The sequence below is a fragment of the Bradyrhizobium sp. CCBAU 51627 genome, from assembly GCF_028128765.1.
GTDB lineage: Bacteria > Pseudomonadota > Alphaproteobacteria > Rhizobiales > Xanthobacteraceae > Bradyrhizobium.
In genome coordinates this window covers 56,527-111,764 of sequence record NZ_LBJG01000089.1, presented here as the reverse complement: position 1 = coordinate 111,764, position 55,238 = coordinate 56,527, and the positions used below count along the sequence as shown (strand labels likewise).

At 64.5% G+C, this 55,238-nt stretch carries 55 protein-coding genes and 1 pseudogene (2 of these 56 only partly in view); 15 read left to right on the top strand and 41 right to left on the bottom strand.

Annotated features, from left to right (window positions below):
- The 3 genes from XH88_RS33840 to XH88_RS33830 form a co-directional block, all read left to right on the top strand.
- Positions 1–1,153 carry the 3' portion of a hypothetical protein gene (locus tag XH88_RS33840; RefSeq protein WP_271672534.1) on the top strand. The gene continues 653 nt to the left of window position 1, outside the view, so 1,153 of the gene's 1,806 nt are visible here — the last part of the coding sequence; its start codon lies off the left edge, out of view; its stop codon occupies positions 1,151–1,153.
- Between the two features lie 80 nt (positions 1,154–1,233).
- The gene (locus XH88_RS33835) at positions 1,234–1,593 is read left to right on the top strand and encodes a hypothetical protein (protein WP_271672533.1); all 360 of its coding nucleotides are present in this window, start codon (positions 1,234–1,236) and stop codon (positions 1,591–1,593) included.
- 64 nt (positions 1,594–1,657) lie between these two features.
- Entirely contained in the window at positions 1,658–2,512 is an 855-nt protein-coding gene (locus tag XH88_RS33830; RefSeq protein ID WP_271672532.1) for an alpha/beta fold hydrolase, read from the top strand.
- On the opposite strand, the gene XH88_RS33825 is transcribed toward XH88_RS33830, so the two are convergent.
- From XH88_RS33825 to tolQ, 11 genes are all read right to left on the bottom strand, one after another.
- Positions 2,427–2,984: a DUF3052 domain-containing protein gene (locus XH88_RS33825; RefSeq protein WP_271672531.1), complete on the bottom strand. Its 558-nt coding sequence runs from the start codon at positions 2,982–2,984 to the stop codon at positions 2,427–2,429. The two genes, XH88_RS33830 and XH88_RS33825, sit on opposite strands and share 86 nt — an antisense overlap.
- Before the next feature lie 11 nt (positions 2,985–2,995).
- A complete protein-coding gene (ftsH, locus tag XH88_RS33820; protein ID WP_092292050.1) occupies positions 2,996–4,921 on the bottom strand; it encodes an ATP-dependent zinc metalloprotease FtsH in 1,926 nt (641 codons plus the stop codon).
- A 254-nt stretch (positions 4,922–5,175) separates the two neighbouring features.
- On the bottom strand, positions 5,176–6,297 hold the full coding sequence (gene tilS, locus XH88_RS33815) for a tRNA lysidine(34) synthetase TilS (protein ID WP_271672530.1): 1,122 nt from the start codon (positions 6,295–6,297) through the stop codon (positions 5,176–5,178).
- A gap of 83 nt (positions 6,298–6,380) precedes the next feature.
- On the bottom strand, positions 6,381–7,406 hold the full coding sequence (ybgF, locus tag XH88_RS33810) for a tol-pal system protein YbgF (RefSeq protein ID WP_271672529.1): 1,026 nt from the start codon (positions 7,404–7,406) through the stop codon (positions 6,381–6,383).
- Between the two features lie 185 nt (positions 7,407–7,591).
- Entirely contained in the window at positions 7,592–8,080 is a 489-nt protein-coding gene (gene pal, locus XH88_RS33805) for a peptidoglycan-associated lipoprotein Pal (RefSeq protein ID WP_271672528.1), read from the bottom strand.
- A 242-nt stretch (positions 8,081–8,322) separates the two neighbouring features.
- Positions 8,323–9,084, bottom strand: coding sequence for an N-acyl amino acid synthase FeeM domain-containing protein (locus XH88_RS33800; protein ID WP_271672527.1), 762 nt, complete (start codon positions 9,082–9,084; stop codon positions 8,323–8,325).
- 160 nt (positions 9,085–9,244) lie between these two features.
- A complete protein-coding gene (locus tag XH88_RS33795) occupies positions 9,245–11,566 on the bottom strand; it encodes a putative bifunctional diguanylate cyclase/phosphodiesterase (protein ID WP_271672526.1) in 2,322 nt (773 codons plus the stop codon).
- 241 nt (positions 11,567–11,807) lie between these two features.
- A complete protein-coding gene (tolB, locus tag XH88_RS33790) occupies positions 11,808–13,157 on the bottom strand; it encodes a Tol-Pal system beta propeller repeat protein TolB (protein WP_271672627.1) in 1,350 nt (449 codons plus the stop codon).
- 41 nt (positions 13,158–13,198) lie between these two features.
- Positions 13,199–14,161, bottom strand: a complete 963-nt coding sequence (locus tag XH88_RS33785; protein WP_271672626.1) for a protein TolA — start codon at positions 14,159–14,161, stop codon at positions 13,199–13,201.
- A gap of 5 nt (positions 14,162–14,166) precedes the next feature.
- Positions 14,167–14,619 (bottom strand): protein TolR, encoded by a 453-nt coding sequence (gene tolR / locus XH88_RS33780; RefSeq protein WP_271672525.1) that lies wholly within the window; start codon positions 14,617–14,619, stop codon positions 14,167–14,169.
- A gap of 43 nt (positions 14,620–14,662) precedes the next feature.
- Positions 14,663–15,379, bottom strand: a complete 717-nt coding sequence (gene tolQ, locus XH88_RS33775) for a protein TolQ (protein WP_027532430.1) — start codon at positions 15,377–15,379, stop codon at positions 14,663–14,665.
- A 450-nt stretch (positions 15,380–15,829) separates the two neighbouring features.
- Between tolQ and XH88_RS33770 the strand changes: the two genes are divergently transcribed.
- Positions 15,830–16,348, top strand: a complete 519-nt coding sequence (locus XH88_RS33770) for a DUF2231 domain-containing protein (protein WP_271672524.1) — start codon at positions 15,830–15,832, stop codon at positions 16,346–16,348.
- A gap of 446 nt (positions 16,349–16,794) precedes the next feature.
- Positions 16,795–17,955 carry an acyl-CoA desaturase gene (locus XH88_RS33765; protein ID WP_271672523.1) on the top strand — a complete coding sequence of 387 codons (1,161 nt, stop codon included), beginning with the start codon at positions 16,795–16,797 and terminating at the stop codon, positions 17,953–17,955.
- Between the two features lie 134 nt (positions 17,956–18,089).
- Here XH88_RS33765 and XH88_RS33760 read toward each other — a convergent pair whose 3' ends face one another.
- The 4 genes from XH88_RS33760 to XH88_RS33745 form a co-directional block, all read right to left on the bottom strand.
- A complete protein-coding gene (locus XH88_RS33760) occupies positions 18,090–18,581 on the bottom strand; it encodes a DUF2852 domain-containing protein (RefSeq protein WP_271672522.1) in 492 nt (163 codons plus the stop codon).
- 121 nt (positions 18,582–18,702) lie between these two features.
- Positions 18,703–19,455, bottom strand: coding sequence for a TetR/AcrR family transcriptional regulator (locus XH88_RS33755; protein WP_271672521.1), 753 nt, complete (start codon positions 19,453–19,455; stop codon positions 18,703–18,705).
- A gap of 141 nt (positions 19,456–19,596) precedes the next feature.
- Positions 19,597–19,959 (bottom strand): hypothetical protein, encoded by a 363-nt coding sequence (locus XH88_RS33750; RefSeq protein ID WP_271672520.1) that lies wholly within the window; start codon positions 19,957–19,959, stop codon positions 19,597–19,599.
- Between the two features lie 23 nt (positions 19,960–19,982).
- Positions 19,983–20,378 carry a YciI family protein gene (locus XH88_RS33745; protein ID WP_271672519.1) on the bottom strand — a complete coding sequence of 132 codons (396 nt, stop codon included), beginning with the start codon at positions 20,376–20,378 and terminating at the stop codon, positions 19,983–19,985.
- A gap of 190 nt (positions 20,379–20,568) precedes the next feature.
- On the opposite strand from XH88_RS33745, the gene XH88_RS33740 reads away from it, so the two are divergent.
- The 4 genes from XH88_RS33740 (at position 20,569) to XH88_RS33725 (ending at position 23,309) form a co-directional block, all read left to right on the top strand.
- Positions 20,569–21,357: an SDR family NAD(P)-dependent oxidoreductase gene (locus tag XH88_RS33740; protein ID WP_271672518.1), complete on the top strand. Its 789-nt coding sequence runs from the start codon at positions 20,569–20,571 to the stop codon at positions 21,355–21,357.
- 114 nt (positions 21,358–21,471) lie between these two features.
- Positions 21,472–21,906, top strand: a complete 435-nt coding sequence (locus tag XH88_RS33735) for a hypothetical protein (protein WP_271672517.1) — start codon at positions 21,472–21,474, stop codon at positions 21,904–21,906.
- 160 nt (positions 21,907–22,066) lie between these two features.
- Positions 22,067–22,534 carry a hypothetical protein gene (locus tag XH88_RS33730; RefSeq protein WP_271672516.1) on the top strand — a complete coding sequence of 156 codons (468 nt, stop codon included), beginning with the start codon at positions 22,067–22,069 and terminating at the stop codon, positions 22,532–22,534.
- Positions 22,535–22,961: 427 nt separating this feature from the next.
- On the top strand, positions 22,962–23,309 hold the full coding sequence (locus XH88_RS33725; RefSeq protein WP_271672515.1) for a hypothetical protein: 348 nt from the start codon (positions 22,962–22,964) through the stop codon (positions 23,307–23,309).
- A gap of 66 nt (positions 23,310–23,375) precedes the next feature.
- Here the strand turns inward: XH88_RS33725 and XH88_RS33720 are convergent, their stop codons facing one another.
- The 4 genes from XH88_RS33720 to XH88_RS33705 all read right to left on the bottom strand — a co-directional run bounded on the left by XH88_RS33720 (position 23,376) and on the right by XH88_RS33705 (position 26,188).
- Complete coding sequence (locus tag XH88_RS33720; RefSeq protein WP_271672514.1) at positions 23,376–23,789, bottom strand: VOC family protein; 414 nt, start codon at positions 23,787–23,789, stop codon at positions 23,376–23,378.
- A gap of 37 nt (positions 23,790–23,826) precedes the next feature.
- Positions 23,827–24,348 (bottom strand): SRPBCC family protein, encoded by a 522-nt coding sequence (locus XH88_RS33715; RefSeq protein ID WP_271672513.1) that lies wholly within the window; start codon positions 24,346–24,348, stop codon positions 23,827–23,829.
- A gap of 197 nt (positions 24,349–24,545) precedes the next feature.
- Entirely contained in the window at positions 24,546–25,823 is a 1,278-nt protein-coding gene (locus XH88_RS33710) for an RNA polymerase sigma factor (protein WP_271672512.1), read from the bottom strand.
- Positions 25,820–26,188: a YciI family protein gene (locus XH88_RS33705; RefSeq protein WP_271672511.1), complete on the bottom strand. Its 369-nt coding sequence runs from the start codon at positions 26,186–26,188 to the stop codon at positions 25,820–25,822. The genes XH88_RS33710 and XH88_RS33705 overlap by 4 nt, the downstream gene beginning before the upstream one ends.
- Before the next feature lie 144 nt (positions 26,189–26,332).
- Here XH88_RS33705 and XH88_RS33700 point away from each other — a divergent pair, with 144 nt between their 5' ends.
- Positions 26,333–27,298, top strand: a complete 966-nt coding sequence (locus XH88_RS33700) for a 2-hydroxyacid dehydrogenase (RefSeq protein ID WP_271672510.1) — start codon at positions 26,333–26,335, stop codon at positions 27,296–27,298.
- Between the two features lie 181 nt (positions 27,299–27,479).
- On the top strand, positions 27,480–29,447 hold the full coding sequence (locus XH88_RS33695; RefSeq protein WP_271672509.1) for a methyl-accepting chemotaxis protein: 1,968 nt from the start codon (positions 27,480–27,482) through the stop codon (positions 29,445–29,447).
- 5 nt (positions 29,448–29,452) lie between these two features.
- Here XH88_RS33695 and XH88_RS33690 read toward each other — a convergent pair whose 3' ends face one another.
- The gene (locus XH88_RS33690; RefSeq protein WP_271672508.1) at positions 29,453–30,115 is read right to left on the bottom strand and encodes a TetR/AcrR family transcriptional regulator; all 663 of its coding nucleotides are present in this window, start codon (positions 30,113–30,115) and stop codon (positions 29,453–29,455) included.
- A gap of 115 nt (positions 30,116–30,230) precedes the next feature.
- Here XH88_RS33690 and XH88_RS33685 point away from each other — a divergent pair, with 115 nt between their 5' ends.
- Positions 30,231–30,875, top strand: coding sequence for a glutathione binding-like protein (locus tag XH88_RS33685; protein ID WP_271672507.1), 645 nt, complete (start codon positions 30,231–30,233; stop codon positions 30,873–30,875).
- 51 nt (positions 30,876–30,926) lie between these two features.
- Here XH88_RS33685 and XH88_RS33680 read toward each other — a convergent pair whose 3' ends face one another.
- The 8 genes from XH88_RS33680 to XH88_RS33645 form a co-directional block, all read right to left on the bottom strand.
- A complete protein-coding gene (locus XH88_RS33680) occupies positions 30,927–32,231 on the bottom strand; it encodes a TRAP transporter large permease (protein WP_271672506.1) in 1,305 nt (434 codons plus the stop codon).
- Between the two features lie 28 nt (positions 32,232–32,259).
- Positions 32,260–32,853 (bottom strand): TRAP transporter small permease subunit, encoded by a 594-nt coding sequence (locus tag XH88_RS33675; RefSeq protein ID WP_271672505.1) that lies wholly within the window; start codon positions 32,851–32,853, stop codon positions 32,260–32,262.
- A 10-nt stretch (positions 32,854–32,863) separates the two neighbouring features.
- On the bottom strand, positions 32,864–33,865 hold the full coding sequence (locus XH88_RS33670; RefSeq protein ID WP_271672504.1) for a TRAP transporter substrate-binding protein: 1,002 nt from the start codon (positions 33,863–33,865) through the stop codon (positions 32,864–32,866).
- A 33-nt stretch (positions 33,866–33,898) separates the two neighbouring features.
- Positions 33,899–35,557, bottom strand: coding sequence for a hydantoinase B/oxoprolinase family protein (locus XH88_RS33665; protein WP_271672503.1), 1,659 nt, complete (start codon positions 35,555–35,557; stop codon positions 33,899–33,901).
- A gap of 2 nt (positions 35,558–35,559) precedes the next feature.
- A complete protein-coding gene (locus XH88_RS33660; protein ID WP_271672502.1) occupies positions 35,560–37,644 on the bottom strand; it encodes a hydantoinase/oxoprolinase family protein in 2,085 nt (694 codons plus the stop codon).
- Between the two features lie 141 nt (positions 37,645–37,785).
- Positions 37,786–38,592 (bottom strand): NAD-dependent protein deacetylase, encoded by an 807-nt coding sequence (locus tag XH88_RS33655; protein ID WP_271672501.1) that lies wholly within the window; start codon positions 38,590–38,592, stop codon positions 37,786–37,788.
- 73 nt (positions 38,593–38,665) lie between these two features.
- A complete protein-coding gene (locus tag XH88_RS33650) occupies positions 38,666–39,502 on the bottom strand; it encodes an SDR family oxidoreductase (protein WP_271672500.1) in 837 nt (278 codons plus the stop codon).
- Positions 39,503–39,574: 72 nt separating this feature from the next.
- Positions 39,575–40,894: a solute carrier family 23 protein gene (locus tag XH88_RS33645; protein ID WP_271672499.1), complete on the bottom strand. Its 1,320-nt coding sequence runs from the start codon at positions 40,892–40,894 to the stop codon at positions 39,575–39,577.
- Positions 40,895–41,014: 120 nt separating this feature from the next.
- On the opposite strand from XH88_RS33645, the pseudogene XH88_RS33640 reads away from it, so the two are divergent.
- Positions 41,015–41,409 (top strand): annotated as a pseudogene (locus XH88_RS33640) (cation:dicarboxylate symporter family transporter); the annotation flags it as partial.
- Between the two features lie 262 nt (positions 41,410–41,671).
- Here XH88_RS33640 and XH88_RS33635 read toward each other — a convergent pair.
- From XH88_RS33635 to XH88_RS33620, 4 genes are all read right to left on the bottom strand, one after another.
- On the bottom strand, positions 41,672–42,412 hold the full coding sequence (locus XH88_RS33635) for an SDR family oxidoreductase (protein WP_271672498.1): 741 nt from the start codon (positions 42,410–42,412) through the stop codon (positions 41,672–41,674).
- Positions 42,413–42,604: 192 nt separating this feature from the next.
- Positions 42,605–43,852, bottom strand: coding sequence for a metal-dependent hydrolase family protein (locus tag XH88_RS33630; protein ID WP_271672497.1), 1,248 nt, complete (start codon positions 43,850–43,852; stop codon positions 42,605–42,607).
- Positions 43,853–43,864: 12 nt separating this feature from the next.
- Complete coding sequence (locus XH88_RS33625) at positions 43,865–44,365, bottom strand: GAF domain-containing protein (protein ID WP_271672496.1); 501 nt, start codon at positions 44,363–44,365, stop codon at positions 43,865–43,867.
- On the bottom strand, positions 44,362–45,720 hold the full coding sequence (locus tag XH88_RS33620) for an MFS transporter (RefSeq protein ID WP_271672495.1): 1,359 nt from the start codon (positions 45,718–45,720) through the stop codon (positions 44,362–44,364). The genes XH88_RS33625 and XH88_RS33620 overlap by 4 nt, the downstream gene beginning before the upstream one ends.
- A 116-nt stretch (positions 45,721–45,836) precedes the next feature.
- On the opposite strand from XH88_RS33620, the gene XH88_RS33615 reads away from it, so the two are divergent.
- Entirely contained in the window at positions 45,837–46,760 is a 924-nt protein-coding gene (locus XH88_RS33615; protein WP_333909280.1) for a LysR family transcriptional regulator, read from the top strand.
- A gap of 5 nt (positions 46,761–46,765) precedes the next feature.
- Here the strand turns inward: XH88_RS33615 and XH88_RS33610 are convergent, their stop codons facing one another.
- The 9 genes from XH88_RS33610 to XH88_RS33570 are packed head-to-tail and all read right to left on the bottom strand — an operon-like array spanning position 46,766 to position 54,913.
- Positions 46,766–47,113, bottom strand: coding sequence for a RidA family protein (locus tag XH88_RS33610; protein WP_271672493.1), 348 nt, complete (start codon positions 47,111–47,113; stop codon positions 46,766–46,768).
- Positions 47,114–47,128: 15 nt separating this feature from the next.
- On the bottom strand, positions 47,129–48,250 hold the full coding sequence (locus tag XH88_RS33605; protein ID WP_271672492.1) for an NAD(P)/FAD-dependent oxidoreductase: 1,122 nt from the start codon (positions 48,248–48,250) through the stop codon (positions 47,129–47,131).
- Entirely contained in the window at positions 48,247–49,665 is a 1,419-nt protein-coding gene (locus XH88_RS33600) for an FAD/NAD(P)-dependent oxidoreductase (protein WP_271672491.1), read from the bottom strand. The genes XH88_RS33605 and XH88_RS33600 overlap by 4 nt, the downstream gene beginning before the upstream one ends.
- Positions 49,662–49,958: a (2Fe-2S)-binding protein gene (locus XH88_RS33595; protein WP_271672490.1), complete on the bottom strand. Its 297-nt coding sequence runs from the start codon at positions 49,956–49,958 to the stop codon at positions 49,662–49,664. The genes XH88_RS33600 and XH88_RS33595 overlap by 4 nt, the downstream gene beginning before the upstream one ends.
- Before the next feature lie 29 nt (positions 49,959–49,987).
- Positions 49,988–51,124: an NAD(P)/FAD-dependent oxidoreductase gene (locus tag XH88_RS33590; RefSeq protein WP_271672489.1), complete on the bottom strand. Its 1,137-nt coding sequence runs from the start codon at positions 51,122–51,124 to the stop codon at positions 49,988–49,990.
- Between the two features lie 8 nt (positions 51,125–51,132).
- Positions 51,133–51,939 (bottom strand): ABC transporter permease, encoded by an 807-nt coding sequence (locus tag XH88_RS33585; protein ID WP_271672488.1) that lies wholly within the window; start codon positions 51,937–51,939, stop codon positions 51,133–51,135.
- Positions 51,936–52,811, bottom strand: coding sequence for an ABC transporter permease (locus XH88_RS33580; protein WP_271672487.1), 876 nt, complete (start codon positions 52,809–52,811; stop codon positions 51,936–51,938). Before XH88_RS33580 ends, XH88_RS33585 begins: the two co-directional genes overlap by 4 nt.
- On the bottom strand, positions 52,808–53,848 hold the full coding sequence (locus XH88_RS33575; RefSeq protein ID WP_271672486.1) for an ABC transporter ATP-binding protein: 1,041 nt from the start codon (positions 53,846–53,848) through the stop codon (positions 52,808–52,810). Before XH88_RS33575 ends, XH88_RS33580 begins: the two co-directional genes overlap by 4 nt.
- Before the next feature lie 27 nt (positions 53,849–53,875).
- Positions 53,876–54,913 (bottom strand): ABC transporter substrate-binding protein, encoded by a 1,038-nt coding sequence (locus XH88_RS33570; protein WP_271672485.1) that lies wholly within the window; start codon positions 54,911–54,913, stop codon positions 53,876–53,878.
- Between the two features lie 277 nt (positions 54,914–55,190).
- Between XH88_RS33570 and XH88_RS33565 the strand changes: the two genes are divergently transcribed.
- On the top strand, positions 55,191–55,238 hold the beginning of the coding sequence (locus XH88_RS33565) for a LysR substrate-binding domain-containing protein (protein WP_271672484.1). It continues 852 nt past the right edge of the window; only the first 48 of its 900 coding nucleotides appear in the window; it begins with the start codon at positions 55,191–55,193; its stop codon lies off the right edge, out of view.

The following is a 55,238-nucleotide window of genomic DNA, read 5'->3' as shown; positions in this document are numbered from 1 at the left end:
CGCCGCCGTGGTGGGACTGCTGGTGTGGAAAGGCACTGACGTCCTGCGTCCCGCCTGCGCCTTTGGAGCGGGCCTTGCCGTCTCGTCATTGCTGCTGGCGCTGCTGCTGCTCCCGATCAACACTCTGTTCAAGCCGGTCTGCGATACCTTCGGAGGCCCCACCCTGCTCCTGTGCGCGGGCGGCGGCATCGCGCTGCTCGCGGTTGCCGGCGTGAGCTGCCTGCGCGAGGACTTGTGGACGCGGCTGACGGCGAGCGCGCTCGCCGGTGCGCTCCTGATGGGCGCGTTCTTCAAGTCGTACCCGGGCTGCTTGGCTTCGCCCTATGCGCAGGTCGATCCCCTGCTCGTCAGCTTCTGGCTTGGCCGCGTCGCCGAGACCATGCCGGCGACCGAAGTGGCACAGCTGCAGCCGCAGAAGCTGCTGGGCTATTATGCTTTTCCATTGCTGACGCTCGGCCTGTGTGTTGCCGCCGTGATCGGCTGCACGCCGCAGACGCGCTTTCGCTGGATCGTCTCGACCGTCACGCTCGCAGCGCTGTTCGCCGTAAGCTTGTGGGAATTGCGCGGCGCCGCTGCCGCCAACATCGTTGCCGCCCCGCTGTGCGTCGCCGCAATCGTCAGGCTTCGCACCGACATCGTGGCCGGTTGGTGGCTGGTCCGTGTGGCGCTGCTGATGTCGCCGGCCACGCTCGGCGGCATCGGTCTGGCGGTCTGGCCGGCGCTCGCCGCCGGCACGGCCGGCCCTGACATCGCGATGCCCGATCTCGCCGCATCCTGCCAGACCATCTCCAGCGTCGCGCCACTCGCCGGCCTGCCGCCCGGGCGGATCATGGCGCCGATCGATTCCGGTCCTGCGATCCTCGCCGCCACGGAACACTCCGTCTTCGCCGGCCCCTACCACCGCAACAATGACGGTAATCTCGTCATGGTGCATACGATGATTGAATCGCCGCAAGCTGCGCGCAACATGCTCCGCGCTCGGCGGGTCGACTATATCCTGACATGCAACGGCTCCGTCGATCAGGCCGATCTCGTCCGGCTCGCGCCGGAGGGCCTCGCCGCGCAGCTCGGCCGCGGCGAAGCTCCGGACTATCTCGAGCTGGTAGAGGCCGTGTCGAGACCCGGCTGGACCATCTGGCGCGTGCGCAGGTAAGCGAGCGCGAACCATGCGAGATCCATACTTGGCGACCCTGTCCAGAGACGACTTGCGCGGACTGATCCGCCTCCGGCATCATGGAGGTGGAGGCTCGTCTTATCTTGGCATTGAAGAATCCGGAAGCTGTCGCAGCCATCGTGTCGGCACTTCGCCACGTCCACGGCGACGACATCGCGCGACTGATGCTGATCGAAGGCATGAGCCTCGCTAATCTGCTCGATGCGATGTTTTCGGCGCCGCTGACGCACCGCGAGGCCGTCCGAGCGATCACCGACGGGCTCGATGACTTCGTGATCACGCCGGACCTGGGACTCATGTGGCACCTCAAGTACATCTACGGCGACGAGCCCGGCTCGCTGCACGTCGTGGACATGGAGATCGCCACGCCGGACGGCACGCTGGCGAGCCGGGACGTATGGCTTCGGTTGTCGTCGTGAACGTGAAAGCCGCAGCAACGAAGCGAGCGATCGTCAGTCTGGCGGTCAAACAGGAAGGGGTATCATGCTATTTCGCAACCTTTTGGTCGCCCTTCTCGTGACGGTCTCGCTCGGCGCGGCGGACGCTGCGCCGAGATGGCTGAAGCTGCCGCCGACGCCGACCTTGCCCAAGGCGGCGCAGAGCGGCTTTGCGCCCGTCAACGGCATCAAGGTCTGGTACGCCACGTTCGGCCGCGGCGAACCGGTGGTCCTGCTGCATGGCGGTCTCGCCAATTCCAATTACTGGGGGCATCAGGTGCGCGCGCTCGAGCGGCACTATCGGGTCATCGTCATGGACAGCCGCGGCCATGGGCGCAGCAGCCGCAATCAGGAGCCCTATGGCTACGATCTGATGGCCTCGGACGTGGTCGCCTTGCTCGACCATCTCGAGATCAAGACGGCCGCGATCGTCGGCTGGAGCGACGGCGCGATCATCGGCCTCGACATCGCCATGAAGCATCCGGAGCGGGTGAGCAGACTGTTCGCCTTCGCAGCGAACTCGGATCCGTCAGGCGTCGCCGATATCGCCTCGAGCGATGTCTTCAACGCCTACATCGCCAGAGCCGGAGAGGAGTACAAGCGCCTCTCGCCGACGCCGAGCGAATACAAGAGCTTCGTCGCGGAGATTACCAGGATGTGGGAGAGCCAGCCGAAATGGACGGCCGCGGATCTAGCCGCGATCAAGGTCCCGACCTGGATCGTGGACGGTGACCACGACGAGGCGATCAAGCGCGAGAACACCGAGTTCATGGCTGCGAACATTCCCGGCGCCGGCCTCTTGATCCAGCCGGAAGTCAGCCACTTCTCGTTTTTGCAGGATCCGGAGCAGTTCGACGATGATGTGCTGCGGTTTCTGGAGCGCAGCGCCGCGACAAAGTGAGCCGCGCATCGCTCCCGTGTCCCGGACGCGCTGCAACGCGCGAGCGTTGCTGCGCGGGGACGGGACCCAGAAAACCACAAGCGAGATCGCGGAAGGATGGGCCCCGGCTCTGCAGCGCACCACGTCGCAAGGGCGCCGCGCTGCGCTGCGCTGCGTCCGGGGCCCGAGAGCTGAACTGGGGGCGCAGCTGCATCCACATCGTCATCGCGAGCGCAGCGATCATGGGGGGCAAAGCATCGTGAGGCGCGATCGCCTTGCGGTAGCTGCGCAGTCTTGCGGCGAGGCCCTTCGCCTCGGCCGCGAAGATGTGCACCATGTCGAGCCGGGCTTCGACGGCCTCGGCGATCTGCACACCGTCGGGCAATTCGCCGACGACATCGCGATAGGGGACGCTGAGGCCATCCACGAAAATACAAAAGCCCGGCTTGATGCCGAGCTTTTGCACTAACGATTTGCCGGAATATCCGGCCATGGCAGCGAGCGCTACGCCTGCGGCTGCGGCTCCAGGCCGGGATCCGCATCGGGTCGCGGGCGCGGCGACTTGCCGGCCGGGGGCACGGCGGAGGCGCGCGGCGTGGCCGGTTCGAGCACCGACTCGCGGTTCGGCTTCTTGCCCTTGAGCAAATCGACGATCTCGTCGCCGGAGAGCGTTTCGAACTCCAGGAGGCCCTTCGCCAAGGCTTCGAGATCGGCATGCTTCTCGGTGAGGATGCGGGTCGCTTCCTTGTAGCCTTCCTCGACCAGCCGGCGGATCTCGGAGTCGATCTTCTGCACGGTCGCCTCGGAGGCGTTCTGCGTCCGCGAGACCGACATGCCCAGGAACACCTCGTCCTGGTTCTCGCCGTAGGACACCGTGCCGAGCTCTTCCGACAGGCCCCAGCGCGTCACCATCATCCGGGCAAGGCGCGTGGCCTGCTCGATGTCGGAGGCGGCACCCGAGGTCACCTTCTCGCGCCCGAAGATCAGCTCCTCGGCGACGCGGCCGCCCATCATGATGGCGAGGCGCGAGGTCATCTGCTCCAGCGACATCGACAGCTTGTCGCGCTCTGGAAGCTGCATGACCATGCCGAGCGCACGGCCGCGCGGAATGATGGTCGCCTTGTGGATCGGATCGGTCGCGGGCACGTTGAGGCCGACGATGGCGTGGCCGCCCTCGTGATAGGCCGTGAGCAGCTTCTCTTCCTCGGTCATGACGAGCGACTTGCGCTCGGCGCCCATCATCACCTTGTCCTTGGCCTCTTCGAACTCGGCCTGGGTCACCATCCGCTTGTTGCGACGGGCCGCAGTGAGAGCTGCTTCGTTGACGAGGTTCATCAGGTCGGCGCCGGAGAAGCCCGGCGTGCCGCGCGCGATGGTCTTGAGGTTGATATCGGGGGCCAGCGGAACCTTGCGGACATGCACCTTCAGGATCTGCTCCCGGCCGACGACGTCGGGGTTCGGCACCACGACCTGGCGGTCGAAGCGGCCCGGACGCAACAGCGCGGGATCGAGCACGTCAGGACGGTTGGTGGCGGCGATCAGGATGACGCCCTCGTTCGCCTCGAAGCCGTCCATCTCGACCAGCAACTGGTTCAGCGTCTGCTCGCGCTCGTCGTTGCCGCCGCCGAGACCGGCGCCACGGTGACGACCAACCGCGTCGATTTCGTCGATGAAGATGATGCAGGGCGCGTTCTTCTTGGCCTGCTCGAACATGTCGCGGACGCGGCTCGCGCCGACACCGACGAACATCTCGACGAAGTCCGAACCCGAAATGGTGAAGAACGGCACGTTGGCTTCGCCCGCGACCGCACGCGCGATCAGGGTCTTACCGGTGCCGGGAGGGCCGACCAGCAGCACGCCGCGCGGAATGCGGCCGCCGAGGCGCTGGAATTTGCCGGGGTCGCGGAGGAATTCGACGATCTCCTGCAGGTCCTGCTTGGCCTCGTCGACGCCGGCGACGTCCTCGAAGGTGACGCGGCCGTGCGCTTCGGTCAGCATCTTCGCGCGCGACTTGCCGAAGCCCATCGCCTTGCCGGCGCCGCCCTGCATCTGCCTGGACAGGAAGATCCAGACGCCGATCAGCGCGATGAAGGGGAGCCAGGAGACCAGCAGCGAGACGAACCACGGCACGTTGTCGCCCGGCGGCTTCGCCGTGATCTGCACCTTGCTGTCATACAGGCGCTTCACCAGCGTCGGATCGTTCGGCGCGTAAGTCTGGAAGCTCGAGCCGTTGGTGAAGGTGCCGTGGATATCCGGCCCCTGGATCACGACGTCGCGCACATTGCCGCGGTCAACTTCGCTGAGCAGCTGGGAGAAGGCGATGTCTTGCGAGGAGGCCCGCTGACCCGGATTCTGGAAGAGCGTGAACAATGCCAACAGCAGCAAGACTATGATGACCCAGAGGGCGAAATTGCGCAGATTGGCGTTCATCGATCTTCCTTCGTGGTCGCGCGGATCGCGGCCTCATCCTTGGGCTTTACGAGGAAATCCCCAAGGAATCCTCATCGTTAGACGCATACAATTTAGGTGCCGCCCCGGTCGCTGCCAAGGGAACGAGATGGGACTATTTAGCCCATCTTAGCGCGATTCCCGCTGAAATAATGGCGCCCTGACCGGGGTTTTTCCTGCCTGGTTAAGGTGTCCTGACGCCGGGCCGCAGACGCGGCCGGTGTCATGATCCGCCCTCAGCCCCGCCTGGATCCACCCTTGAATCCATCCTTGGATCCATCCCTGGAGCCAAATTCGGACCCAATCTTGGACCGCCGGGCCGGCGCCGGCGCGATGTGGATACGCCCCCCGGCAAGGCTGATCAAGGCTCCCGCAAGGGTCTGCTTCAAACTGGCCCGCTTCGGGACGGCGCGGTTCTTTGCACCCGCATTCATGGCCTGATCGAGCGCGGCGAGCAGGGCCTCGACCTTGCCGAGTTCCGCCGGCCCTTCGTGCCCGTGGGCCGTGATGGCCCGCAGCAACAGCCGCAGCCGGACTTCCTCCGGCAGGCTCGCGAAGGCCGAGGCCTCGAAGCTGCGAACGCCCGACTGCAGCGCCGCGCTGCTATCCCGCAAGCGGAGGTAGCGCTCGGCGCCGTCGGTCAGCACCTCGACGGCCGCGTTCGCCCGCGCCAGCCGCGTCGAGAGCCGCACCAAGGTTCTGATATCACCGCCCTCGGCCGCGAGTTGCGGCAGCAGCGCCCGCAACCGCGGCCGCGTGAACGAGGCATCGCGATTGGTCGGGTCCTCGGCGAAGCCGATCCTGGCCCGCTTCAGGGTTGCGACCAGCTGCGATTTCGGCACGTCGAGCAGCGGACGCGCCAGCACCACGCCGTCGCGCATCGACAGGCGCGCCATCGCAGACAACCCCGCAATGCCGCTGCCGCGGAGCAGCCGCATCAAAAGCGTCTCGGCCTGGTCGTCGCGGGTATGGGCCGTGAGCACATGGCTCGCGCCGGCGATGCGCGCAGCCTGCGTCAGCAGGCGATAGCGCGCTTCGCGCGCCGCCGCGGGGAGTCCTGTCGTGGGCTTTGCACCGCGCCAGCGCAGCGTCCGGTGCGCAAGGCCGAGCTCGGCCGCAAGCCGCTTGACCTCGCGCGCCTCGCGCGCCGCCTCCGTCCGCAGGCCATGATCGACGGTGACGACGGTGAGCTCCGGGCCGCGCGCAAGGCTGCGCCGCCAGCGCGCCGCCAGCCACATCAGCGCAACCGAGTCAGGCCCGCCGGAGACCGCGAGCACCAGCCCCGGCGCAGCTTTCAGCTCGGCGAAGAGCTGCCTCGCCGCGCGCGCGGAGATCGGAGAATTGTCGTCGTCTGACATGACGCGGCCCAGCAATCGCCAGCGAATGGCGCGGCAAGTTTAGCGCAGCACCATGCGTCTTGTCAGCGAGCGCCGCCCGCAGATCAGCACTTCACCCGCTTCTGCTCGCGATCGACGGCGGCTTTGACGCCGGCGGAGGCGCGCGGGTATTTGCGGCCGACCTCGCCGAAGGCGGCACAGGCGGCCTCCTTCTCCTTCAGCGCGGCAAGCGACTGGCCGAGCCGCAGCAGCGCATCCGGCGCCTTGGCCGATTTGTCGTATTTGGTGGTGACGGCGAGGAAGGCTTCGGCGGCGTCGCGATATTGCTGGCGCTGGAAATAGCTTTCGCCGAGCCAGTATTGCGCATCGCCGAGCAGCGGATCTCCAGGATATTTCGCTGCAAAGTTCTTCATGGTCTGCTCGGCCAGCGCGTAATCCTTGCGCTGCATGTAGCCGATGCCGAGATCGAACTCGTCGCGCGGCGTCGCCGAGGGCGGCAGCGTCGCGAGCGCCGGAGCACCACCTTGCGCAGGATAGCTCTGCTGAGCCGGCGGAAGGCCCTGCTGGGCGGGCGGATAGGCCTGCTGGGGCGGCGCGGCGGCCTGCGGATAGCGGCCGCCATTGGCGCTCAGATCCAGCGGCTGCTGGCCACCGCCGAGCGCGCGCGGCGCGCCGGGCGCGCTCGGATTCTGGCTCGGGTCGAAGGCATCGCCGCGGCGGCGGCTACCGGGAGCACCGGGGCCCGGCTGCTCCTGGACGATCGGTGCGGGAGAGGCGATCTGCGGCTGCTCGTAATTCGGCTGCATGGCCTGCTGCTGCGGGGGCTGCTGGCGATAGCCAGGGGCGACCTGATTCGGTGCGATCTGGGCCGGCGGCATCGCGGCGACATTGGGCGCCTGTCCGGGCGCACCTTGCGCTCCGCCCTCGAGCTGCCGGATGCGATCCTCGAGCTGGCGGTTGCGATATTGCAGCTCTTCGTTCTGGCCGGTGAGCTGGCGCAGCTGGTTTTCCAGCCGCTCGATCCGCATCTCGGGATCGCCATCATCGGACTGAGCGAAGACGGGCGTGCACAAGGGGAGCAGCGCGGCGATGGCCACGGTGCCGGTAAAGACCTTAAATCTGGATGACATCTTGCCCTGACGACGAAAGCGAAATGGCCTGCGACGGAACATACGACGCGCCACACATTGAAGGGGAGTACGCCAAAACTGTGACTGCCACCAAGGGGTTTTAAGTCACAGATCGCTGAAACGAAACCGGCGCCCGTGAGGGCGCCGGCATATTCGGTTTCCAAAGATGAACGGTGCCTGAAGCGTCAGGAGCTCGCGTTCAGCACGGTCACAGCACGACGGTTCTGCGACCAGCAGGAGATGTCGTTACAGACCGCCACCGGCCGCTCTTTGCCGTAGGAGATCGTGCGCATGCGGTTCGGGTCGATGCCGCGGGAGGCGAGGAACGAGCGCACCGACTGGGCTCTGCGGGCGCCGAGTGCGATGTTGTACTCGCGGGTGCCGCGCTCGTCGGCGTGACCTTCGATGGTGAAGGAGTAGCGCGGATAGGTCTGCAGCCATTGCGCCTGCTTCTCCAGGGTCACGATCGCCTGCGGGGTCAGATCGGTCTGGTCGCTCTCGAAGAACACGCGGTCGCCCACGTTCACTACGAAGTCCTGCTGGCTGCCCGGCGTTGCCGCGCTCGCATTGGCGTCCAGGCCCCCGTTCTGCTTCGCGCATGCGCCCATCGACAGCGCGATTGCGACCACTGCAGCCAGCTTCAATCCCTGGAGGATACGCATAGGATATTTCATTCCGGAGCCTCCACGCTCACGTTCGTCCACTGCCGTCCGGTCTACAGGGGGTTGGTTAAGCGAACGTTCCGTCAACCTTGACGGAACCTTGCCTCAGCCGGTCAAATGCCCCCAACCAGCGAAAAGCACCCATCATGGTTAATGGGTTGTAAATGTGGCGCAAGGGTGAAGGCAAGCCGTGTCGACAGGCAAATTGCCCGCTTTCGCCGATTTGGGCGGCCCGAGAAGAACTGGATGATTGCCTAATAGGCGGAACCGAGAGCCGGAGCCGCCACATCCAGAGTCCGCGACGGGGTCACCAGAATCGGGCGCGGGGCGGCCTGGCGCGGACTGCGATCAAACAACATGCGCCGCTCGAACGCGCTGGAGCGCATGATCGGAAAGCGGGCCAGAACCCGGTCGCGCTGCCTCCGGACGTCGGTGGCCATCAGGACCGCCTTCTTCGTCGGCCACCCGGGAAACCCCCGCGGCTCGGGTGAAATGGTCTCGTGCAGGAAGATGCGGCGGTAAAACGCCTGATGGTCGGTACGTATCATCGCGAGGCCGGTGTCGGCATTGAAATGATCGCATGCGACAAAGGCCAGACGCACGGTCAGATATGGCAATTCGGGAAAGCGCTGGTGCTTGTCGGGGTCCGCAACAAACCGACACGGATCGACAAAGACCTCGCCGCGATCGAGGCGGGGGTGCAGGACGTCGCCGAACACTTCGGTCGTATAGGACATCCGCCATTCCGACGTCAGGAGGTGGATGCGGACGGAGCTGCAAAGCTCTCCATCAACATAGATCCCGAAATTCCAGGTGTTGGGCGTTTCGTCGAAGCGATCGGTGACGCGCAGTGAAGCTGACGGCTCGATCAAACCGGCCTGCAGATAGGCCCGGTAGCGCATCAGATACAGATTGTCCTTGTCCTCGGGAGTCTCGATGAGCCGATAATCGATGCGGTCAAACAACGCGGCGCCTCGTGGAAGAAGCGCCGTGTTCGGTTCGGCTCCGGACTTCATTCTGCTACCTCAAAACTCCAAGCAACTTCCACGAGTGGCCGGAGATTAATAGTTCCTTAACAAAATTGCAAAGCCTTAGAAACGTTAGGGTTAATCTTTGCGGCCCGCAAGACTACGGCACGCGAGAACCGATTTTGACGAGGGAGCTGTCAGGGATGGGTCAGGCGATCGATCGTGACGACACGATCGTGATCTGGTCGTCAGGCATGCGACGGCCATAGGAAGCGTTCAGCAACTGCCTGACTCGCACCGCCGGAACCGGCCGGCTGAACAGGTAGCCCTGCCCTTCGGTCACGGTGCCGTCGGCGTTGATCAATTCGAGCTGCTCGTTGGTCTCGATGCCCTCGACCACGACCGACATGCCGAGGTCGGCCGACAGCCGCGCCACGCCGCGCAGCAGCGTCAACGGGCGGTCGGAGTCGATGCCTTCGAGGAACGAGCGGTCGATCTTGACCTTCTGCATCGGGAAATTGTGCAGGTAGCTGAGGCTCGAATAGCCGGTGCCGAAATCGTCCAGCGAGATGTGCACACCGAGCGCATGCAGTTGCGACAAGATATCGTGGGTCAGCTGGGTGTTGCGCAGCAGCGAGGATTCCGTGATCTCGATCTCGAGGCGATGCGCCGGCAGGCCCGACACTTCGAGCGCGTAGCGGATCTCGCTCAACACGTCGCGCTGGTGGAATTGCTGCGGCGAGAAGTTGACGGCGACGCTGACGCCCTCCGGCCACTTCATGCATTCCATGCAGGCGCGACGCAGGATCCAGCGGCCGAGATCGACGATCAGGCCCATGTCCTCGGCAACCGGGATGATGTCGATCGGCGAGACCGTGCCGCGCACCGGATGGTTCCAGCGCAGCAGCGCCTCGCACGTGGTGATCTTGCCCGACTTCAGATTCACCAGCGGCTGATAGTACAGCTCGAACTCCTCGTTGGCGAGCGCCTTGCGCAGGTCGAGCTCGAGGATGCGGCGGGCCTCGACGGTCGCGGCCATCTCGTCGCGGAAGAAGCAGAAGGTGCCGCGGCCGTCGGCCTTGGCACGATAGAGCGCCATGTCGGCGTTCTTGAGCAGCGTGTCGGCGCTGGCACTGTCCGGCGTAGTCAGCGCGATGCCGACGCTGGCGCCGATCTCGACCAGATGATTGTCGATGCGATAGCGCTCGCTCAACCTCTCGACGATGCGGCGGGCCAGCGCCGCGGCATCCTCCGGCGTGTCGATGTTCTGCTGGAACACGACGAACTCGTCACCGCCGAAGCGGGCAACGAAATCCTCCGGCCGCAACATCTCGCGCAAGCGGTTGGCGACCGCGCAGAGGAGCTGGTCGCCGCAGGGATGACCAAGCGTGTCATTGACCTGCTTGAACTGATCGAGGTCGACGAACAACAGAGCGGAGAGGCGCTCGGCGTTGTGCGAGACCGCCAGCAGATGCTCGATTTCGTCGCGAAAGTGGACCCGGTTGGGCAGCGCGGTGAGATCGTCGTAACGGGCCAGATGCGTGATCTTGGCCTCGGCGTTGCGCCGCTCCGTGATGTCCTCGAGCAACACCACCGCGCCACCGTCGGCCATCGGCTGCACGGTCCAGGATAGCGACCGGTCTCGCTGCGGGTTGGGATCGACGGTCACGATCTCCTTGGCGTGCGATCTCTCGATTTCCGAAATGATGAGCTCACCGCTTGCAGCCGAGATGGATTTGGCGCTGACGCACGCCGCGACGATGTCGCGCGCGCTGGTGCCGCCCTGCGCGAGACCTTCAGGCAGGTTCATCATGGCGGCGAAACGGTAGTTCATGACCGCAAGCTGTCCGTCGACACGGAACATGCAGAGCCCGTGCGGCATGTTGTTCAGCGCCGTATCGAACTGTCCTGCGAGTGCGGCCTCGCGCTCACGCGCCACCACCGCCCCCATGAAGATCCTGTGCAGGTTCACCGAGAGCTGCATGATGGCCATCAGGAAGGCTGCGCTCACCAGAGCCATTGCGATGTAATAGGGCGTCCCACGCAGCGCCAATGCAAGCACGGCTGGACCGAATATGAGCATGGCCTGAAGGTGGAAGATGGCCGGCCGGCCATACGCCCTGCCCGCGCCGCCCGCTGCGATCCCGGTCGTCACCGACAAGGCGATCATGTGGGCGACGGCATCGTCCGTGGCCAGAAGAGTGGTGGCGCACCAGATGCCGATCGCTGCCGCCTGGATTCGTGCCCCGATCTGATAGCGCTTCTGCCAGCGCTCGGCCGCCATGACCGTCTTGCCGGCCTGGTAGCGGCGCAAGTCGATCGCCCGCACGGTACCGGCCAAGACGAGAAGCGCCATGCACGCCCAGATCAACGGCTCGCCCGTCCTCAGCGCGGTCAGGCCCGCACCGATCGACACAAAGATGAGACCTGCCAGCAGCGGGCCGGGCGCTTCGAACAGCGAATCGATTTCCGCCGCCGAATTTTTCGGCGGCCGCTGTTCCGGCTCTCCGCTGTGGCTGGCGAGTTGCATCTGTTCTTTGTACGCGCGTCCTGTTTGGCGTACTTTTACCCAGACCAGATGAAGCCTTTCTGAGGGAACATCGTTAAAGTCGAGTTGTTTTTCGGCAATAGCGAATCTATTTCTGCTGAAATATCAAGCAACTAGGCAAACCTTGCCGAGCTTCAAGGTGAAGGGAATCTTGCCGCGCACGCAGAAAGCGAGAAAAGACACCTCTTTCGAAAGTATCGTGCGTTGCCAGCGCGCGATCGATCTATTGGCCCGCGGTGGCGGACAAAAGCGGCGACCACGCCGGGTCGGAAGCGAAGCCCGGGGTCGGCACTTTCAGCTCGTTGCGGCCGGAGATGTCGACCGAGAACAGCGACGGGCCGGAATTGCCGCCGGGATCGCGGAAGAACATCAGCACGCGCCCGTTCGGCGAGAAGGTCGGGCCTTCATTGTGGAAGCCGGAGGTGAGCAGACGTTCGCCGCTGCCGTCCGGTTTCATGACGCCGATCGAGAACTGCCCGCCGCCCTGTCTGGTGAAGGCGATGTAGTCGCCGCGCGGGGACCATACCGGCGTCGAATAGGTGGCGTTGTTGTCGTCCTTGGAGAAGGAGATACGCTGCGCCTGCCCACCGCCTGCCGCCATCACATAGATCTGCGACCTGCCGCCGCGATCGGATTCGAAGCAGATGCGGGTGCCATCAGGCGAGTAGGACGGAGACGTATCGATGGCCGGCGTGTCGGTGAGGCGCGTGGTCGAGCGCGAGCGCAGATCCATCACGAACAGGTTGGAATTGCCACCCTGCTGCAAGCTCATGATGACGCGCTGGCCGTCCGGCGAGAAGCGCGGCGCGAAGGTCATGCCGGGAAAGTTGCCGACGATCTCGCGCTGGCCGGTCTCGATGTTGAAGAGATAGACCTTCGGATCGCCCTGGCCGAACTCCATGTAGGTGATCTCTTGCGAGTTCGGCGAGAAGCGCGGCGTGAGCACGAGGTCGGCGCCGCGGGTGAGATAGCGCACATTGGCGCCATCCTGGTCCATCATCGCGAGCCGCTTGACGCGGCGCTCCTTCGGCCCGGACTCGTCGACGAACACCACGCGGCTGTCGAAATAGCCCTTCTCGCCGGTCATCTGCTCGTAGATCTGGTCGGAGATGATGTGGGCGATGCGGCGCCAATATTCCGGCGAGGTGAAATATTGCTGTCCGGCAAGCTGCTGGCCGGTGATCACGTCCCACAGGCGGAATTCGGCCTTGAGGCGGCCGTCCGGCTGCCGCGTCATGCGGCCGGTGACGAGAGCCTGGGCGTTCAGCGTCTTCCAGTTCTGGAATTGCGGCGCGACGTCGATATTGGTGATGCGCTCGATAAAGGCGGCCTGATCGATCGGGGCAAACAGGCCCGAGCGCTTCAGATTGTTGGTGATGACTTGCGAGACGCCGTTGCTGACATCGCCATCGGCCGGCGAGCCCGGCACGAAATTGGTGATCGCGATCGGGATCGGGCGAAACTCCGTGGGATCGATTCGGAGCCGCCCCTGCGGCTGCTGGGCGAAGGCCTGTCCGCCCCCGAGCAACGCGAGCGTCGAAGCGGTCAGGGTCATGAAGCGGCGGCGGTTCATCGAGCGGACGTCATTCATCGCAAAATTCTTTTGTTCGGATCTCACAACATGTCTTTCAGGCCGAAAGTCATCGGAATGACTTTCCAGCTGTCGTATTGCTGCTTCGGCAGGAACGAGTAGACCTGGCACTGCACGATGGCGCGCTTGGCGCTCTCCGCCACCGCCTGGGCGATCGATCGCGACGGTCCGCGCACCGCGACGATGACGGGCTCGGACGCGAGCGATCCGTCAATCCTCATGGGAATGTCGATGTCGGCTTCGTATTGACTGGCGTCCTGCCCGTTATAGGTGGGCGTGAAGCAACGCTTGACCGCGCCCTGGAACGCACCTTGCCAGGTCGCGACATTGGTGGCGGCTGTCCCTGATGTCGACCCCAGCGACGCCGACGCATTCAACGCCGATCCCGCGAGTTCGTGCCGGGTCGCTGCCCGTTTGTCGAGATCGCGGGCAATCTGCGCGGGATCGAAGGTGCGCTCCTTCGGCTTCGGCTGATGCTGCGGCTGCACCGCGGCGACCTTCTGCTCCACGGGCTTCGGCGGCGGCTTCTTGGTGTCGAGCTTCTTCTGCAGCTCCGCGATCGGATCTTCCTTGGCCGGATCAGGCTTCTTTTCCTGCGGCTTCGGCTCTTCCTTCGGCTTGGTCTCGGCGACCGGCTTCGGCGGATCGGGCTTCTTCTCGACCGGCTTTTCGACGGGCTTCGGCGGCGGCGTATCGGGGGTCGAGTTGGTCTTGATCAGCTCTTTCTTCTCGGTGACCTTGCCGACGGCATCTTCTTCGGGCTTGGCCTCGGCGATCTTCTCGACCTTGGGCTTCGGCTCTTCCTTCTTGCCGGTCTTCTGCCCGTTGGTGATCTGTGCGAGTTGGTCGCTGGAGATGATGTCGATCGGAAGCGACTCTTCCGGCGCGATGAAGGCCTTGCTGCTAAAGGTCAGCAGGCCCCATCCCAGCACGAGGACGTGGAGGGCAATCGACGCAACGAGTGTCTTGTCGACGTTCACCTTCACCGGCTTCAAGACCCCTGATCTACTTCGGTGACGAGCGCCAGCTTCTTGAAGCCGGCGCCAGACAGCAGCCCCATCACCTTGGCCACCGTGCCGTAATCCGCCTTCTTGTCGGCACGCAGATAGATGCGTTCCTCAAGGCCGCCGCGCGCATCCGTGATCGCCTTCAGTTTCGGGATCAGATCGGTCAGCGCCACCTCGGCGTCGTTGATGAACACCTTGCCCTTGATGTCGACCGACATCTGGAGCGGCTTCTGGTCGTTCTGGTCGAGGCTCTTGGCCTGGGTCTGCGGCAGGTCGAGCGGAACACCGACGGTGAGCAACGGCGCCGACACCATGAAGATGATGAGCAGCACCAGCATCACGTCGACCATCGGCGTGACGTTGATCTCGGCCATGACCGGCTTGCGCCGGCTGCGACGGCCGCCGCCTCCGGACGAACTCGCAACATTCATGCCCATGGCTTGGTGCCCAATCTCGCCTTCACACTATACATGCCGCCCGTCAGCCCCGCTCGTCGATCTGGCGGGACAGGATGGCCGAAAATTCATCAGCGAAGCCTTCGAGCCGCTGGGCCTGCCGGTTCACCTCGGACGTGAACTTATTGTAGAAAATAGTGGCAGGAATGGCGGCGATAAGGCCGACCGCAGTCGCAAACAGCGCTTCCGCGATACCGGGCGCCACCACCGCCAGAGAGGTATTTTTCGACGCCGCGATTGACTGAAAGCTCGACATGATGCCCCAGACCGTGCCGAACAGGCCGACAAAGGGGCCGGCCGAGCCGACGGTCGCGAGCACCAGCAGCCGGCGTTCCAGCCGCTCGACCTCGCGGGCGATCGAGACGTTCATGACCTTGTCGATGCGCATCTGAAGGCCCGCGACGGAACGCGCGTGGCTCTCGAACGAGCGCTTCCATTCGCGCATCGCCGCGACGAAGCAGGCCGCCATGGAATGGGTCGGCTTGGCCGACAGCGTTCGATACAGCTCCTCGATCGATTCGCCGGACCAGAATGCCTGCTCGAATCGATCCATCGAGCGCCGCGTGCGCGCGTAAAGGAAGATCTTATCGATCGCGATGGCCCAGACCCAGACGGAGCAGGACAACAGGCCCAGCATGACGCATTTCACGATCCAGTGAGCCTGCCAGAACAGCGCGATCAGCGACACGTCGGCGGAAGCGGCAACCGGAAGGGCGGACTGAGCCACGTCGGCCGGATTCATCAGCAGTATCCTCTCAAGGCGATCGTTACCTATGTTCCGGCTAGCCGAATGGCGACCGGTTCCCCTTTAGCCGCGCTAGAACGGGCGCGGCCGGCAAGCCCGCTCAAAGCCTTGTCTTTATGGGGTACAGGGGCTCGTCCAAAGCCGCCGCCTGCATTCCCTGCCAAGATGTCAAAACTATGGGCCTCGACGACGGCTCCGGGCGCGATTGTCCATAAATACCAGAGCCCGGCGATGGTTAATGCCGGGTTACCACGGACGAATTTGGCTGCGGGAAAGGAAGGCAACTCAGAGGGATGGGGCGCACCCCGGTGCGAGGCGGGATGCCGCCTGGTGCGGGTGCCCCCGCCGCACGACGGGGCACGGCTCGACGACCGCCCGGGTTTATCCGAGGGAACCAGTACTCCCTCGGTCAATTGTCCCGAAAACCACCTTTGACGAGGATTTGCCATGAGCATCAACCCGAAGACGACCGCCGCCATTGGCGATCATCCGCTCCACCCCATGATCATCCCGTTCCCCGTGGCGTTCCTGGTCGGCGCGCCCATTGCCGACCTGACCTTCATCGGAACCGGCGACGCCTTCTGGGCCCGGGCCGCCATGTGGCTGATCGGCGCCGGCATCATCATGGCGCTGGTTGCTGCAGCAGCCGGCTTTACGGATTTCGTCAGCGAGCCGCGCATCCGCAGCCTCAACGACGCCTGGTATCACATGGTCGGCAACCTCGCGGCAGTCGTGCTGGCGCTGGTGAATTTCTATCTCCGGTACGCGCAAGGCACCGAGGCCGCGGTCAAGCCATGGGGCGTGGTGCTCTCCCTGATCGTGGTCGGCATCCTCCTGTTCACGGGGTGGAAGGGCTGGGAGATGGTCTATCGTCATCACGTCGCGGTGCTGGACGCACCGGGCCAGACCAGTTCGGAGCCGGTCACGCCGCATCATGGCGGCGAGAGTCACCGCCGCGCCGCGTGAGCGAAAAGCGCGTCAGGCCGCAGCAGCGGGTTCGGGGCAACTGGTGAATGCCGACCGCCGTGCAGCCGCCGCGGACATCCGAGGTCACCGTGCCGGCGCCGATGTAGACCTGCGGCCGATACACGGCGCGCCTAGGCTAGGCAGTTCACTGCTGCGGCCGATGCTGACGATTTGCAGGATGGTGACACCACGCCACGTCAGCGACCCGACATACCCGAGCACCATTCCGCAGCTTCCCCGTGCGGCTACGAGCTTGCGCGCCAGATGCCAGCGACCATATAGTCCCGCGAATTTTCGGTCGACGCTGCGTTGGCCGGGAAAGTCCACACAAAGCATCTCGTTCGAGCCCGCGCGGTGGTCCGCCATCGGCGGGTTTTTCGTACCCGATGATCTTCGGCCCCGCCGAAGCGAATCCCGGATACCGTTACCTGAGGTCACGCCAAGACATGTCGCCTAACGCGCCCGCCGACACCCACGACGACGTCATGTACCCCTCTGCGGTTCCGTTCCTGCTGGTCCACCTCGGCTGCGCCGCGGCGATCTGGTCGGGAATCACCTGGCAGGCCGTCGCGATCTGCGTGTCCCTATATGTCCTGCGCATGTTTGCAATCGGTGCAGGCTACCACCGCTATTTCTCGCATCGGGCTTTTGCGACCAGCCGGGTGTTTCAATTCATTCTGGCCTGCCTGGCACAAAGCAGCGCGCAGAAGAGCGTGTTGTGGTGGGCCGCCAAGCATCGGCACCATCATCTGCATTCGGACACCGAGCACGATGTTCATTCACCGCGTCACCGCGGCTTCCTGTACAGCCATGTCGGCTGGATCTTTCACCGGCAGCACGACGCCACCGACCTCGTCAAAGTCGGCGATCTCACCGTCTACCCGGAGCTGACGTGGCTGCATCGGCTGGAGCTCCTGCCGGCCGTGACGCTTGCGGTGCTGTGCTTTCTGGTGGCCGGATGGCCGGGCCTGGTCGTCGGTTTCCTGTGGAGCACGGTGTTGCTCTATCACGCGACCTTCTGCATCAATTCGCTCGCCCATGTGCATGGACGCAAGCGCTACGTGACGGGCGACGATTCCCGCAACAACTGGCTTCTGGCGCTGCTCACTTTGGGTGAAGGCTGGCACAACAATCACCACGCCTACCAGAGCAGCGTCCGACAAGGCTTTCGCTGGTGGGAAATCGACGTGACCTACTACGTCCTTAAGGTCCTGTCCTGGTTCGGCGCAGTCTGGAACATGAAGGCGCCGCCCGAACTGGTGTTGCGCAACGAGCAGCCACTCGGCGCGCGGGTCATCAAGCGCGCCGCCCGCGAGCTTGCCGGTCGGTTCGATGCGCACGCTCTGGCGCACGCGATCTCGTCGGCGCTGCACCGTGCCGATCCGGCCCAGTTGCAACTGCCGACACTGCACGACATCCTCCATCGCGCCCATGACGGCGTCGACGCGCTGACACACCTGCATCTGCCGAAGATACCGACCCGCGAGGAGTTTCTCACTGAAGCCAAGGCGATGTTCGCACGAACACGATCGCTCAACGAGATCGTGGATCACGCCTACGAGCACTTCCTGACGTCGGTTCGCGCGCAGCTCGTGCCCGTGCGCTGAAGCTGCGCTGGCGGGCCAGGCCCGGGCATGATGACGTCCTTCAAAACCAAACCGCCCGCCTGCGCGGTCGCGCGGGCGGGCGGCTCGGGGCCATCAGGACTTTGGGGGCATGCGCCTGAAGGCTTTGAGAGATCTCAGCCCTGCTGCTGGTCGGTCGGCGGCGGCGTCGGACGCGACTTGTGCTGGGCCATGAACTGGTCGAACTCTTCCTTGTCCTTGGCGTGACGCAGACGATCGAGGAAGTTCTTGAACTCGACCTGCTCTTCCTCGAGACGGCGCAACGTTTCATAGCGGTACTCGTCGAAGGCACGGTTGCCGGAGGACGGCGGGCCGAACCCGAAGCCGAAGCCACGGCGCTCCATGCGGTCACGCATGCGGTCCATCTTGTACTGCATCCGCTCCATCTTGTTCTGCCAGCGGTCCTGATTGCTCCAGCACGACATTCTTCTGCTCCCGAGTGTGAAAAAGAGAAGGGCAAGCCCGATCGGCCACCAGATGATGAAGCCGAGGATGGTCACGGCAATCCAGCCAGGATGCCATGGCGTATCGAGCATGCGGGGCCGCTCGTAGGATTGGTATTGGTCCGAGGGGCCGCGCCAGCGATTGACGTCAGCGGTGTAGGCCATTTCCCTTCTCCATCACGGCATCAGCGCCGTTGTGAATGTAAATAACATTTACATAGCTAGACCATCCCGTGATTTTGTCAAGCTGGCCGCCGGACACGGTCTCGAGATTATTTGCGCAATTTTATTTCGGCTTGCCCCAGGGACCAGCCGGAGCACCGCCGGGCGGCATGCCAGAACCGGAGGAAGCCTCCGGCGGCACCGGCGGCGGCTCGGCGCCTTTGCCCGCCGGCCGGCGATCGGTCGGGAAGCCGAGGCCGCGCAGATAAATGAGCACCTCCGCCTCGAGCAGCTCGTCCGGCGACATCGGCAGCTTTCGCCGCGCGGCATCGCCACGCGAGAACAGCGAGGCGACGCCGTGCGACATCGACCAGATGTGCAGCGCCATCATCATCGCCGGCGGACGCGGCATGCCCGGCGGCGCGAGCGCCGCGAGCCGCTCGGCGGCAGCGCGAATGATGTTGAAGGCGCGTTCGCTCGCGGCCTGCAGCGCCGGATTGGCATCGACCGGAAGGCCGGATTCGAACATCGCATTGTAGAACGCCGGCTCCTCGCGGGCGAAGGCGAGATAGGCCCGGCCGACGCGCTCGAACGCGGTGACGGTGTCGGGCCGTCCGTCGTCCCAGGCCGCAGTGAGACGCGATTCGAACTGCTCGAAGCCGCGCTGGGCGATCGAGGACAACAGCTCGTCCCGGTCGCGAAAATGCCGGTAAGGCGCAGCCGCACTGACGCCGGCCATGCGGGCGGCATCTGCAAAGGTAAACCCGGCCGCGCCCTTCTCGGCGATCAGCCCGAGGGCGGCCTGTAGAAGTGCTTCCTTCAGATTGCCGTGGTGATAGCCGCGCTCGGCGCGGCGCTGCTCCTTGCGCCAGCTCATGTGAACGACTTTTACATGAGCTGCGCGCGAAGGTCACTAGCGCCCTCCCCGTCATTCCGGGGCGATGCGCCCAGCATCGAAGCCGGAATCTCGAGGTTCCGGGTTCGGTCCTGCGGACCGCCCCGGAACGACAAGAGCGCCCTAGCCGCCCGGGATCGGTAGCACCGGCATGATCTCGACGCGCTCGCCGGGGAAGATCGCGAAATGCGGATGGTTCTCGAACATCTTTGCGGCCGCCTCGTGCGAGGCGGCGCGAACCACGGTGAAGGCGCCCATCTCGTTGGCGATGTCGGTGACGCCCCGACCGTCGACCTTCTTGGTCTTGCCGAGCGGACCGCCCATCGCCTGGATCGCGCCCTGGTGCTTCTCGACCCAGCCTTTCCAGGCCGCCATGCCTTCCTGCTCCTTTGCCTTGCGCTCGGCCTCGGACATCGCGGTCCACGCCGCCCATTTCGGGCTGGTCTTGCTGCCGAGGAAGACGGCGAGATAGGTGTCGGTGCTCATGGTTCTCTCCCTTGTCTACATCTTCAAATTGCGAAACCGGCAGCGGCGGCCTGCACATCAGGCGGAAAATCGGCCGTTTCCTGCACCTGGCGGATCTCGATGATCTCGTTGGCTGCGGCCGGGCACTTCTTCGCCCAGGCGATCGCCTCATCGCGCGAGCCGACATCGATCATCCAGTAGCCGCCCAGCACCTCGTTGGCTTCCGCGAACGGACCGTCGGTGACGACAGGTGCACCGGTCGCAAATGAGACGCGGGCGCCCGTCGACGGCGGATGCAGGCCATCCAGCGTGATCAGCACCTCGGCATCGCTCAGTTCCTCGTTGTAGCGCATCATCGCCGCGACGCGTTCGGGATCGAGTTGCGCGTCCGCCGGCGCGGTCTCGTAGCCGAGCGGGATCATCAGCATCATGAATCGCATGCGGTTCCTCACTAGCTTCGCCCTTTCCTCGTAAGACGAACGACGTCCTGCGAGGTCGACACCTTCGTGAAGATTATTTCCGAGGACATTGCGGCTCGCCCGGAGGCGCCCTTTGCCCGAAATGAGCGCGCATCCCTTGCGCAAATTCGACGAAACTGTCATGCCGCCGGTTCGAGCAAAGGACCGCGTCATGACCTCCTCCTCCGCCAAAGTTGCTCTCGTCACCGGCGCCGCACGCGGGATTGGGCTGGCGACAGCGAAGCGCTTCCTCGCCGAAGGCTGGCACGTGGCGCTGCTGGATATCGCGGGAGAGCTGCAGGCCAGCGCAGCAGCGGCGCTGAAAAGTCCTGACAACACGCTGGCGATCACTTGCGACGTATCAGATGCAGCCGCCGTCGGAGCCGCAATGGCCGCGGTGATGAGCCGCTTCGGTCGGCTCGATGCTCTCATCAACAATGCCGGCGTCGCCGTGTTCGCGCCGGTGCTGGAAACCAGCGACGCCGACTGGAACAGGATCATGGCGGTCAATCTCACCGGCCCTTTCCTCTGCACCAAGGCGGCCGTGCCGCTGATGCGCGAGCAAGGTGGCGGCGCCATCGTCAACATCACCTCGATTTCGGCCGTGCGCGCCTCCACGCTGCGTTCGGCCTACGGCACCAGCAAGGCCGGGCTCGCACACCTCACCAAGCAGCTCGCAGTCGAGCTCGCCTCGCTCAACATCCGCGTCAATGCGGTCGCGCCGGGGCCGGTCGACACCGCGATGGCGAAGCAGGTACACACCAAGGAGATCCGCGCCGACTATCATGATGCCATTCCGCTCAACCGCTACGGCCTGGAGGAGGAACTCGCGGAGGCGATCTTCTTCCTGTGCTCGGAACGCGCGAGCTACATCACCGGCCAAATTTTGGCCGTCGATGGCGGCTTCGATGCGGCGGGCATCGGCCTGCCGACGCTGCGCGGCGAACGCCGCAACGGGTAGAACCTTGCAGGGTGGGCAAGGCGCGATGCGCCGTGCCGATCATCGTTCCGGACTCACGGTGCCGAGCACGCTACGCTTTGCCCACCCGACAGGATCGAGTTTGTGGAGTGCACCATGCGACGCGTCATCCTCAAAGCTGTTGCACTCGCAGCCGCCCTGCTCGCTTCCGCACCGGCCCCCGCCGAGATCCGCATCATCCAGAGTCCGGGCGGACAAGTCGGACCGTTCCTCGATCTGTTCGAGAAGGTGCGCGAAAGCGGCGAGCGCGTGGTGATCGACGGACCCTGCCTGTCGGCCTGCACGCTGGTGCTCAGCATCGTGCCGGGCGAGCGCATCTGCGTCACCAAGCGGGCCGTGCTCGGCTTCCACGCCGCGCGCTCAGTCGACCGGCGCGGGCGCTTCTATGCTGAGCCGGAAGCCTCCGAAGCCGTGCTTGCGGCCTATCCCGGCCCGGTCCGCGATTGGATCAGCCACCGCGGCGGCCTCACCTCACGGTTGCTCTTGTTGAAGGGCCGCGACCTCGCCGCGATCTATCCGCGCTGTCGATGACATCTCGGCCTCAGGCCGCGGTGTGACCGCAATGGAGCCCGCACTGTCCGGCGATTAAGCAGCCTCTGGCGAATCTGACCTTCAAGGCGCGAAATCCGCTCAACGGCTTCGCAAGGCGTGCCCAATTTACTCGATTTCCAGCTTTTCGCTGGCGATTATGATGATGCGGGCCGGACCGAGACCTCCGCGCATCGCAACGGCCACGCGATCGCCATATCTCGGCCGCGGCCCGAATATGATGGTTCCATTTTTTCAAGATCGGTCGTTTTCGAACAGGGCGGATATGCAGTCCATCGATTTTCGCTACCGCCTGTCGGATCAGGGACGAATCGTCCTTGGCCCGCTGAGTTCGGAAGAAACCCTGGAATTCGAGGAGCTGACGCGGCGTGACCGCGAGGGTCTGATCGATCTGACGTCCGAATTGCGGCTGCTCGAACTATATGTGAAGTACATCGGCTCGGACCTGAAGGTTTCGCTCGCGCCACCGGAGCCAGCATCACAAATGAGCGAAACGTCGCGACCGCAACGGCCTCAGCCGCGTCGGCCGTCGCGACAGCGCAGCCTCGTGGTTCCCATGATCGTCGTGATGGGCATGAGCTTGATGCTGATTGCGCTCTTCATCAGCTGACGCGCGGCACCACGTTGCGGCAAGCAGCTGTCACAAACCGGCTGTTCCACTAGTGGAGGATAATTTGGATCATCGGCGCGAGCTTCACGCTGGCGCAGATGAGCATGCCCCACATGGCAAAATTGATTTGCAGCGCCGCCGCCATCGGTCGCTCCCTTCCAAGTCACGCCCGCCCTGATTTGTAAGTATTATGACTATGATTAGCGATTCGGACGGGAAGTTCACAGCCTAATCTTGCGCCAATTGTTGTGCGATGCGATCCGCTGGTTGTCACAAGATCGCTCGCGTTCCTCTCACACGATGACATGGACGCACGAATCTCCTTTCGGCCATGCCGGTGACGTCGTTTTCCCTTAAGTCCGGGGTAAGCGTCGCAATGCAAAGTTTCCACGCGGATTTGCGTGGCGTACCGCACAGCAGGTCCGGCATGGCCCGACACATTCTCGTCTTGCTTAGCTTTTGCGCAGCGCTCGCGGGATGCGCAAGCGCGCCCGCGGCTGAGCGTCGCCCCATCGCGTGGGACGGACTCGGTCAGGATCCCAATCGTCCTGTTGTCACCAAACGTGGCATCGCCAATCGCGCTGCGCCGGAGAGTGATCCCAATCTGGAGCGGCAGAGGGTGCTCTCCACTTTACGCCCCTATTCCGAGGCGTGGTGGGCAGTCCACGACGAGATCGAGGCGGAGAACGACAGGCAGCTCGGCTCGAAGCTCGTGATCTGCGGCAGCTGCGTGACGCAGCCGCCGAGCGGGGACACGACTGGATCCATTCGCTGACGAGGCGAGCCCCCTCTCTCATGACAAGAGAGGAAGCAGCAGCTCAATACGTCAGGCGACCGCCTGTCACATGCCTTCGGCCGGGCAGTTCACCATCCAGGCAATACCGAACTTGTCGACACACATGCCAAAGCCCTTGGCCCAGAAGGTCTTGCTGAAAGGCATCGTGACGGTGCCGCCGTCGGCGAGCGCGTTGAACTTGCGTTCGCCCTCCGCGGGGTCGGTGACCGTGAGCGAGATCGAAAAGCCCTGCGGCTTGTGAAAATGCTCGCTCGGCACGTCGGAGGCCATCAACACGCTGCCGTTCGGCAGCGACATCCGCGCATGCATGATCGTCTTCTCGCGGCCGGGCGCGACAGGCATCTCCGGTGGCGCGTCGGAGGCGCGCATCATCGCGTCGATCTTGCCGCCGAGAATCTTGGCGTAGAAGTTGAACGCCGCTTCGCAAGTGTCCTGATAGAACAGATAGGGATTGAGCATCGTTTCTCTCCTTTTGCTTCTCTGGGCGGTACTCGCTTTACTTCTCGGTGAGCTTCTTCAGGCCAGCGAGGCCGGTTTCAAAATCCTCGCCGATCATCTTGTCCATGTTGACGAAGACCTGCATCACCTTGGACATGAACGGTGCCGGACCGTACATCGCCCGTGTGACCAATGTGGCATCACCTTGCGGCACAAAGGTGAACTCGGCGATGTTGTGGCCCTCGAAGGGGCGCTCGAAATCGAGCTTGATACGGAGTTTCGATGGCGTGCTCGCTTCGAGGATCTCCATATGGCCGGCGCCGACATTGTTGTTGCCGTCCCAACCATAGGCCGCGCCCTCCTCGTAGATCCGCTTCATCGCAGGATCGCGCTCCTCACAGGGCGACCAGCCGGTCCAAAAGTGGAAATCGGCAACGAGTGGATAGATCGCCTCGGCCGGCGCTTTCAGCGCCAGCGAGCGCTCGACCCGGAACGTGTCGGGCTTTGTCGATGCGAAGATGAGGACGGCGGCGATGCCGAAAGCGAGGACGACAGCGACGGTGGCAATGGCTTTCAGCATGAATAGCTCCCTTGATACGGGATTAAGACGAAGGAGCCTGGCTGGGGCCGACAGGTTGGATGTGATTTTTTCGCCTCATTGTCGATCGTCATTCCGGGGCATCGCGAAGCGATGAGCCCGGAATCCATTGATCCGCAGAGATGGTGGCTCGATGGATTCCGGGGTCGATGCTTTGCATCGCCCCGGAATGACACCGGCTAACCCGCCCTCGCCCCTTTCGGCTGGCTGTCGCGGATCAGGCGATCGATGTGCATGCGGATGTGGGCGGCCTCGGCCGAGGTGTTGGCGAGGGCGATGGCACGGTCGAACGCGACGCGGGCTTCGTCGTTACGGCCGAGTTGCATCAGGAAGGCGCCGCGCACGCCGTAGAAATGGAAGTAATTGGCCAGCTTCGGCGCCAGCGGCTCGATCAGGTCGAGCGCGGCCTGCGGCCCGTGCACTTTGGAGACGGCGACCGCGCGGTTGAGCGTCACCACCGGTGAGGGTTGCACCACCTCCAGCGCCCCATAGAGCAGGTCGATCTGGGCCCAGTCGGTCTCATCAGGCGTCGCGGCGCGCGCATGCAGCGCGGCAATCGCGGCCTGGATCTGGTAGGGACCGCTGCGGCGATGGCGCATCGCCTTGTCGATCAAGGCGAGACCTTCCGCAATCATGCTGCGGTTCCAGAGCGAGCGGTCCTGGTCGTCGAGCAGGATCAGCGAGCCGTCCGCGGCAAAGCGCGCCGCACTGCGTGCATGCTGCAACAGGATCAGCGCCGTCAGACCCATGATCTCCGGCTCGCTCTGGAACAGCCGGAGCAGCAGCCGCGCGAGCCGGATCGCCTCCTCGCACAGCGGCTTACGGATCTCGGCCGTATCGCCGCTCGCCGAATAGCCCTCGTTGAAGATCAGATAGATCATGGCGGCGACGCCGGCCAGCCGCTCGGAGCGCTCGATCGCGCCGGGCGCTTCGAACGGCGTTCCGGCCTCCGCGACCTTGGCCTTGGCGCGGGTGATGCGCTGCTCCATCGCGGCCTCCGAAACCAGGAAGGCGCGCGCGATCTGCTTCACGGTGAGACCGGAGACGATGCGTAGCGCCAGCGCGATCTGCTGCGTCGCCGGGAGTTGCGGATGACAGCAGATGAACATCAGCCGCAGGATATCATCGCGGTAGTGCGAGCCGTCGAGCCGCTCGGCGAGCGCGTCTTCGGCGTCATCGAGATCGGAGATCGCCTGGTCGTCCTCGGGCAGCGGCTGCTGCTTGCGGGTGCGGCGCACCTCGTCGATGGCGACATTGCGCCCGACCATGATCAGCCAGGCCGCAGGATCACGTGGCGGCCCGTTCTGCGGCCAGGTTTTGAGCGCACGCAGGCACGCATTCTGAAAGGCTTCCTCGGCCGTATCGAGATCGCGGAAATAGCGCAACAATGCGCCGACCGCCTGGGGTCGCGCCGAAGTCAGCGCGGTCTCGATCCAGGCGGTGTCGGTATCGCTCACGCCGAAATTCCTCCGGGCCGAAACACGCCGACAGGCCGCACCTCATAGGCGCCGCCGGGATTGGCCGCTCCAAGGTCGCGCGCGACGTCCAGGGCGTCGTCCAGGCTCTTGCAGTCGACGATGTAGAAACCGAGCAACTGCTCCTTGGTCTCGGCATAGGGACCGTCGAGCACCAGCGGCGGGTCTTCCTTGCGCAAGGTCGCCGCAGCGGTGGTCGGCAGCAGCCGGGCCACCGGCCCAAGCCGGCCCTGCTGGGAGAGCTTCTCCTGCACCACGGCGAGCTTTTTCATCACGGCCTCGTCCTGGTCCTTGCTCCAGGAGCCGACGAAGTCCTCGTCGTGATAGCAAAGGATCGCATAAAGCATGGGCAGCACCTTCCTTGAATGCTCGTTTTGAAGACGATCCACTATGCCCTGCCCCGACAGGGCTGCGGAAATAATTTGCGAGAAATATCCGTCGGATCGTGCCAAGGAGGACCTTCAATAGCGGAACCCGACGAGGCACTTCGAATGAGCATGGGCACACTGGCCGTCCTGATCAACAGCACGCAGCAGAACTGGCTGCCCGAGCGCTGGAAGGCCCGGTTCGACGCGGTCTGCGAGGGCCGTCGCGTGGTGCTGCTGCCGGATGCCTCGCTCGATCCGGCCGAAGTGCACTATGCCGCGGTGTGGAAGCCTGCGCCGGGTGACCTTGGCTCATTCCCCAATCTGCGGGCGATCTTCAATCTCGGCGCCGGCGTCGATGCATTGATGGCCGACAAGAGCCTTCCCAATGTGCCGCTGGTGCGCGTCGCGGTGCCGGACTTGACCAACCGCATGACCGAATACGTCGTGCTGCACGTGCTGATGCACCATCGCCAGGAGCTTTACCTGCGCGACTCCCAGCGCGCCAAGCGCTGGGAGCCGAAATATCAATGGCCGGCGAGCGCGATCACGGTCGGCGTCATGGGCCTCGGCACGTTAGGTGCCGATGCCGCCGACGTGCTGCGGCGGCTCGGCTTCCGCGTCACCGGCTGGAGCCGCAGCCCGCGCACGATCGAGGGCGTCGAATGCTTTCATGGCAGCGCCGGCATGGATGCGTTCCTGCGCAAGACCGACATTCTGGTTTCCCTTTTGCCGCTGACGCCGGAAACGCAAGGCATCCTCAACCGCGACGTCTTCTCCAAGCTCGACCGCACCAGCCCGCTGGGCGCGCCCGTGCTGATCAATGCCGGCCGCGGCGGCTTGCAGAACGAAGCCGACATCCTGGCGTGCCTCGACGACGGCACGTTGGGCGCCGCCTCGCTCGATGTGTTCGTCGAGGAGCCGCAGCCCGCGGACAGCCGGTTCTGGACCCACCCCAAGGTGGTGTTGACGCCGCACAACGCCGCCGACACCGATGCGGATGCGATCTCGGCCTATGTCGCCGAGCAGATCGCGACGTTCGAGGCGGGCGGCGCGCTGGAGAACGTGGTGGATCGCGGAAGGGGGTATTAGGACTCGCTAGCTCTACCCAACCTGATGTCGTCCTGCCGAAAGCCAGGACCTTGGAGTTTTTTGGTTTCCTCCGTTCGTCTCAACCCCCGCACAACTCCCGCTACGCCGGTATCCCGTTCACCCTCTTTTAGCGAGAAGTTGATAAGCGTTGTTAATCAACGCTCATCGGAACGAGGCGGACATGCGGACGAGCTTTGGCCTCAGGATGCGGATCACGGTTGCGCTGGCCGTGACGGCGGCGGCAACCGCGCTGATCGCCGTGCTCGGCGCCATGTGGATCATTGCGGGGATCATCGACCGCGCCGACCAGCGGGAACTGCGCAGTCATTATGATGCGTTGCTGTCGCGAATCGCCGAAGAGTCCCACCGCGCCGCCGCCATGAGCACGGTCGTCGCCGCGATGCCGGCGACGCAGGAAGCGATGGCGAACCAAGACCGCGAGGCCCTGGTGCGCCTGTTCGGACCGGTGTTTGCCGCCACCAAATCGGAATACGGCGTCGAACAGTTCCAGTTCCATACGCCGCCAGCGACGTCTTTCCTGCGCGTCCACCAGCCGGCGAAGTTCGGCGACGACCTCTCGAGCTTCCGCAAGACGGTCGTCGAGGCCAATCAGGAGCGCAAAGTCGTCGTCGGCCTCGAGGGCGGCGTTGCCGGACTTGGCATCCGCGGCGTGGTGCCGATCGCGCAAGCAGGCAAGCATCTCGGCTCGGTGGAATTCGGCCTGACCTTCGGTCAGTCCTTCCTCGACGATTTCAAGCTCAACCGCCACGTCGATATCGCCTTTCATCTCGCCGACAGTTCGGGCTTCAAGCTGTTCGGCGGCACGTTGAAGGGCAAGAGCTTCTTCGAGGCCGCCGACTACGGCCGTGCCACCGGCGGTGAGTTCACGGTGCGCCAGGGCAAGCTCGACACCACACCGGTCGCCGCACTGCTCGGACCGATCAAGGACTTTTCCGGAAAGCCGCTCGGCGCGGTCGAACTGGTGATGGACAATGCGGAGTATGTGGCTTCGGCCGACCGCGCCTGGATGCTCGCAATCGGCATCGCCGCCCTCGGGCTGATCCTCGCCGCCGTCGTCGGCTATCTCATCGCCCGGAGCATCTCGCGTCCGATCCTGTCGATCACATCAGTGATGCGCGAGCTTGCCGACGGCCGGCTCGACGTCGCCGTTCCCGAAAGCAAGACGAATGACGAGGTCGGCGCGATGGTGAAGGCGGTCGGGGTGTTCCGCGACAACGCCGTCAACTTCAGCAAGCTCCAGGCCGATCAGCTCGAGGCCAAGGTGCAATCCGAGGCCGAGAAACGCCGTGCCTTTGCCGCGCTCGCCGACAATTTCGAGGCATCCATCCGCGACGTCGTCACGACGGTGTCTTCGGCTGCGGTCGAGATGGAGCACACCGCGCGCTCGATGTCCGCCATCGTCGAGCAGTCGCGACAGCAGACCCGCACGGTGTCGTCGGCCTCGGCCCTCGCCTCGGAGAACGTGCAGACCGTCGCGGCCGCGGCGGAGGAATTGTCCTCGTCGATGAGCGAGATCAGCCGTCGCCTCGCGCATGCGACCGAAGTGGTCGGCAGGGCCGCAAGCGACGGCCAGGCGTCGAATGCGCGCGTCCAGAGCCTCGCAGATGCCGCGCAAAAGATCGGCGACGTTGTCTCCTTCATCAACGGCATCGCCGGCCAGACCAATCTGCTGGCGTTGAATGCGACGATCGAGGCCGCGCGCGCGGGCGAGGCCGGCCGCGGTTTCGCGGTGGTCGCCTCCGAGGTCAAGGCGCTGGCGACCCAGACCGCGAAGGCGACCGAGGAGATCAGCGCGCAGGTGACGGCCGTTCAAGGTGAGACATCGGGTGCGGTGAATGGCATCCAGTCGATCTGCGCGACGATCCGAGAAGTCGACGAAATCTCCGCCGCGATCGCCGCCGCCGTCGGCCAGCAGGGCACGGCGACGCAGGAGATCGCACAGAACGTCCAGCAGGCCGCGGCGCGCACCGGCGAGGTCTCGCAGAACATCGCAGGGGTCACCGACGGCATCGCGGCGACGGGCACGGCCGCGGAAGAGGTGCTGGTTTCGGCGATCGAGCTCTCAAAGCAGTCGCAGCGCCTGCGCGACGAGGTGGATCGTTTCCTCGCGCACATCCGTGCGGCGTAGGTCGGCTAAGGCTTGGCCCCCACCATCACATCGATCGCGCCCTTGACGATCGCTTCCAGGTCCTTGCGCGGCACGCGGGCGCGGGAGCGGATGGCGACGGTGTGCACCGTCGCAGATGCGATCTGCGCCAACGCGGTCGGATCCGCGCTCTCGGGCAATTCGCCCTTCTCCTTGGCGCGGCGGAAGCAATTGGCAAAAGCCTTGTCCAGTTCGGTGAGACCGTCGAGCACCATGGCGCGGATCTCGGGATCGCCGACGGCTTCGGAGGCCGCGGTCACCACCGTGAAGCAGCCGCGCGGCCCTGTGTCGCCGGAGAGATAGATGTCGAGAGCCGAGGCGAAAATGCGATCGAGCCGCTGACGCAGCGGCATCTCCTCGCGGAAGATCGCCGTCATCGAAGCCCGCGCATCCTCGCGGTAACGCTCATAACTCTTGATATAGAGCTCGCGCTTGTCGCCGAAGGCGCCGTAGAGGCTCGGCCGATTCATGCCGGTCGCTTCACTGAGATCATCAAGCGAGGTCGCGGCGAACCCCTGCCGGCGGAACAGGTCAAGCGCCTTGCCCAGCGCGACATCAGGCTCATAGCCGCGCGGCCGGCCGCGGCGCTTGGGTTCGCTGCGGCGCTCGGGCTCATTGGCAGCAGCTGGCGGCTTCGATTTTTGTACCATTTCGCAAACTAATCCTTGACCCGCCCCATATTATGCAAGACAGTACAAAAATCAATCTGGCCAGGTTGAGCGACACTCCACGAGCCACACCAAGACATTGCCCAGGAGGCAACAGATGGATCTTTATTTCTCGCCGCTCGCCTGCTCCATGGCGACCCGCGTCGCGCTCTATGAAGCCGGTGCCGAAGCGAATTATCTCGAAGTCGATCCGCCGACCAAGAAAGTGCTCAACGATGGCTCCGACTTCCGCACCGTGAACCCGATCGGCCTGGTGCCGACGCTGCGCACCGACGAGGGCGTGGTGCTGACCGAGAACGCCGCGATCCTGCAATATGTCGCCGATCGCTTTCCGCAATCCGGCCTCGGCGCCGCGGCGGGCATCGAGCGCACACGGCTGCATCAATGGCTCTGCTTCATCGGCACCGAGCTGCACAAGGGCCTGTTCGTCCCTGTGCTCGACCGCAAGGCGCCGCAGGAAGCCAAGGCCTATGTGCTGGAGAAGAACCTGTCGAGGCTCGACTATCTCGACAATTACCTGAAGGGACGCGAGTTCCTGCTCGATCACTTCAGCGTCGCCGATGCCTATCTCGTCACGGTCATCAACTGGACGATGGCGACGCCTCCGATCGAGCTTGCCAAATGGCCGAACGTGAAGGCCTATTACGAGCGCCTGCGCCAGCGGCCGTCGATCGCGAAGGCGATCGCGGAGGAGTTCGAGCTGTACAAGGCCGAGCAGGCGCGCAAGAAGGCGGCGGCGTAAACGACCGGATCAAGAACGTCGCTCCGGTCTCAGGGCCGGGGCGGCCTACATCTAACCGTATAGCAGCCGCGGCAGGATCGTGACGATCCCCGGCCATAACGTCAGCAACAGCACGAAGCCGACCATGATCATCAGATAGGGCATCGTCACGCGCGCGATATAACCGAGGCCATCCTCGGTCAGGCCCTGAATCACGAACAGGTTGAAGCCGACCGGCGGGGTGATCTGTGCCATCTCGACGGCGAGCACAAGGAAGATACCGAACCAGATCTCGTCGAAGCCGGCCCCCTTCACGATCGGCAGCACGATCGGCAGCGTCATCACGATCATCGAGAAGCCGTCGAGAAAGCAGCCGAGGACCAGATAAAAGATGACCAGCACGACGATCAGCATGAAAGGCGAGAGGCCGAGCCCCTTCACGAAGGCGGCGACCGCCTGAGGGATGCCGAGGAAAGCTGCCGCATTGCCGAGGATCGAGGCGCCGAGCACGATGAGCGCGATCATCGAGCAGGTCACGACCGAGCCGATCAGCACGTCGCGCATCACCTGTTGCGACATCGAGCCCTGTGCCCAGGCGACCAGCCCGGCGCCGAGCACGCCGACGGCGGCGGCCTCCGACGGCGTCGCGAGCCCGCCGTACATCGAGCCGAGCACGCAGGCGATCAGGAACAGCGCCGGCGCGAGATCCCTCAGCGCGGCAAAGCGTTCACCCCACGGCACTTGCGAGAGCTTGGCCTCAGTCTCCGGCACCATGCTGCCGTTGATTGCCGTGTGCAGCATCACCCAGCCCATGAAGGTCGCAGCCAGCAACAGACCAGGCAACACACCCGCCGTGAAGAGCTTGAGAATGGAAACGTCGCCCAGCACGCCGTAGATGATCATGATGTTGGACGGGGGAATCAGGAAACCGAGCGTGCCGGCGCCGGCGAGCGAGCCGATCGCGATGTCGCGCGAATAGCCGCGGCGCAAGAGCTCATTGAGCGACATGCGGCCGATCACTTGCGTGGTCGCCGCCGACGAGCCGGAGATCGCCGCGAAGATGGTGCAGCCGACCACGTTCACATGCAGCAGGCGGCCGGGCAGCAGGCCGGCCCAGGGCGCGAGCCCCTGAAACAGCGAGCGCGACAGTCGGGTGCGAAACAACAATTCGCCCATCAGGATGAACAGCGGCAGCGCCAGCAGCTCCTGCGTGGTCAGGATATTCCAGGCGTATTGCGGCAGCAGCTTGTCGAGCGGGATCGAGCGGAACATCGCGAGCAGCAGCGTCGCGGTGAGCGCCAGCGTCAGACCGATCCAGACGCCACACGCCAAGAGCGCAAACAGGATCGCGAACAGGGCGACGACTTCGATGGTCATGGAATTCGATATCCTGGCGCTGGCGCGATCATTCGACGGGGGAGGCCTTCATGCGATGATCCTCCAGTGGCAGGCCGAGCACGGCCTGGATCGCACGTGCCAGGAACTGCAGCGTGAGCAGCAGCATGCCGAAGGTGACGACGCTTTCCGGAAACCACAGCGGCGTATCGCTCGAGGTCGAGACCTGGCCGCGCACATAGGCGCCGTAGGCAAACTTTGCCATCGCCGAGGTGAGGAACGCCATGAAGGCAAAGCCGGCTGCAGCTGAAAGGATTTCCAGCACGCGTTGCACCGGCACTGGTGCGTTCTTCAGCAGCAGCACGACCCGGATGTGGCCGCCGACGCGCAAGGTCATCGCGGCTCCGAAAGTGAACGAGGCCGCCATCAGATAGGAAGAGTATTCCCAGGCGATCGAGATCGTCGGCGGGACGAACGACAGGAAATTCGAGAGGAAGCGGGTTGCGACCTCGCACAGCATCAGCAACGTCAAGCTCAGCAGACAACCGCCGCCGATCCAGCCGTCGAGGCGTCCAAGCCGATCGATCGCATCGAGCAGGATGCGCAGCGGCGCCGGCGCCGCCGCGTTGAGGCTCTGCGGAGCTTCGGGCGAGACGCTCACCACGGCTTCACCCTCAGCCGCGCTTCATTTCGGCGAGATAGGCCCGCACCGGCTTGTCGGCGGCCGGCACGCGCTTGAGGAACGCGTCGAGCTGCGGCGCGGTCTTGGCTCGAATGTCCGCCATCATCGCGTCCGAGACCGGCACCACCTCCATGCCGCCCTCCTTGAGGCGGTTGAGGCTGTCGACGTCGGCCTTGAGCGAGTTGGCCCAGAAGCCCGGCTCCATCCTGGCTGCGATACCCTCGATCAATTTCTGCTGATCGCTGCTCAAAGACTTCCAGGAATCGAGGTTGACCGTGAGCATCTGCGACGACCAGACGTGATTGGTCGGATAGATGTATTTAAGGAATTCCCAGAATTTTCCGTCGACGCCTGACACCGCCGACGTGGAGACGCCGGCGACAGCGCCGGACGCCAGCGCGGGGATCGTCTCGCCCCAGGGAATCATCACGGCCGCCATGCCGATCGCGTTCAGCATGTCGACGGCATTCTTGTCAGGCACGCGGATCTTGATGTTCTTCAATCCGTCGACGTCGGCGACCTTGACCTTGAGATGCAGATACTGCGTCGGCCACGGTACGATGTAGAGGATCTTCTGGTTATTGCGCGCGGCAACCTTCTCGTATTCCGGCCGCACATATTTGTGCAGCACCTTCAATTCGTCCATCGAGCCGCAGAGGAAGGGAATGCTCTCGACGCCCATGAAAGGCTCGTCGCCGACCTGCTGGATGTTGAGCACGTCGGCGAGCGGCACGAGGCCGTCACGCACCGCGCGGAGATGCTCGGGTCCCTTGAAGCCGAGCTGGCCGCCGGCCTTCACGGTGATGGCGACCGCGCCGCCGGTCTGCTTCTTCACCTCGTCCGCGAACGCCATCGCGTTCTGGGTGTGAAAATTGCCGTCGGGCCACACGGTCGACATGTCCCAGCTTACGGTCGAGGCCCGCGCGCGGGTCGAGATGTGGCCGGCGGCGAACAGCGTCGCTGCGCCGACAGTGAAGTTACGTCGCGAGATCATCGAGCCCCTCCGTTTGCCAGGCGCACTGAAGGGTCAGCGCGCGTACCCATAAACTGCAACTGCCTTGTCGGCGGACACGAGCCCGCTTTCGATATCGTCCTCGACCGCGGCGCGACCGCGTTCCGTGGGAGCACCGATGCCGGCGCCGCCCGGTGTCATCACCACCAGACGGTCGTCGGGCGGCACTTGTTGAAAGCCTTTGCCACGCAGTTTCTTGCCGGATTTCAGGCCGACATAGCCGGCCGCGCCGTCCTTGCCGCCATTGCGGCCGCGGGGCGGATGATCGATGCGGTCGAACGCGGCGAGAATGTCGAACGGCGCATCGACGCCGCTGCCGACCTCGATGATCTGGCCGAGGCCGCCGCGGGTGCGTCCCGCGCCGCCGGAATCGGGGCGCAGCTCCTTGCGCCAGAAGATCAGCGGCGTCTGCGTTTCCGCGATCTCGACCGGCGTGCCGCGGACCCCGCTGGGATAGGCAGTGGCCGACAGCCCGTCCTTCGCAAAGCGCGCGCCGGTGCCACCATTGCTTGTGACCGCCATCGAGAACCCGTAATTGCCACCGACGCCGCTGCGCGTCTGGCCACGGACGTTGAGATTCCACAAGCAAGAGGTGCCTTCCGCGGGCACGCGCTCGGGAATGATCTGGCGCAGACAACCGAACACGACGTCGGGCAGCATCTGGCCGATGATGTGGCGCGAGGCCACCGGCGCAGGCTTGGGCGCATTCAAGATCGCGCCTGAGGGCGCCGACACCGTCAGCGGCGACAGCGAGCCGGCATTGTTCGGGATCTGCGAGGCGACGACGCAGCCGAGACCGAACACCGTATAGGCCGTGGTGTAGGACAAGGGCACGTTGATGCCGAATTTCGAAGCGGCGGAGGTGCCGTCGAAATCGACATGGATACCTTGATCCGAGATCGTCAGCGTCGCGGCCAGCGTCACCGGCGTGTCATAGCCGTCGACCACCATTGTGTTATGCCAGCTCCCCTTCGGCAGTTTGGCGATCTCGGCCAGCACGGCCTCGCGCGAACGGTCGCAGATATAGTCGCCGAGTTCGTCGAGCGTATCGATGCCGAACTCGGTCATCATCTCGACCAGGCGCTCGCAGCCGACGTCGTTGCAGCCGGCGAGCGAATAGGTGTCGCCCTCGGTGTCGATAGGCAGCCGCGTGTTGGTGCGGATCATCGCCATCAGCGTCTCGTTGACGACGCCCTGGTCGATCAGCTTCAGCATGGGGATGTAGAGGCCCTCCATGAACACGTCGGTGGCGTCAGGCCCGAAGCCGATGCCGCCGATATCCATGAGATGGCTGGTGCAGGAGAATAGCGCGACGATCTTGCCGTCCTTGAAGCAGGGCGTGGTGACGACGAAGTCGTTGAGATGGCCGGTGCCCATCCAGGGATCGTTGGTGATGAAGGCATCGCCTTCCTTCATCGTCTCCAACGGGAAATGGTTGATGAAATGCTTGACCGATTCCGCCATCGAGTTGACGTGACCGGGCGTGCCGGTCACCGCCTGCGCCAGCATACGTCCCTTCAGGTCGAACACGCCGGCCGAGAGGTCGCCGCATTCGCGCACGATCGGACTGAAGGCGGTGCGGAGCAGCACCTGCGCCTGCTCCTCGACCACCGCGATCAACCGGTGCCACATGATCTGAAGATCGATCAGGCTCGCGCCGCTTGCCTTGCTCATGATCAGGCCGCCTTCCGTTCCATGACGATGCTGCCGGCACCGTCGATATGGGCGTCAAAACTGGTGGAGACGAAGGTCGAAGTCTCATCCTCCGCGATCACGGCGGGACCGGCAATGGTCGCGCCTGGCGCCATGTCCTCGCGGCGATAGAGCGGGATCTCGATGACCTTGCCCGCCCGGCCGTCGAAGAACTTTCGGCTGCCGGAGGCCTGGGCCGCCGGCTTGCGCGCGACGGCCGTCACCGCGGGCGGATTGCGGGCCTCGGTGGTTGCGAGCACCGACCAGCTCAGCACCTCGATCGCCGCGCCTGGGATCGGACGTTCGAACATCGCGGAGTAATCAGCCTCGAACTTGTGGCGAAGGCCTGCGAGATCGGACAAGGTCAGCGGGCGGTTCGGCAGCTCGACCGAGATCTCATGACCCTGGCCGACATAGCGCATGAAGGCGGCGCGCCGCTCGCTCACCGGCGCGCCGGCAGCGCCCGGCTCGACCAGCGCACGGGCCTCGGTCACCATGTCCTGCAAGAGGCCCGAGACCGCTTCGGTGTCGAAATCGTCGAGCCGGACGTGACGGCTGCGCACCAGCTCATAGGCGATGGGCGCTGCCAGGAATCCGACCGCCGAGCCGACGCCGGCATTCGACGGCACGATGACGCGGGAGACGCCGATCTTCTCGGCAACGCGCGCCGCGTGCAGCGGCGCCGCGCCACCGAAGGCAATCAGCGTGTGCTGGCCGACGATCTCGCCGCGCTCGACCGCATGCACGCGTGCCGCGCTCGCCATGTTCTCGCAGACGACCTCGTGCACCGCGTAAGCCGCGGTCTCGGCCGACAGGCCCAAGGGCTCGCCGACGTTCCGAAGCAGCGCCTGTTTCGAGAGCTCTGGATCGAGCTTGATCGTGCCACCCGCAAACGCGCCGGGATCGATCATGCCAAGCGCGACATCCGCATCCGTCACTGCTGGACGCTGGCCGCCGCGGCCGTAACAGGCAGGCCCCGGCTCAGAGGAGGCGCTCTCGGGGCCGACAGTGACCCGCTTCATCGCGTCAACATGCGCGATCGAACCGCCACCGGCGCCAATCTCGACCATCTCGATGACGGGGATGCGTACCGGCAGGCCCGAACCTTTGAGGAAGCGCGCGGCGCGATCGACCTCGAACACGCGCGAGGTCTCGGGCTGGTATTCCTCGATCAGGCAGATCTTTGCTGTGGTGCCGCCCATGTCGAAGGACAGCACCTTGCTCTCGCCAAGGCGCGCGGCGATCTGTGCCGAGAAGATCGCCCCGCCGGCGGGACCGGATTCGACGAGCCGCACCGGAAAGCGCCGCGCCGTCTCGATCGAGGTGACGCCGCCGCCGGATGTGACGAGATAGATGGCACCGCGGAACTGCTCGACCTGCAAGGCATCCGCCATGCGCGCGAGATAGCCGTCGATCAGCGGCTGGACATAGGCGTTGGCGACCGCGGTGGAAGTGCGTTCGTACTCGCGGATCTCCGGGCACACGGCTGACGACATGGTCACGGAGACGCCGGGCATTTCCTCGCCGATGATCGCGGCCGCGCGGCGCTCGTGTTCCGGGTTGGCGTAGGAGTGCAGGAAAGCAATCGCAACGCTCTCGACATCCAGCGCGCGCAATTTCGGCGCGAGTGCGCGCACCGCTGCTTCGTCGAGCGGGAGGCGGACGGCGCCATGTGCATCGACGCGCTCGGGCACGGTGAAGCGCAAGCTACGCGGCGCCAGCGGCTTCGGCTTGTCGATCGTGAGATCATACTGGTCGTAGCGGCTCTCGGTGCCGATATCGAGCACGTCGCGAAATCCGTCGGTCGCGATCAGCGCGGTCTTGGCGCCGCGGCGCTCGATGATGGCGTTGGTCGCGAGCGTGGTGCCGTGAATGAAGACGTCGATGTCGCTGATATGCGCGCGTGCGTCGGTGAGAATGAGACGCATGCCGTCAAGCACCGCCTGTTCGGGCCGCTGCGGCGTCGTCAGCACCTTGCGGGTTTTGCGCACCGCACCCACGTCCAGCACGATGTCGGTGAATGTGCCACCGATATCGACGGCAAGCCGTACCTCGGCTCCTTCAAGCATTCCAAAATTCTCCGGCTGATCGTCAAGTCCCACAGCGAAAACGCAGCAATTTCCATGCCATCGAGCATGCTGACAATGCTGTACCAAGCTATTCTGCTTGGCACCTATGCAATAGGCAAGACATGTTCGCCTGGAGCGAGATCAGAGCAGGAATGCAAGCGCGGCTTCGCAGCGCGCCTCGACCTTCAGCGTGAGGAGATCATCGGCGCGGGTGCGCCCGAGATTGACCGCGGCGATCGGAATATTGCGCTGCGCCGCGGCCTGCACAAAGCGGAAGCCGGAGTAGACCATCAGCGACGAGCCCACGATCAGCATGGCGCTGGCCCGCGACAGGTGGTCTTGCGCCGTAGCGACCACATTGCGGGGGACGTTCTCGCCGAAAAACACAACGTCAGGTTTGAGGATGCCGCCGCAGGCTTCGCAGGCAGGCACCTTGAACGAGGAGAACTCGGCGTGCTCCAGATCGGCATCGCCATCGGGCGCATCCGCAGCTTCGAGCGTCAGCCATTCGGGATTGGCACGGCCGAGCGCATTCTGGAATTCGCTCCGCGGCGTCTTGCCGCCGCAGCCCATGCAGCGCACCAGGTCGAGCCGCCCGTGCAGATCGATCACCCGCCGGTGACCCGCAGATTGATGCAACCGGTCGACGTTCTGCGTCAGCAGCATCTCGCAGCGGCCGTTGGCCTCGAGCTGGGCGAGTGCGTGATGCGCATCGTTCGGCTTCGCCTGACCAAACCGCTGCCAGCCGATCAGGCTGCGCGCCCAGTAGCGCTGGCGTGTAGGCTCTTCCGACATGAAGGCCTGGAAATCGACGGGCTGGGTCCGCTTCCAGTTGCCTTGGCTGTCGCGATAATCAGGGATGCCCGAATTGGTGCTGCAGCCGGCGCCGGTCAGCACGAACAGTTTTTCGTGCCGGCCGACGAAATCCTGAAGCGGAGAGCCTGTCATGGCGCATGATGTAGTCTGCGCCGCATGCTTTTACCAGAGCGCCCGGATACCCCGCTGCCGCAATCGGCGAGGCTCAGCTCGCCCAATTGTCGCGAAACTCCGGAAACAGCGTGAGGCCGCCGCAGGCATAGATGGTTTGCCCCGTGATGTAGCTGGCATCATCGGAAGCAAGAAATGCGAACACCGCGGCGATCTCTTCCGGTGTGCCGACGCGACCGAGCGGTATGTGGCTGGTGACGATTCCGCGCTTGTCCGCATCACCCGTCCACGCCGCGTTGATCGGAGTGTCGATCGCGCCGGGACCGACCGCATTGACGCGAATGCCGCGCCCGGCGAATTCGAGCGCCAGCGTGCGGGTCAGATTGGCCATGCCGCCCTTGCTGATGGAATAAGCCAGATAGCCTGGCTTCGGAATGATCTGGTGGACGCTGGAGCAGTTGATGATGCAGCCGGCCCCGCCGCGCGCGACGAAATGCGCGAGCGCCTTCTGCGCGCAGAGCACGGCGCCGTTGAGATTGACGTCGATGATGCGGCGATAGGTTTCGATGTCGAGTGCCTCGCTCGGCGATTCCCGCTGGAAACCGGCATTGTTGACGAGGCAATCGAGGCGCTTCCAGCGCGCCAGGATCGTCTCAAACATGGCGGCGACCTCCTGCTCGTTGCTGACGTCGGCCTTGACGATGACATGATCGAGCTTGCCGTGGCCGCGATCGCTCGACCCCGTCCTCGCCAGCGCAAGCGTCTCCTCCGCCGTGCCGGGATGATCGACGTAGTTGATGGCGACGGTCGCGCCTTCCTGGGCGAGCCTGACGGCAACGGCGCGGCCGATGCCCTGGGAGGCGCCGGTCACCAGCGCATAACGGCCGACGAGGCGTGATGGAAAGGCGGTCGGAAGATCGGTCTGTGGCATGAGGTTTCTCCGGATGCTTCATCATGGATGGAACCGATGTTTTGTTCCATCCCTCTGGCGCATCGCTGGGATTCACATCGCGCGACGCGCGATCGATGAGGTCAGGATCTGATACAGAATAATCGCGCCGAAGGTCGCGGTGCCGATCCCGCCGATCGTGAACGCGCCGAATTTGAGTGTGAGATCGCCCGCGCCCGCGGTCAGCGCCACCGCGACGGTGATCAGGTTGGCGGGATCAGCGAAGTCAACCTTGTTCTCGACCCAGATCCGGCCGGCCATCGCCGCGATCAATCCGAACAGGACGATCGAGAGCCCGCCGATGACAGGGCCTGGAATCGACAGGATCAGCGCGCCGAATTTCGGTGAGAAGCCGAGCAGGATCGACACCGTGGCGGCGAAGGCAAACAGCAGTGTGGAGTAGACCTTGGTCGCCGCCATGACGCCGATATTCTCAGCATAGGTGGTGACGCCGGTGCCGCCGCCGCAGGCGGCCACGATCGTCGCGAGGCTGTCGGCGAACAGGGCGCGGCCGAGATAGGCATCGAGGCTTCGGCCCGTCATGGCGCCGACTGCCTTGATGTGACCGAGATTCTCGGCGACGAGGATGACCGCAACCGGCGCGATCAGGACAATCGCATCGGCATGAAAGGTCGGCGTCGTGAAGTTCGGCAGGCCGAACCACGGCGCGGCCGCCAGTTGCGCGAAGTCGATCGGCTTGCCGAAGCCGAGACCGTTCGCAAACAGGAGGTACAAGAGATATCCGCCGATCGCCCCGAGAATGATCGGCAGCCGGCGCCACAGGCCGGGCGCGGCCACGGCGACAACGCCGATGATCAGAACGGTCGCGAGCCCGATCCAGGTGTCGAATCCGTTCGCGCTTACTGCCTTGACCGCAACGGGCGCGAGATTGAGCCCGATCGCGGCGACCACAGCGCCGGTGACGGCCGGCGACAGCAGCCGCTCGACCCAGCCGACGCCCGACCACATCACGATCAGCGCGATCACGCCATAGAGGACGCCGGCTGCGACAATGCCGCCGAGCGCAACTGATATGTTCGGGTTCGGCCCATGCCCGGCGTAGCCGGTGGCGGCGAGGACGACGGCGATGAAGGCGAAGCTCGAGCCGAGATAGCTCGGCACGCGCCCCGCGACGATGGCGAAGAAGATCAGCGTGCCGATACCGGAGAACAGGACCGCAACATTGGGATCGAACCCCATCAGCAACGGAGCGATGATCGTTGAGCCCGACATCGCGACGCAATGCTGGAGACCGGAGACGATGGTCTGGCCCCATGACAGCCGTTCCTCCGGCATGATCACGCCTGAGGTCTTGAGCTTCCAACGCGGAAAATAGCTCTGCGCCTGCTCGCCGGCGCCCGTTACGTTCGACATGTTCCCCCCATTGCGGTGCAGCGATTGATCTTCGTGCCAACAGACAAAATGTGATTGTTGCTTATGCGGCGATCATCACATGATGTCGAATACATGCAAGGGTGGCGACCTATGTCACACTATCTCACCAGCATCTTGTTCGTGCTGATCGTGCTTGGGGCGATCGCGCGGCTGGCGGGCTTCTCGATCCCGCGCTTCATCCTATTTCAAGGACGAGCTCCTGATCGTGCTCGGAACCTCGTCGTCAGAGACGGTGCTGCCGCAGATGATCCAGAAGAAGAAGCATCTCGGCGCCTCGCGCGGTCGTCGGTCTGGTCGTGCCGACCGGCTACAGCTTCAACCTAGACGGCACCAACACCTACATGACGCTGGCGACGCTGTTCCTGGCGCAGGCGACCAACACGCATCTCACCATCTGGCAGGAGCCCGGCATTCTGGGCATCGCCATGATCACATCGAAGGGCGCCTCGGGCGTCACCGGTGCCGGCTTCATCACGCTGGCCGCGACACTCTCGACCGCGAGGCGCTGCACGCGACCATGGCGCATCCGCTGGAGATCGGCGAAGCGCTGGAGCCCGGCGGCAGCGCCTAAAGCCAGAGCGTGCACAGGCGCAGCTCGGTTCCGATGCGGTAGTTTCCCGGAGTGGTCAATTGGTGCGGCACGCGTCACAACAACGGCGTTGGGATCACCGATTGATACTCATTCATTCCACCCGACGCGCTGGGGGCAGAGCGTCGGGTATTTGTAGAATTGTCACCATGGTCTGACGAGCGGGATCAAATGATCCCGCCATTGGCGCGCAGCACCTGTCCGTTGATCCAGCGACCGTCGGGACCTGCAAGGAACGCAACTGCGGCGGCGATGTCTTCGGGCTGACCGAGCCGTTCGAGCGGCGCGAGCTTGGCGAGCCGATCGACCAGCTCCCGCGACTTGCCATCCAGAAACAGCTTCGTTGCCGTCGGCCCGGGCGCCACCGCATTGACGGTGATGTTACGGCCGCGCAGCTCCTTGGCCAGCACATGCGTCAGCGCCTCGACCGCAGCCTTCGTGGCGGCATAGATGCCGTAAGTCGGAGACAGGATGCCGGACTGGCTCGACGACAGATTGACGATGCGACCACCGTTGCGCAGCCGCCGCGCCGCCTCGCGCAACGTGTTGAAGGTGCCTTTCAGATTGACGGCGATCTGGCTGTCGAATGCAGCGTCGTCTGCGTCCGCAATCGCGGCGAGCCGCATGACCCCGGCATTGTTGACAAGCACGTCGACGCCACCGAACGCGCTCTCCGCCGCGTCAAATATGCGGGCAACTGCGGCTGCGTCGCTGACATCGGCCTGCGCCGTGATGGTCCGGCCACCGGCCTGCACGATCTTTCCGGCGAGCGCCTCTGCCTCGGCGGCGCTGCCGGCATAGTTGAGGACGACGGCAAAGCCGTCGCCGGCGAGCCGTTCGGTGATCGCCGCGCCAATGCCGCGCGAGGCCCCGGTGACGATGGCGACTTTCTTGGGTGCGTTGGACATTTGCCCTCTCCATGATTTCCGGCCGCTGCTCGCGGCTGACACGGTGGGATTTGCGCCTTTTCCGGCGGGAGATCATCTGCCGACGCCCGGCATCATTGCTCGATCAGACCGAACAATCAGTCGAGCCGTCTGCACGCGCGGCTCTGAATGCTTTCCGGGGCTGTATCTTCGTCCGGTCTTCGTCGGCGGCCGCTATGCCATCAGCCTGTCGAACTGAACCTTGCCCGCCTTCATCACCAGGGGAATATGCTCGCCCTGGCCGAGCAGACACGTGACGTCGCGCAACGGGTTGCCATCGACCACGAGCAGATCCGCAAGAGCGTCGGGCACGATCCGGCCGAGCTTGCCCTCCATGCCGAGCACCTCGGCCCCGACCAATGTCGCGCTGGCAATGACTTCGCGGGCGCCCAGAATTTCGGCCCGGATGCGGAATTCGTCGCTCTGGAGGCGTTGCGATGGCCCAAGCAGGTCGCTGCCATAACCCATCTTCACCCCGGCCTTGCGATAGATCTCGAGCGATCGCAGGCCGGCATCGCGAACGTCGGCGATCTTGGCGACGCTCTCCGGCGGCAGGCCGAACTGCGCCCCTTCGTTGGCGAGCGCTTCATAGGTGATCAGCGTCGGCACCACATAGGCGCCCTTCTCCGCCATCAGCCGCGCGGTCGGCTCGTCGATGAGGTTGCCGTGCTCGATGGTGCGGACGCCGCAGCGAACTGCGCGCGCGATCGCCGCAGCGGTATAGGCATGAGCGAGCACATAGGTCTGCCGGCCGCTCGCTTCCCCGACGATGGCGCGGATCTCGTCCTCGGAGTAGCCGAAGGCGCCGACCGGATCGGTCGGCGAGGCCACGCCGCCCGAGGCCATGATCTTGATCTGATCGGCGCCCATCTGGAGCTCTTCGCGCACCGCCTTGCGTACGCCGTCGACACCGTCGGCAACACGCGCCAGCGCACCGACACGCACGCAGCAAGGACAGACCGTGTCGCTGGCGAGGTAGTCCGAGCGCGCCCGCATGTCACCGTGGCCGCCGGTCTGGCTGAGGGCACGGCCGGACACGAACAGCCGCGGACCGTCGGTCAGGCCGGCCTCGATCGCCTGCTTCATCGCATGGCCGGCGCCGCCGGCATCGCGAACAGTCGTGAAGCCTCGGCGCAGCATGCCCCGTAACAGCAATGTCGAGCGCAGCGTCACCAGCACGTTGGGAATGTGCACTTGCTGCGCCAGGTTGAGCTCGATCGCGATGGTGTGCACGTGAAGATCGATCAGGCCGGGCATCAGCGTCTTGCCCTTCAGGTCGATGGTGCGATCCGCAGTCACTTTGATGGGCCGGTCGGAGACCTCCTTGATCATGGTGCCCTCGACCACCACGTCATGGCCGGTCAGCAATTCCGGCTGCAACGGGTCGAGCAGAGCGGCATTCTGGAAAAGGATGCTGGGCATGGTGGTTTCCTGTCAGGACGCCGGCGCAAGCAGCGCCGGCAATGTCAGCTGGGCAAAGGGCAGGCACGCAGCGGCGTCGTCTTCACCGTACCAGTGCGCTTCGTGCAGCAGGTTGAGCGAGCCAAGCGTGCGCCCGCGCCAGCGCACCGGCATGTTGAGCACACTTGCGCAGCCGAGCGAGGCGATCAGCTCGTGATCCGAAAACACCATGCGCAGATCATCCTGCGTGCGGCCGATATAGGCCTCGCCGCGATCGAGCACGGCTTCGGTCCACGGCCCCGGCGCCAGGCGCTTGCGTCCGCCGGTCGGATAGGGACCGGGAAGGTTGGAATAGATCCGCGCGGCTTCACCGGACTTGCCATCGTAAGTCAGGATCGTGAACAGCTTGTGCCCGATTGCCGACTTGAGGGCGTGATCGAGCGCGGCGAACAGCGCATCCGGCTGATCTTCCCCGCCCTGTGCCGCCGCAACGGCACCGAGCCAGGGATCGGCCTTGGCCTTGGTTCTGGTCATACGACCTCGCCCGCCGCGATCTCTTCCAGCGACCGGCCGCGCGTCGGCACACCCATCAGCACGACGGTGACCGCCCCCAACAGCAGCACGGTGGTGGTGACGCCAAACACGCCGGCGAAGCCGAAATTGGGATAGAGATAGCCGACCAGGATCGGCGAGACGATGGCGCCGATGCGGCCGATGGCAGAGGCAAGCCCCGCGCCCGTTGTCCTGATCGGGGTCGGGAACACTTCGGCGGTGTAGGCATAGACGCCCGCATAGGTGCCGTTCATGAACAGCGACAGCAGAATGCCGGCCAGGATGATGTGCTGATCCGTCCGCGCAAAAGCGAGGCCGAGCGCGCTGACGCCTCCGAGCACCATGTAGGTCGCAATCGTCGCCTGCCGGCCGATGCGCTCGTTGAACCAGGCCGCGCTGAAATAACCGGGGATCTGCGCACAATAGATCGCAATCGAATAGCCGAAGCTCTTGGTGATGCTCATGCCGTTCTGGACCAAGAGGCCCGGAATCCAGACAAAGAAGGAATAATAGCTGAAGGTGATCGCAAGCCACATGATCCAGGTCATGATGGTGATGCGCGCCTGGCGGGCTGCGAGAAGCGCCGCGAAATTGGCGAGCAGTGTTCCAGCGATGCCGGTGGGCACTGCTGCTTCGACCACCGGCGGCGGCAGGACCCGGCCCTCGCGTGCAAAGCCCGCCTCGATTTTATCAAGCACTGCTGCGGCTTCCTTCTCCCGCCCGCGGGCTTCCAGCCAGCGTGGTGATTCCGGCAGGGCCCGCCGCCACCACAGCAGCATCACGACCGGCACGGCCGTGATGACCAGCACAATGCGCCAGCCATTGTCGTATGAGGGCACGATGAAGTAGCCGAGCAAGGCCGCCGCAACGAAGCCGAAGGAGAAGAAGCCGGCCAGCGCGCCGGTGAAACTGCCGCGGTAACGCCGCGCCACGAACTCGGCGAGATAGGGCGCGATGATCGCACTCTCCGCGCCGGTGCCCATGCCGGCCACGATGCGGGCGATGAAGAAGGCGGGCCAAGTGTCCACCAGCGCACTGGCGATCGACGCCGCGCAGTAAAGCGCCAGGGCCGACATCATCACCGCGCGGCGGCCAATGAGGTCACCGAGCGTGCCGGCAAGCAGGGCGCCGAACAGGAAGCCGATATAGGTGCTGCTGCCGAGCACGCCGATCTGGACGCTCGACAGATTCCACGCCGTGCGCAGCACCGGCAGGATGAAGGCCAGCACCGCCGCATCCATCGCGTCGAACATGTAGCCGAGCCCGCCCATGAACAGGAGATGCGTATGGAAGCGTGCGAACGGAAGGCGCTCGATGCGCGCCGATATCATTGACATGGAAGTCCCCCTCGATCCGCGCGAGCCGGCACCCGCTTGTCGTTCGGAGGAAATCATAGACAGAATGACGTTATCGTCATAATTTATAATGATGATCTAATACATCACTGTGGTGAATATCCGTGTCGTTCCGCACCCTCGACCTCAACCTGCTGAAAGTCTTCGAGGCGTTGATGACCGAGGGCAGCGTCACGCGTGCGGCGAACGCGCTGACGATGACCCAGCCCGCCGTCAGCAACGCGCTCGCACGCCTGCGCGATACGCTCGGCGATCCCCTGTTCGTGCGGTCCGGCACCGGCATCCGTCCGACCCAGCGCGCCGTCGTGCTTTGGGAGCCGATCGGTGAGGCGCTGGAAAGCGTCCGCAGCGCGCTCGACGAGCAGGTGTTCGATCCGACCCGTGCCCAGACCGAGTTCATCCTGTCGATGTCGGATTACGTCGCGTCGCTGGTGATGCCGAATTTGTTGAACCATCTCGGCGAGGTCGCGCCCAAGACGCGGGTCCACACCGTACCCAACACCATCCTGGAGATCGCCGATCAACTCGAGGGCAACCGGGTCGATTGCGTGCTGAGCGTCTATGTCAACGAAGCGCAGCAACCGACGGCGATTCGCTCGCGCTCGCTCTGGACCGTCGATTATGCCTGCTTCATGCGGCGCGGCCACCCGCTCGCGGCCCAGAAGCGGCTGAGCACGCGCGCCTTCCTCAACGCCGGGCATGTCGATGTGACCCTGGCGGGGAAGCACCTGCCGACCTACGATCTCTTCCTGGCCTCGCGCGGGCTGTCACGGAATTTGGTCGCGACCGTCAATCATTTCAGCGCCGCCTACGAGATCGTGCGCCAGACCGATCTCATCGCGGTGCTGCCGAGCGATCTCCGTTCACAGTCGCGCCATGCGCCGTTCCTGCATGCGATGCCGTTGCCACTGCAAGCGCCGCCGCGCATCGTCAGCCTGTTCTGGCATCAGCGCAACGACACCGTTCCCGCGCAGCGCTGGCTGCGCGAGACCCTGGTCGGGATGTTCGCCAAGTCGGAATGAGCGGATCAGCCCTTTAGCGCGGTGACCACGACCTCGATCAACGCACCGCCGCCGAGATCGGCGACGCTGACGGTGGCGCGTGTCGGCAGATGGTCGCCGAAAAACTCGGTCCAGGCCGCATCCATCTCCTTCTTCTTGGAGAGGTCAGTAACGAAGATCGAGGCGCTGACGACACGGCTCTTGTCGGTCCCGGCTTCCTCCAGATAGCCGGCGATCTTGCCGAGGATGTTGCGGGTCTGGTCGCCCATCGAGACCGAGGTGTCATCGGCGATCGTCCCGCCGAGGAAGACGAAACCATTCGCTTCGACGGCGCGGTGCATGATGGGCGTGCGGATGCTGCGGGTGATGCTCATGATATCCTCTTGTTCTCAAAGCCTGGAGGGATGAAAGCGGTCGATGCCGAGATCGCTGACACGGGTCTGGGTGCCGCCATTGACGATCAGCTCCGCCATGACTGCCCCGGCGCCGGGACCGAGCTGAAAGCCATGCAGCGAGAAGCCGAACTGGTGATAGAGGCCCTTGTGACGGCTGCTCGGGCCGAACACGGGAATATCGTCCTTCATCTTGGCCTCGATGCCCGCCCAGGCGCGGACGATGGCTGCACTGCGCATCACCGGAAACAGCTCGAACACGGTCTGCGCGCTGGTCGCAAGACTCTTCCAGTCCAGCACCGTCTCATTGCGATCCTGATACGGCGTCGCCAGATGGCCGCCGCCGATCAGCACGGTGCCGTTCTTGAACTGCTTGAAGGATAATTTTCGCCCGCGCAGGATCACGACAGGGTCGATGAAGTGCGGCACGCGCGAGGTGATCATCAGCATCGGCGCTACGGTCTCGACCGGCACGGGCTCGCCGAGATCAGCGGCGATCTTGCCGGCCCAGGCGCCGGCGGCATTGACCAGCACTGGAGCGGCAAAGGATTCGCTGCCGGCCTCGACGTGCCAGAGACCGTCACGGTGCCGGATGTTGCTGGCGGCCACGCCTTCGCGCACGGTGGCACCGAGTTGCTGGGCCTTGCGCCGAAACGCGGTGGTGGTCTGCGCCGGATTGGCCGCGCCGTCGCGCCGCGAAACCACGCCGCCGGGACAGGTCTCGGCGACCGCCGGCACGAGCCGCCGCAGCTCAGCCGCATCGATCAGCTCTTCGTGGGTAAAGCCGAGTCCATTGAGCTCGGCGACGCGCGCGCGGCAGACCGCGAGCTCGTCCTCATTCTCCGCGACCAGCACCTGGCCGTGGCTCTCAAAACTGCAGTCGTCGTCGAGGAGATCGTTGATCTTCTCCCAGATCCCCATCGAGCGGATCGAGAGCGGGATTTCGGGAATATGCCGCGCGAGCTGACGCACGCCGCCAGCATTGACGCCGGAGGCGTGGCGGCCGGCATAATCCTTCTCGATCAGTACCGGCTTCACGCCGGCGAGACATAGATGCAGCGTCGTCGAGCATCCGTGGATGCCGCCGCCAATGACGATCGCATCCACATTCTTCGTCATCCGCGCACCACGGCCTTGACGTCGTCTTCGCTCTTCGGAACGGCGGCGAGCTCGGCGAGTGTGATCGGCTTCACCGGCGCGCGCAGCCGATAATAGCCGATCTCTTGCGGCGTCTTTCCGCGCGCCTGCGCCATCAGCTCGGTGACGGTGAGACCGCAGAGCCGGCCCTGACATGGACCCATGCCGGTGCGGCGATAGGCCTTGAGCTGATTCGGCCCGGTCGCGCCGATCGCGACGGAATCGAGAACGTCCTTCGCGGTGACCTCCTCGCAGCGGCAGACGACGGTGTCACCAGAGGGAATCCGGAACTGCGGCGCGGGGCGGAACAGCGTGTCGAGGAAGACGCGGCCGCGCTCGGCCTTGGCGAGGTCAGCCCGGAGCGTTGCCATCGGCGCGAGCTTCGCCGCAGCCGCGGGTGCAAGCGCTTCGACAGCGGCACGCGCGGCGATGCGGCCACGGACTATGGCGGCGTTCGCACCGCCGATGCCGGCGCCGTCGCCCGCGATCGCAATACCCGCGACCGACGAATTGCCGCTGCCGTCCAGCACGGGCGACCAGCACAATTGCAGATCGTCCCAACGATGCTCGATGCCTGCCGCCATCGCCAGATTGACGTTGGGCACGACGCCCTGATGCAACAGCAGGAGATCTGCGGGAATGGTCTCGCGTTTGCCGCCGGCCACATAGCTGACGTTCGCAAGCTGACCGTCGCCGAACGCCGCAAGCTCGGTAACGCCGGAGACCACCTGCACCTTCGCCTTCACCTCGCGCATCATCGACAGCCCCTTGGCAAAATAGGGCGAGCTCAGGAACGCGAAGGCATGCGGGAGCGCCGCGAAGTAGTTGCCGCGTGTGGTGGTGTCGAGAATGCGATCGATGCGGCCGCCGAGGCGCAAAATCTGCGCGGCGAGCAGCCAGAGCAGCGGCCCCTGTCCCGCGATCACGGTGCGGCCATCGGGCACCAGCGCCGACGACTTCAGCATGGTCTGCGCCGCGCCCGCGGTCATCACGCCCGGCAGCGTCCAGCCGGGAATCGGAAACGGCCGCTCCAGCGCGCCGGTCGCCAGGATCACGCGCTTGGCCCTGACGAAGGCCGAGGCGCCACAGATCGAGACGGCGATGTCGAGATTGCGGTCGAGGCTCCAGACCGTCGCACGATGGATCACCTCGGCACTGCTCGCGCGGAGCGACTGGACGAGATCGGCACCGATCCAATAATCGGCGCCGAGCTGATTACGATTTGTCACCGGCGTCGAGGAGATGGCACGGAACACCTGGCCGCCGGGACCGATATTCTCATCGAGCAGCAGCGTCGAGAGGCCGGCTTCGGCGGAGGTCGCGGCGGCGGCAAGACCGGCCGGCCCGGCGCCGATCACCACGACGTCGTAATCTTCGCGCTTGGGAGCCACACTCATCGTCCGATCTCCCGCTTGCCCTTCTGGATCTCGATCTGCATGCCCTCGGCGACGGGCACAAGGCAGCCCTGCCGATTGCCGACGCCGTCGATGGTGACGAGGCAGTCGAAGCACACGCCCATCATGCAATAGGGCAGACGCGGCGCACCGCTGACTGCAGTGGATCGCCGTGCATCGCGGCCGGACGCCAGCAGTGCGGCGGAGACAGTGTCGCCCTGGCGCGCCGCGACGGCGACGCCGTCGACGAAGATCTGGACCTGCGGCCGCTTGTCCTGTTCGGATCGTTTAAACATGGGGATGCCTCTTGGCTCCTTCTGAATCTTCAATAGCCGCTGGTGTTCGCCGCACCCGCGCCGCCAAAACGGCTGGCCGAGAACGCGCCAACCAGCTCAGGCTCTAGCGCGCCTTGCGCGACCATGCGCGCGACCTCGAAGGCGTGGTTGGAGGCGAGCGTCACGCCGGAATGGCAGCAGGCGACGAAAGCACCGGGATGGGTCTCCGATTGGTCGTAAATCGGAAAGCCGTCCTGCGGCATGACGCGGATGCCGGACCAGCTCCTGACGACGTTGAGCCGCGACAGATGCGGGAACATGCGTTGCGCGCGGTCGGCCATCACGCCGCTGATCGAAGGCTTCAGCGTGCGATCGTCGAGCTCGTCTTCCTTGCTGTCGCCGATCATCACCGTGCCCTCGTCGGTCTGGCGGATCGTGGTCAGGGGATGCGGCAGGAACGGCATGGTGCGCTCGGTCACGACGACCTGGCCGCGGGTCGGGCCCATCGGAGCATAGAGTCCGACCATCGGCGCCAGCGTCTGGTTGGCATTGCCGGCGGCAAGCACGATCTTGGCGGCACGCAGCTCGCCCTTCGGCGTGGTCAGGCGGAATTCGCCGCCGCTCTTGCTCATCGCCGAGACCGGACGCTCCGGAAAATAGTCGATGCCGAACACCTTGAAACCGGTGTGGAAGGCGCGGAACGTGCGCAGCGAATTGACATGGCCGTCGAGCGGACAATAGCTGCCACCGGAGACCTCGGGGCCGATCAGCGGCAGCGCCTTCTTGATCTCGGAGGGACGCAGCATCTCCATCTTGTAGTCGGCGGCGCCGACCTGATTGTGCATGCGCCTGACCAGTTCGGTACGCTGGCCGAATTCCTCTTCGCCGAGGGTGAGATGGAAGCCGCCATTCTGCTGGAGCGCGACATCAAGTCCGGTCTGCTGCTTCAGCTCGGAGGCAAGCCGCCGCCACGCCTGCGAGGCCTGCACGGTCCAGATCGTGTAGGCAGGCATGCCGAGTCCCTTGCTCTGCACCCACACCAGCGCAAAATTCGCGCGCGAGGCTCGCTTGGTGATGTCGCCTTCGTCGAGCACGGCGACGCGCTTGCCAAGCCGGCCGAGGCCCCAGGCAATGGCGGAGCCGAGCAATCCGCCGCCGACGACGGCGACGTCGTATTCAGTTCGCATATGTTCTCCTATCGTCCCGGATCGCCCTTGCCGGCAAGCACGCGGTCGAGCCCGTAGAAGCGGTCGAGCAGAATGAGGGCGGTCAGGGTCACAGCGATCACGCAGGCCGAGACCGACGTCACCAGCGGATCGATGTTGTCCTGGATATAAAGGAACATGCGCACCGGCAATGTCTCGGTGCCCGGTGCCGCAAGAAACACGGTCATGGTGAGATCGTCGAAGGACTGGATGAAGGCGAGCGCCCAGCCGCTGATAACGCCGGGCAGGATCAGCGGCAAGGTCACGCGGCGGAACAGCGTCCAGCCGTTAGCTCCGAGCGAGACCGCGGCCATCTCGACCGTGCGATCCATGCCGGTCGCGGCCGCCAGCGTCAGCCGCAGCGCGAACGGAAACACGATGATGACATGCGCGATGATCAGCGCGGCAAAACTGCCGCCGAGCCCGGTCGAGGTGAAAAAGCGCAGGAAGGCGATGCCGAGCACGACATGCGGGATCATCAGAGGCGACAGGAATAGTGCTGCCAGCGCATCGCGGCCGCGGAAGCGGTAGCGCGCGATCGCCAGCGCCGCAGGCACCGCGAACAGCAGAGCCACCAAGGAAGACAGCGCACCGAGCCCGAGGCTGACCCAGAAGGCCTGGATGAACTCGGGATAGTTTCCGATTGCCCTGAACCAGCGCAGCGAAAAACCGTTGGTCGGCAGCGAGAGAAAACCGTCAGGTGTGAAGGCGACGAGGCATACGACGAGGATCGGGGCCACCATGACGATGACGAAGATGGTGTGGAAGATCAGCGCGAGCGGGCCGTTCCGTCTCATCGGAACACCTCCGCATAGCGGCGCTCGATCAGCGCGTTGCTGCCGATGACGATCAGCACCAGCGCGATCAGCAGCAGCGTGGCGACGGCCGCACCGAGCGGCCAGTTCAGCGTGTTGAGAAATTCGTCATAGGCGAGTGTCGCGGCGACCTTGAGGCGGCGGCCGCCGATGATCGCGGGCGTGGCGAAGGCGCTCGCCGAGAGCGAGAACACGATGATCGCGCCCGACAGCACGCCCGGCATGATCTGCGGCATGATGATGCGGCGGATGATCGTGATGGGGCCGGCGCCGAGCGACATCGCGGCATTCTCGATCTGCGGATCGAGGCGCTGCAGCGCCGCCCACACCGACAGCACCATGAACGGCATCATCACATGCGCGAGTGCGACCACCATGCCGGTTTCGGTGAACATGAAGGGAATAGGCGAGTGGATCACACCGAGCGACATCAGGAGCTTGTTGACGAGGCCGTTATTGCCGCCGAACAGCAGCGCCCAGCCGAGCGTGCGCGCTACCACGGAGATCAAGAGCGGCCCGAGAATGACCAGCAGGAAAAAGCTCTTCCAGCGGCCGCTCATGCGATTGAGGATGTAGGCTTCGGGTGCCCCGAGCAGAGCAGTGAGGAGCGTCGTCAGGATGGCGATGCGAAACGTCCGCCAGAACATCTCGGCGTAATAGGGATCGGTCGCGATCTCGCGCCAGTTCTTGAGGATGAAGACCGGCTCGATGCCCTTGTACTGGCCCCAATCGTGGAACGACAGCATCACCGTCATTGCCAGCGGGATCAGCAGCACGCCGATGAACAGCATCAAAGCAGGTGCCGTTAGCGCCCATGGCGCACGCGCGTTGCGCTCCTCGGCGACCGCGCTCATGCGCTGGCCCTCGCGCGTACGCTCATGTCCTCGGGCCGCCAAGCGAGGCGAACCGCTTCGCCTTCGGCCGGCTGCGCTGTGCCGTCATTCTGCCGGATCACGATCGCCGGGCCGCATTCGCTCTCGCACTGGAACAGCCAATGATTGCCCTGGAAGATGCGCGTGACGATCTTCGCACTGAGGCCGGCCTCGCCGAACCCGATTCGTTCAGGACGAATGCTGACGGTGATTGCACCGTTGAGGCCGGCGGGCGCTGGAGCGCTCCACGAGCCCGCCACCAGCCGCGGAGGCGTCGCAGTGCGGTCGATCGATCCGGCGAAATCATTGGTCTTGCCGAGGAATTGCGAAACGAAAGCCGAAGCCGGCTTCTCATAGGTCTCCTGCGGCGTGCCGATCTGTTCGATCCTGCCCTGGCTCATCACGACGATGCGGTCCGACAGCGACATCGCCTCGTTCTGGTCATGGGTGACGAGGATCGTGGTGGTGCCGATGGTGCGCTGAATCTGGCGGAGCTCGATCTGCATCTCCTCGCGCAGCTTGGCGTCGAGATTCGACAAGGGCTCGTCGAGCAGGAGCACACTCGGCTTGATCACCAGTGCGCGCGCCAGCGCGACGCGCTGCTGCTGGCCGCCGGACATCCGGCGCGGATGGCGGTCCTCGTAGCCGGCAAGGCCCACCATCGCGAGCGCAGCGCGAACGCGCTCGGCCCTATCAGCGCGCGGCACGCCACGCATCTCCAGGCCGAAGGCGACGTTCTCCGCCGCGCTCATGTGCGGAAACAGCGCGTAGCTCTGGAACACGATGCCGAGCCCGCGCTTGGCCGGATGGATCGCGGTCAGGTCCTTGCCCTCCAGGCGGATCGCGCCGCGCGTGGGATCGAGGAAGCCCGCGATCATCTGCAGCGTCGTGGTCTTGCCGCAGCCGGAAGGGCCGAGGAAAGAGATGAACTCTCCCTTCCCCACCGACAGGCTGAAGTCGTCGACCACGGTCTGCGCGCCGAACTGTTTGGCGACCCGATCGAGCTCGAGATAGGCCATGCGCTGTCTCCGCTATCGACGATCAGATCAGCGCTCGACCTCGCGGTTCCAGCGCTTGGTCCACTCCTCGCGCTTCTCGTTGATGGTGGTCCAGTCCGGATTATACAGCTTGGCCGCACGCTCGCCGATCGGGGCCATCTTGCCGAGGTCCGGCGGCACCTTCAGCGATTTCAGCACCGGGCCGTAGCCATAGTCCTTCAGCATCACGAGCTGGATTTTCGGATCGAGCAGCATCTTCACAAAGCTGGATGCCAGTGGCGAAGCATTGGGCTTGGCGATCGGACAGGCCGTCGTCAGCAGCGTTGCGGCACCTTCCTTCGGATAGACAAAGTCAACGGGAAAGCCGGTGTTGGCAAAACTCTGCACGCGCCCCGTGCCCCACACCGCGATCACGGCCTGGCCGGACTGGAACAGCTCGGTCATCTTGCCCGGTGACGGCTCATAGGCGAGCACATTCGGATTGATCTCTTCCTTGAAGATCTTGAAGCCGGAATCGACGTTGGACTCGCCGCCGCCATTCATCTTCGACAGCATCACCAGCGCTTCGAGACCATAGGTGTTGTTGATCGGCGGGATCACGAGCTGCTTGGCGTATTTCGTGTCCTTCAGATCGTTCCACGAGGTCGGCGGCGCCCAGCCTTTCTCTTTGAACACCTTGGTGTTGTACATCAGCCCCGTGGCGACGATGCCGATCGCGACCGCGCGATCGTCCTTGAAGCGCGCGGTATCGTAGAGATCGGCGGCCGGCAGCCCGTCGAGCTTGCCGCAGAAACCGAGCTGGATCGCCTGGTACATCGGGCCGTCGTCGACGATGGCGACGTCGATCTGCTGGTTGCCCTTCTGTGCCTGGAGCTTGGCCAGGGTGTCGGTGGAATTGCCGGCGACGTACTCGACCTTGACGTTATTCTCCTTCTCGAAGGTCGGGATCACCTCGTCGCGGATGGTCTTCTCGAACGAGCCGCCATAGCCGGCGACATAGAGCGTTTTCTGCTGGGCCGAGGCGGCCGTCGGGACGGCGATGAGCGCTGCGATGCTGACCGCGGTCAAAAGGCGGAAAGTCTTCATGTGGACCGATCTCCATACCGGAATGAGGTGACGTGCCGACAAATCCCCGGCTGAAGCGCATTGCCACATTTCCTTCCGCGCCGATCCCTCGAGAAACCGGGCTCCGGCCCCTGTCCAGAGGGCTTTGGCGCAATTTGGAGGGGTTTGAACCCCCTCCGATCTGCCGAAAAAGCGGGCCGACTTCAGCTCTGATGAAAAAGATCGCAGACCTATACTTCCATCGTCCAATGAATAATGGCACCCTCTGCATGATCAAATGTTATGGAAGTGACAAGAAATGGCGCGGATCAATTCGCGGCAGGTGGAGGCCTTCCGCGCGACGATG

What these genes read in the sequence shown, in the direction of transcription:
- XH88_RS33835 (WP_271672533.1), top strand. Translation starts at nt 1,234, where the DNA reads ATGGAGGTGGAGGCTCGTCTTATCTTGGCATTGAAGAATCCGGAAGCT.
- XH88_RS33830 (WP_271672532.1), top strand. Translation starts at nt 1,658, where the DNA reads ATGCTATTTCGCAACCTTTTGGTCGCCCTTCTCGTGACGGTCTCGCTC.
- XH88_RS33825 (WP_271672531.1), bottom strand. Translation starts at nt 2,984, where the DNA reads ATGGCCGGATATTCCGGCAAATCGTTAGTGCAAAAGCTCGGCATCAAG.
- ftsH (WP_092292050.1), bottom strand. Translation starts at nt 4,921, where the DNA reads ATGAACGCCAATCTGCGCAATTTCGCCCTCTGGGTCATCATAGTCTTG.
- tilS (WP_271672530.1), bottom strand. Translation starts at nt 6,297, where the DNA reads ATGTCAGACGACGACAATTCTCCGATCTCCGCGCGCGCGGCGAGGCAG.
- ybgF (WP_271672529.1), bottom strand. Translation starts at nt 7,406, where the DNA reads ATGTCATCCAGATTTAAGGTCTTTACCGGCACCGTGGCCATCGCCGCG.
- pal (WP_271672528.1), bottom strand. Translation starts at nt 8,080, where the DNA reads ATGAAATATCCTATGCGTATCCTCCAGGGATTGAAGCTGGCTGCAGTG.
- XH88_RS33800 (WP_271672527.1), bottom strand. Translation starts at nt 9,084, where the DNA reads ATGAAGTCCGGAGCCGAACCGAACACGGCGCTTCTTCCACGAGGCGCC.
- XH88_RS33795 (WP_271672526.1), bottom strand. Translation starts at nt 11,566, where the DNA reads ATGCAACTCGCCAGCCACAGCGGAGAGCCGGAACAGCGGCCGCCGAAA.
- tolB (WP_271672627.1), bottom strand. Translation starts at nt 13,157, where the DNA reads ATGAACCGCCGCCGCTTCATGACCCTGACCGCTTCGACGCTCGCGTTG.
- tolR (WP_271672525.1), bottom strand. Translation starts at nt 14,619, where the DNA reads ATGGGCATGAATGTTGCGAGTTCGTCCGGAGGCGGCGGCCGTCGCAGC.
- tolQ (WP_027532430.1), bottom strand. Translation starts at nt 15,379, where the DNA reads ATGAATCCGGCCGACGTGGCTCAGTCCGCCCTTCCGGTTGCCGCTTCC.
- XH88_RS33770 (WP_271672524.1), top strand. Translation starts at nt 15,830, where the DNA reads ATGAGCATCAACCCGAAGACGACCGCCGCCATTGGCGATCATCCGCTC.
- XH88_RS33765 (WP_271672523.1), top strand. Translation starts at nt 16,795, where the DNA reads ATGTCGCCTAACGCGCCCGCCGACACCCACGACGACGTCATGTACCCC.
- XH88_RS33760 (WP_271672522.1), bottom strand. Translation starts at nt 18,581, where the DNA reads ATGGCCTACACCGCTGACGTCAATCGCTGGCGCGGCCCCTCGGACCAA.
- XH88_RS33755 (WP_271672521.1), bottom strand. Translation starts at nt 19,455, where the DNA reads ATGAGCTGGCGCAAGGAGCAGCGCCGCGCCGAGCGCGGCTATCACCAC.
- XH88_RS33750 (WP_271672520.1), bottom strand. Translation starts at nt 19,959, where the DNA reads ATGAGCACCGACACCTATCTCGCCGTCTTCCTCGGCAGCAAGACCAGC.
- XH88_RS33745 (WP_271672519.1), bottom strand. Translation starts at nt 20,378, where the DNA reads ATGCGATTCATGATGCTGATGATCCCGCTCGGCTACGAGACCGCGCCG.
- XH88_RS33740 (WP_271672518.1), top strand. Translation starts at nt 20,569, where the DNA reads ATGACCTCCTCCTCCGCCAAAGTTGCTCTCGTCACCGGCGCCGCACGC.
- XH88_RS33735 (WP_271672517.1), top strand. Translation starts at nt 21,472, where the DNA reads ATGCGACGCGTCATCCTCAAAGCTGTTGCACTCGCAGCCGCCCTGCTC.
- XH88_RS33730 (WP_271672516.1), top strand. Translation starts at nt 22,067, where the DNA reads ATGATGCGGGCCGGACCGAGACCTCCGCGCATCGCAACGGCCACGCGA.
- XH88_RS33725 (WP_271672515.1), top strand. Translation starts at nt 22,962, where the DNA reads ATGGCCCGACACATTCTCGTCTTGCTTAGCTTTTGCGCAGCGCTCGCG.
- XH88_RS33720 (WP_271672514.1), bottom strand. Translation starts at nt 23,789, where the DNA reads ATGCTCAATCCCTATCTGTTCTATCAGGACACTTGCGAAGCGGCGTTC.
- XH88_RS33715 (WP_271672513.1), bottom strand. Translation starts at nt 24,348, where the DNA reads ATGCTGAAAGCCATTGCCACCGTCGCTGTCGTCCTCGCTTTCGGCATC.
- XH88_RS33705 (WP_271672511.1), bottom strand. Translation starts at nt 26,188, where the DNA reads ATGCTTTATGCGATCCTTTGCTATCACGACGAGGACTTCGTCGGCTCC.
- XH88_RS33700 (WP_271672510.1), top strand. Translation starts at nt 26,333, where the DNA reads ATGAGCATGGGCACACTGGCCGTCCTGATCAACAGCACGCAGCAGAAC.
- XH88_RS33695 (WP_271672509.1), top strand. Translation starts at nt 27,480, where the DNA reads ATGCGGACGAGCTTTGGCCTCAGGATGCGGATCACGGTTGCGCTGGCC.
- XH88_RS33690 (WP_271672508.1), bottom strand. Translation starts at nt 30,115, where the DNA reads ATGGTACAAAAATCGAAGCCGCCAGCTGCTGCCAATGAGCCCGAGCGC.
- XH88_RS33685 (WP_271672507.1), top strand. Translation starts at nt 30,231, where the DNA reads ATGGATCTTTATTTCTCGCCGCTCGCCTGCTCCATGGCGACCCGCGTC.
- XH88_RS33680 (WP_271672506.1), bottom strand. Translation starts at nt 32,231, where the DNA reads ATGACCATCGAAGTCGTCGCCCTGTTCGCGATCCTGTTTGCGCTCTTG.
- XH88_RS33670 (WP_271672504.1), bottom strand. Translation starts at nt 33,865, where the DNA reads ATGATCTCGCGACGTAACTTCACTGTCGGCGCAGCGACGCTGTTCGCC.
- XH88_RS33665 (WP_271672503.1), bottom strand. Translation starts at nt 35,557, where the DNA reads ATGAGCAAGGCAAGCGGCGCGAGCCTGATCGATCTTCAGATCATGTGG.
- XH88_RS33660 (WP_271672502.1), bottom strand. Translation starts at nt 37,644, where the DNA reads ATGCTTGAAGGAGCCGAGGTACGGCTTGCCGTCGATATCGGTGGCACA.
- XH88_RS33655 (WP_271672501.1), bottom strand. Translation starts at nt 38,592, where the DNA reads ATGACAGGCTCTCCGCTTCAGGATTTCGTCGGCCGGCACGAAAAACTG.
- XH88_RS33650 (WP_271672500.1), bottom strand. Translation starts at nt 39,502, where the DNA reads ATGCCACAGACCGATCTTCCGACCGCCTTTCCATCACGCCTCGTCGGC.
- XH88_RS33645 (WP_271672499.1), bottom strand. Translation starts at nt 40,894, where the DNA reads ATGTCGAACGTAACGGGCGCCGGCGAGCAGGCGCAGAGCTATTTTCCG.
- XH88_RS33635 (WP_271672498.1), bottom strand. Translation starts at nt 42,412, where the DNA reads ATGTCCAACGCACCCAAGAAAGTCGCCATCGTCACCGGGGCCTCGCGC.
- XH88_RS33630 (WP_271672497.1), bottom strand. Translation starts at nt 43,852, where the DNA reads ATGCCCAGCATCCTTTTCCAGAATGCCGCTCTGCTCGACCCGTTGCAG.
- XH88_RS33625 (WP_271672496.1), bottom strand. Translation starts at nt 44,365, where the DNA reads ATGACCAGAACCAAGGCCAAGGCCGATCCCTGGCTCGGTGCCGTTGCG.
- XH88_RS33620 (WP_271672495.1), bottom strand. Translation starts at nt 45,720, where the DNA reads ATGTCAATGATATCGGCGCGCATCGAGCGCCTTCCGTTCGCACGCTTC.
- XH88_RS33610 (WP_271672493.1), bottom strand. Translation starts at nt 47,113, where the DNA reads ATGAGCATCACCCGCAGCATCCGCACGCCCATCATGCACCGCGCCGTC.
- XH88_RS33605 (WP_271672492.1), bottom strand. Translation starts at nt 48,250, where the DNA reads ATGACGAAGAATGTGGATGCGATCGTCATTGGCGGCGGCATCCACGGA.
- XH88_RS33600 (WP_271672491.1), bottom strand. Translation starts at nt 49,665, where the DNA reads ATGAGTGTGGCTCCCAAGCGCGAAGATTACGACGTCGTGGTGATCGGC.
- XH88_RS33595 (WP_271672490.1), bottom strand. Translation starts at nt 49,958, where the DNA reads ATGTTTAAACGATCCGAACAGGACAAGCGGCCGCAGGTCCAGATCTTC.
- XH88_RS33590 (WP_271672489.1), bottom strand. Translation starts at nt 51,124, where the DNA reads ATGCGAACTGAATACGACGTCGCCGTCGTCGGCGGCGGATTGCTCGGC.
- XH88_RS33585 (WP_271672488.1), bottom strand. Translation starts at nt 51,939, where the DNA reads ATGAGACGGAACGGCCCGCTCGCGCTGATCTTCCACACCATCTTCGTC.
- XH88_RS33580 (WP_271672487.1), bottom strand. Translation starts at nt 52,811, where the DNA reads ATGAGCGCGGTCGCCGAGGAGCGCAACGCGCGTGCGCCATGGGCGCTA.
- XH88_RS33575 (WP_271672486.1), bottom strand. Translation starts at nt 53,848, where the DNA reads ATGGCCTATCTCGAGCTCGATCGGGTCGCCAAACAGTTCGGCGCGCAG.
- XH88_RS33570 (WP_271672485.1), bottom strand. Translation starts at nt 54,913, where the DNA reads ATGAAGACTTTCCGCCTTTTGACCGCGGTCAGCATCGCAGCGCTCATC.